We start from the raw sequence: 57,671 nt of genomic DNA, 5'->3' as shown, positions 1-57,671 counted from the left end.
TATCTTACCAAAGCGGATTAGGTGACAACAACCGATTGGAGTTGGATTTGGGTTTTCGCTCAAACAATAATTTTGATGCTTTTAAATTGGCAGGACTTTACCAATGGGTTTGGAATATTGAGGGCGGTTTTAACTGGTACGCCGGAATAGGTGGTGGTGTTGGCAGCTATAGTGGAGACAATAGATTTGGAGACAGTTTTGACGAGACGTACGTATTTGCTGCGGGAGATATTGGAGTGGAATATAATTTTGATATTCCCTTACTTGTATCTTTAGATTTTAGACCGGAATTTGGTTTTGGTAAATTTAATGATGATACCGCTTTTGATATTGCATTGGGGATTAGATACCAATTCTAAGATTTTTAAAATATAAGGTATAAAAAAACCAACTCCATGGAGTTGGTTTTTTTATACCTTATATTATTTCCTGATGGAACCCTACTGCTCTAACCAGCAAAAAAACAACATATTTAGTTAAAGCTTATGTGTAAACAAACACGTTTTGAGTGTTTCTTCATAAAGTGCTTCGTATTGAGGGACAATAGTTTCGATAGTAAATTTATGAGCCTGTACTTTAGCATTGGTTTTAAATTGCTTCAGGAGAACTTCATCTTTAAGTATCATCAACGCATTCTTACTCATTTCATCCACATTGCCCACATTACTTAAAAAACCTGAAAAACCATCTGCATTCACTTCGGAATCCCTCCAGTATTACTTGAAATAACAGGTACGCTCGACGCCATGGCTTCTAAGGCCGACAACCCAAAACTCTCGGTTTCACTTGGCAACAAAAACAAATCACTAAAACATAGAATACGATCTATTTCGTTACTATTACCAAAGAATACCACTTTTTCGGTTATTCCCAATTTACGACACAAACGTTCTGCAGGTTCACGCTCCGGCCCTTCTCCAACCATCATGAGTTTAGCTGGTATTTCTTTTTGAATATTATAAAATGTTTTTATGACATCGGGAATGCGCTTTACTTCTCTAAAGTTACTAATATGTGTTATTATTTTCTCCTCTGAAGTGGCCATCATATCACGTTGACAATCCGTAAAATCATGTTTAAATTTCTTAACATCTATAAAATTGGTAATCACGTGAATCTCATTTTTAATATCAAAAAGACGTAAGGTGTCATCTTTTAAACTTTGTGAAACAGCTGTAACAGCATCTGATTTATTGATACTAAACGTGACAGCAGGTTTGTAAAACGGGTGATTACCTACCAAAGTAATATCTGTACCGTGTAAGGTCGTTACTATGGGAACATATATATCTTCCTCTCGCAACATTTTTTGTGCCATATAGGCAGCATAAGCATGTGGAATGGCATAATGCACATGCAACAACTCTATTTTATGAAGCTTCACCATATCGACCAACTTACTAGATAAAGCAAGTTCATACGGTTGGTAATGAAACAATGGATATTCCGGTACATTTACTTCATGGTAATGCACATTGTTCCCTAACAGTTCTAAACGAACGGGTTGATTGTATGTTATAAAATGAATATTGTGACCGCGTTTAGAAAGCTCTAAACCTAACTCTGTTGCTACCACGCCACTTCCTCCAAAGGTGGGATAACATACGATACCTATTGTCATAATTAAGTCCTTAAGATTATAAATTAAAAAGACCTCCTATTCGCCTTTTTTAAACACATTGTGTTTTGATTGATCATTAAGTCTATAAAAATAAGGATACTTTACAAAAAGTACTTAAAGTATAAGTTAAAAAAGCTATAATTAATAATAACTACCACATAATAGCCTCATAAATAGCCTCTTGAATGTTTGTCCTGATATCTTCACGAAGTAACATGTTTTTACCCTGTGATGTTGGATAGGTTCTATTGGCTAAAAAGACATAGACTAACTCTTCTTCCGGATCGGCCCAGGCATACGTTCCAGTAAATCCAGAATGCCCAAAACTGGTCATAGACACACACCCACAGGTAGGTCCTGACTCTCCCAATTGCGGCTTATCAAAACCAATCCCACGACGTACTTTATTTTCACAAAAATAACAGGTATTAAATTTGTCTATTGTTTCCGGTTTTAAATAACGTACACCACCATAAAAGCCTTTTTGTAAATACATTTGCATAATTTTAGCAATATCATTGGCATTACTAAAAACGCCAGCGTGTCCACCAACACCATCCTGCATGGCGGCCCCCATATCATGAACATAGCCTTGAACTTTTTGGTAACGGTAATAATCGTCTTCCTCTGTTGGCACTATATTTTTATTACTAATCGATTTATAAGGGTTATAAATCGTATAATTGGCTCCTAAAGACTTATAAAAATGATCCTGTGCAAGTTCATCAAGCGTTTTATCGTAATGCTTTTCTATATATTCTTTTAAAATATAATACGGTAAATCACTATAACGATACCTTAATCGATTTAAAAGCTCTGTTTCTTTAATAATCTTTGGAATAGAGTCCATATAATCACTACGCATGTAGAGGTTATTGGCGACCTTTACCGTAAACTTTCCGGTTAGAGACTGCCGGTAGTACTGCGACGATGGTTGCTTTGTTAGAGAATCTAAAGTCGCATAATAAAAGGGAATCCAAGGTTTTAATTGTGCGTAATGCGACAACATTTTTTTTATTGTAATATTTTTTTTATTCGATTTTTTATAACCTGGAAGCATGGCTGACAATTTTGTATCAAGAGATACTATTCCCTGCTCTTCCAGTTCCATAAGCAAAGGCAATGTTGCCACAATTTTTGTAAGCGAAGCGATGTCATAAATATCGTCATCTTTTACAAGTTCATCACCATCATAAGTATGCTTTCCAAAATTTTTACTGTAAATCACCTTGCCTCTCCTAGCGATTAATAATTGAATTCCAGGGGTCATTTTTTCCTGTACAGCATAATTAGCAATAGAATCTATTTTCTTTAATTTCTCGGAAGAAACACCCACTGTTTCCGGATACGAATATCCTAAGCGCTCTAAACTATTGGTTCTTATTCCATCGCCTACTTTAAAATATGGCCCAGCAGATACGGGTAAAGTGCCTTTGGCTGCCAAGGCACCAAAAAGTACTTCTGCAGAAGTTTCTTGAGCAATAGCACTATTTTGATAACTTACCACTATAGCATTAATATTTGAAATCGATTTTAAATCCAAAAGCGCATAAGGTTTAGCAAATACATCTAAAATTACGGTATTCGTTCACGCGATTTCATTGAGCCATTCTAATTCCTGATCCGAAAATTGGTAGCTTTTCCATGGACTTTCATTAGACTTATGGAATCCAACAATAACCGTATTATAATTTTGAAGTTTCTCAATTAAATTCGTGAGGTTATCGGCTTTAACTTCATGTACTTTTGCATACTTTTTAAGAGCGTTAAAAAAGGGAGAGCCATCGTCATCTCCTAACTGAACGTAAGCGATTCTCTTTGTTTCGAGATGTCTTATTGGGAGTATACTAGAAGGGTCATGTGCTATGGTTATGGCATCTTCCATTAAATTTTTATATAAGATATCATCACGCAGTCGGTTTAAATCATCTACCACATTATAAGTGCCTATTGGACTATAGTCGTTTAATCCTACTTTGTATTTAGCCTGTAAGACTTTTTTAACAGAAAGTGACAAACGTTCTTCGCTGATCATTCCTTTGGAATAAGCTTTAGATAATTTATTAATACCCTCTTCAACATTTTCAGACATGAGCATGACATCATTTCCAGCCAAAAATGCAGCTAAATCAATATTTCCTGCTGTATTGGCATGGCCATGTGTAGCACCATCGAGACCTTCAAATTTAAAATTGGCAGCCCCTTTCATTGTCAAAGCATCCGTAAAAATTAGTCCTTTAAAGCCCAGTTTTTCTTTTAATATAGTAGTCACCACATTTTCGGAAAGAGATGACGGATATCCTGGCCGTGGTTCTAGGCTAGGAATATTTAAATGGGCTACCATGACACTAGATAAGCCTTCGTTAATTAGTTTTTTGTAGGGGTATAGTTCTATGGAGTCAATTCGTTTTTCATCGAAAGCGACGGTAGGTAATGTTAAATGCGAATCGTCTTCTGTATCCCCATGACCTGGAAAATGCTTAGCATTCGCTAACACACCCGCGCTTTGCATCCCTTTCATAAATGCCGAAGCTTTCTCTGTGACGTTATCGCGATCTTCACCAAAAGAACGGTTACCAATAATAGGATTGTTTGGATTCGTATTAATATCTACTACAGGAGCAAAATTAAAGTGCACTCCTAATCGTTTACAATGCTCTCCAAGTTGTCTGCCTGTTTGCTCGATTAAAGCATTATCCTTAATGGCCCCCGCAGTCATATTCCAAGGAAAAGAATAGGTGGAATCTAAGCGCATGCTCAACCCCCACTCTGCATCCATACCAATTAACAAAGGTGTTTTTGAGGCCGCCTGTAATTCATTATTTAATTTGGCTTGTTTTACTGGCCCTCCCTTAGAGTAAATAATGCCTCCAATTTTGTGATTATTAATTAAGTCGACGACTTTGGCTTTTTCATCTGGTGTTTGGTTAGAGAATACCTGCACCATATAGAGTTGCGCAATTTTTTCATTTAAAGTGAGCGACTGGTATACACTATCTACCCATTTTTCTTGACTGACTACATCTTCTGCCAATAACGGATTCGTTGTGTTTTGCGCTTGAAGCGATATAGAAATAATAGAAAAAAGGAATAAGTATAGTGTGTTGCGCATGTATGGTTCTCTTTTGTGAAGTGTTATTATATATAACAACTAAAAACTATGCCAAGTTATTATTTTCCTCACTATTTTTAAAGCATTTGTGATAGATTTATAAGTAAAAGCGTAAATAATTTTTCTAACCCTCTAATCCATTACAAAATTGAAGCCCAGTGCGAGGTTGTCTGCGGTTAAACCAGTAATCGCGTTGATAGTTGCTATACTTTAAATCTATTTTTTTTAACCCTAATTTCCGGATATGAAATTTGGTGAAAATATCGGTGTAAGACACGCCAAACCCAAATTGGTTTGCAACATATTCAGATAAATCGTAATCTGAAGTGTAAAACTCATTTGTAGAGAGGTGCATTTCATACGGTGCAAAATAATCAGCTGCCGTTTGATTGTAGTAACGATACGAAGGATATAGCGTGAATTTATTTGAGATTTTTATAGGAATTTCAAGACTTGCTGTTTGAGAACTAATGCCCCAATCGTCAAAATAATAACGGTAGTATGTGCGTAGAATAAACGTTTCGTTTAAATAGTAATTTAAACGACCGCCTATGGCTACTTTAATCCTATTATCTCGGCAAACGCTCAATATCGTCTGCCAACTGAAATTCTTCAATATAAGAATCTGCAACATCAATAAAATATACCCGCTGGAATGGTGTGGATAGCAGCCCTTGTTGTTGCACAATATCAACTAATAAAGCGCCTTGTAAATTCTTATTTATAATTTGTGAAAAACTTAAACCTAATGAGTACGAATTTCGTTTTTCATCATTAAATGCCGTGAACTGTGGATTATAATTGGCATTTCCGGTAATCGTATAGGGATCAAAGAATGCGTTTTCCAAACCTTGCATATTATCCTGAAAAGGTCTCAATTCTGAGGGATACAAGGCATTCCAAGTATCGAGATATACATTTCCATTCAGCGATAATTCGGTGTTTTTTTGATTAAACAATTTTGTAATACTACCACCAACTCCTACAGAAAAATAATCATATTCTGAAGATACTGAAAGCTTTCCGGACCATAGCGTATTTCTATCGTTTGAAGCATGACTGTAAGTACTGGTTAGGTTAACCCATAAATCACTGGCGGAAGCTCCTGAAGAGGCCTGAAAAGGATTGGCTGTTTCCTTACTATCAAAGGGATTTACATTACTTGATGACGCCGAAGTATAGGCAGAAATTCCCATATCTACCGTTAAAATATCATCGTCATTAAGGGGCATGCTTACAATAATATTTGGGACGATGTCTGTAAGTTCTTCGGTACCAATACCTCCGTAAACCGCAGCATTTTTACCATCTTGAGAATAATAACTTGACAGAAAATCGACTTCTGCCTTCTCTAAAACCCGTTTTTTATAAACTAATGTTGAGTCCTGTGCATTGATGCGACTTACAGATAATAGAACGATTATCAAGAGGGTTAATTTTTTCATATTTCATATTAAATAATAAGATCCCGCTATTCCGTGGGATAAAATAAACTAAAAATTGTAAAACTGTGTTTTACTTAATTACATCCACAACCACCGCCTGTTTTTCCACCATTAGCTCCTGCTGCTGCTTCTCGATAGGATTGAAACGTCGTTTCAGATTTGTTTATTTTCAATTGCGACAGTACCATGTCCGGATCATTAATGTTAATTTTTTCAAATTCTTTTACGGCAAAACAAGAACTTGCTGTAGAAACTAAAACAAGTATGGCTAGTATTCTTTTCATATTAAATTTTGTTTTTTGTATCAATGTTTTTTGATTTATGAATGGCACTATTGTCATCAATAATGATACATTCTACCCCATTTAACTGGTTTATAAAATCTAAACCTGCCGGTACTCCCATAACAAAAACGGAGGTTGCCAGCGCATCCGCTAATTCAGCGGTTTTTGTAAACACCGTAACACTCATGACTCCTGTACTGGGATAACCTGTTCTAGGGTCGATAATATGTGAGTAACGTTTATTATTTAAAATGACAAATTTCTCATAATTTCCGGAGGTCACTACCGCACTATTATCAATAGGAAAGGTTGCAAACACTTTATTTTTATTTAAAGGATTTGTAATGGCGATATTCCAGTCCTGTCCATTGATTTGTTTTCCCCAAGTATTCATATCTCCACTGGCATTTATAATTCCGGATGTCACCCCTTTTTCCATTAGTAAAGCTTTCGCTTTATCTGCGGCGTAGCCTTTACCAATAGCTCCAAAACCTATTTTCATACCGGCCTTCTTTAAGAAAACCGTTTGCGTGTCTTTGTTCAAAACAATATTTTGATAGCCTACCTTTTCTACAGATTTTTTAATCGTTGCTTCTGCAGGCATTTCTGTAATGCTTCCATCAAATTTCCATATTTTATCCATCGATGCATAACTAATATCGAAGGCGCCGTTGGTTAATTTTGAGAGTTTTAAAGCCCGCGCTATTAAGTTAAATAATTCGCTATCAATTTTAACAGGCTTGATTCCTGCAGCCGCATTTATTGCAGACGTTTGCGAGTTGGCATCCCACGAAGAAATCAATTTTTCTATCCTTGAAATTTCATTAACAGCAAGGGTGACGTAATGTTCTCCTTCTTTTTGGGAATCTGCGACAACAGTTATCTCAAAACGACTTCCCATTAATTTCAAAGTCTTTGTATAAACTTGTTGACTAAATGTGACCTGAGACAGAATAAATGCTATTATAAAAAGTTTACTTTTCAAAAGCTGTTAATTTTTTATAATACACATCAGGTGTTGTCTTTTCATACCCCATACTGCCTAGCATTTTTCCATTAGCGTCCATAACAACAACGTATGGAAAATAACCATTGGGATTGTATTTTTCTGCTAATTTGTTATTATGCGCTTGTAATTCTGAAGGTAACCTATTTGCTTTTCGCTTGGGAAAATCGGCTTGAAGCATCACGAAATGGTCGTTTGCTAATTCTTGAAACTTAGGCGTACTCCAAATCTCTTTATTTAATTTAATACAAGGGGCGCACCAGTCTGAGCCTTGAAACACTAAAACAATGTTCTGATTGTTTGTAGTAGCTATCGCTTTAGCTTTAGTAACATCGGTTTGCCAATCTTGAGCTTGAATACTTAGTGAAAACAAAAATAGTAAGACAGTGACAATTGAATTGAATTTCATAATAAAGTAAGTTTATAACTCATTGTATAACTAAGAGTATACCAAATTAGTATTTTTAGATTAAATTTTATGTTTTTAACTGTTATATAATATATTTTAAAAAATAAGAGCCGAGATATTTATCTAGAACTTATCACAATTAAAGCTATAAGCTGAAAAAAAAGCAGTAACGCATCGAGAGCGGAAAACGGTTATAGAGGTGCCATTACAGTCCTATGGTTAGATGGGTAAAAAGGATCTGCCTGATTTAATATCCATTGCAAGATCGTTTATCGTTTTATTTTTTAAAGTCTTAATTAATTCTTCTCGGCTAGGGTTGGCTAAGTGATGCAAAGGACATGGTTTTGCAAGATTACACTTTTTCAAATTCAATAAACAATGGGTCATTTTCTTTTCTCCTTCTATGGCGTAAATAATAGATACTAGAGATTGCTCTCTATTCTTTTCATCTAAGAAAACCCCCCCTTTTGGCCCTCGAGTTGAGGAGATTATTTTTTGCTTAGAAAGCTCCTGTAATACTTTGGCAATATAAGCTTGCGGCACATTAATAGGTTTCGCAAGATCCTTTACCATAACCTTTTTTTTATCATTAGAATTTACTGCCAAGAACAATACCGCTTTTAAGGCATATTTCACTGATTTTGAAAACATAACTACTCGATTTATAATGCAAATATAAAAAAGATATTTTTGTCTTAAATATGATGTATATCATATTTATTCTTCTCATGAGCCAGTAAATTTGTGTTATTAAAACTTCTTATATATGAAAACAACACTAAAATTATTCGCTCTTTTATTAACGACACTTGTTATAAATTGTGGAGGTAAAGAAGAAAAGAAAAAAGAAACCTTTACGTATCAAAAAAAAGCCACTACCGAACAATCCACAACAGATAAAACCACTTCTCAAGACGAAAATGTACCCGCTTCCAAAAGAATTGATTTAACGTCAAAAGGTGTTGGTCCCATTCAATCGTTAACATTAAGTGAAACCATAGATCAAAAAATGGTGACTCATGGTGCCACAGTGTTTAAAAACATGTGTACCGCCTGTCACAGACCAAACAAAAAATTTATTGGCCCGCCACCTACAGGCGTTTTAGAACGACGTACACCGGAATGGGTTATGAATATGATCTTAAACCCTGAAGGTATGGTTAAAGAAGACCCTTTAGCAAAAGAATTATTAATTGAATTTAACGGTTCGCCCATGGCTAATCAAAATTTATCTGAAGAAGATGCCGGAGCTGTTTTAGAATACTTCAGAACATTAAAATAATTAATTATGAAACCAATCAAAATGCTGCTTTTTGTTTTTGCTATTGGGAGTATCACGTACTCCTGTAAAAATGAAACTAAAGAAAGTACAACGACTTTTAAAGACACAAATGCGAAAAGCATCTCTAAAACCAAAACGGGCCAAGCGTTTATTGAAGACGATTTGGGTAAACCAACCGTTTTAAGCATCGCTATTGGTTCAAAAGATCACACTACTTTAGTCGCGGCTGTTCAGGCTGCTCAGTTAGAAAATGTATTAGTAAACGCTGGCCCTTTAATGATGTTTGCTCCAACCAATGAAGCTTTTGAGGCATTGCCGGAAGGCACTGTCGAAAATTTGTTGAAACCAGAAAACAAAGCGACGTTGGCGAACATATTAAAATATCATGTGACCCCTGGAAATTACTCTAAAGACTTTTTAAAGAAATTTAAAAAATTAGGTCAAGCCAATAATGACTATGTAAAAATTGAAATTATAAATGGAGAACCTATAATAGGTGGTGCGAAGATTCACGCGAGTATTCCCGCAGGCAATGGCATTGTACATGTAATTGATAAAGTTTTATTACCTCCTACTGAAGACTAACAAATACCAAATAAATGTTTAAAACAATGAAAAATATAATACAATCTACTATGACACTTTTAAGTGTGTTACTAGTATTTACCAGTTGTAATAATAACACGAACACCAATCGTAAATCGGAGCTTTGGCAAGTAACGTTGCCGAAAAAGTATATGTAGCACCCGGAGAGCATGATGAATTCTATGCCTTTATTTACTGGCGGTTATAGTGGTAACTTGACGGTTTATGGATTGCCATCGGGTAGAATGTTTAAAGAGATTCCTGTTTTTTCACAATTTCCAACCTCTCGGATATGGCTATTCTGAAGAAACGAAACCCATGTTAAATACCTCTCACGGGTTTATTCCTTGGGGAGATTCGCACCATCCGGACATCTCTCAAACGCATGGGGAAATTGATGGTCGCTTTATCTTTATTAATGAAAACAACACGCCTAGAATTGCTAAAATTGATTTAAAAACCTTTGAAACCACCGAAATTATTGAAGTCCCAAACAGTGCAGGGAACCACAGTTCGTCTTTCGTAACAGAAAACACAGAATATGTTGTGGCAGGCACGCGTTTTTCGGTACCTGTTCCACAAAGGGACATGCCTATAAGTGAGTATAAAGGAAATTTTCAGGGCGCTTTGTCTTTTATTAGTGTGGCTCCGAATCCGGAGATATGTCTATAAAATTCCAAATACTTATGCCTGGATTTAACTACGATTTATCGCATCCTGGACGTGGAAAATCTCATGGCTGGTTCTTCTTTACGACTTATAATACCGAAGAGGCAAATACTTTATTAGAGGTTAATGCCTCTCAAAACGACAAAGATTTTATTGCTGCTATAAACTGGAAAAAAATTGAAGCTTACGTAAACAATGGTGGAGGCACGATGATGCCAACTAATTATGCTCATAATGTCTATGATGAAAGTACACACACCGCTACTTCTACCATGAAAAAAGAAGTGCGCGTCGTTAACCCATCAGAAGTTCCCGGAGCTATTTACTTCTTACCAACACCAAAGTCTCCTCATGGTTGTGATGTAGACCCTTCCGGAGAATATATTGTGGGTAACGGAAAATTATCTGCCAATTTAACGGTGCATTCCTTCACAAAAATGTTAGAGGCTATTGAGAACAAAAAGTTTGCAGGTGAAGCCTATGGTATTCCTATTTTGAATTTTGAAGATGTGTTAGCTGGTGTAGTAGATCAGGCAGGATTAGGGCCTTTACATACTGAATTTGATAACAAAGGTAATGCCTATACGTCATTCTTTATTTCTTCTGAAGTTGTAAAATGGAAATTAGGAACTTGGGAAGTTATAGACAGGCAACCTACCTATTACTCTGTGGGTCATTTAACAATCCCAGGAGGTAACTCAAGACAACCACAAGGCAAATATATGTTTGCCATGAACAAGATTACAAAAGATCGTTATTTGCCTACTGGTCCGGAATTAGAACATAGTGCTCAACTTTATGACATTTCAGGTGATAAAATGGAGTTATTACTTGACTTTCCTACGCACGGAGAACCGCATTACGCCGCTGCTATGCGTGCCGATCTTATTAAAGAACGTTCTCAAAAAATCTATGATTTAAAAGACAACCAGCACCCATATGCGGCTAAATCTGATGAGGACACCAAAGTGGTAAGAGACGGAAACACAGTACATGTTTATATGACTACTATTAGAAGTCACTTCTCACCGAGACAATATTGAAGGCATCAAGTTGGGTGATAAAGTCTACTTCCACATAACCAACTTAGAACAAGATTTTGATGTTCCTCATGGCTTTGCTGTACTGGGTCAAAATACTTCTGAATTATTGGTCATGCCTGGACAAACAAAAACCTCCGTTTGGGAACCTAAAAAAATTGGTGTATGGCCCTTTTATTGTACCGATTTTTGCTCGGCATTACACCAAGAAATGCAAGGGTATATAAGAGTCTCTCCAGCAGGTTCTAATACACCAATAAAATGGTCTCTTGGAGATGAGATAGAATAAAGTAACGCTTTATCAGGTATTATAATACTGGGGGAATTTTTCATTGGTGTTTGTTTCCCTAACAAAGGCGAGCGTTTGAATCTTTTTCTCTCGCCTTTATTTAAAACATGCCATAGATTTTTTGAAAACATCCTTTTAAACCACTAAGATCATTACCATGAAAAAATCTAACATCATCATGCTATTTGCTGCTATTCTTCCGTTAGGATTATTCCTTTTTCCTTTATGGAGAATCACTCTGGAAGCGCCTCAATATCCAACACCTTTAGCCATGAATATTCATATTAATGATTTCTCTGATGTGCATCCGCACGACATTAAAAACATCAATTTAATGAATCATTATGTTGGGATGAAATACATTCCCGATGCCATACCGGAGTTTAAAATTTTCCCTGCAGGTATAATCATAACCTCCGTAATAGGTTTAATTATCGCTTTTTTTGGTAATTATAAATGGTTTTTAGGCTGGTTTGTCTTGATGGTTATTGTAAGTGCTGCTGGTATGTATGACTTTTATATTTGGGAACATGACTACGGACATAGTTTAGACCCGAAAGCCATTATGAAGTTCACGAATCCGGATGGCACACAAATGGGCTTTCAACCGCCTTTATTTGGGAGTAAAACTATTTTGAATTTCAAGGCCCATTCTTACCCACAGTTGGGGGCGTTATTCTTAGCCTTGGGCATTGTCATGTCTTTTGTAGCTTTTTGGGTTGGACATAAATTAAATAAAAAACATAAAAACAAATAGTATGCGTAATCTAAAACATGTTGTAATCACTTTATTGCTAGTGACATTTAGCTGTACTAGTGGTCCAAAAGCTATAGATTATGGTAACGAGGGTTGTTTTTTTTGTAAAATGACTATTGTAGACAAAGTTCACGCTGCCGAAGTGGTTACCAAAAAAGGAAAAACATACACATTTGATGCTACGGAATGTATGGTACATTTTTTAAATACGTTCGATACAGCAACAATCAAATTATATTTATCTAATGACTACAATGTGCCGGAATCCTTAATAGATGCCACTCAATCTACATTTTTAATCAGCAAAAATATTCCTAGTCCAATGGGTGCCTATTTGTCTGCATTTAAGACGCAGGAAGAAGCGATCGCCATTCAACTCCAAAAAGGAGGTGAAATATATACTTGGAACGAGTTGCTCATTCATTTAAATAAATAGAATATGTATAAAATTAATAATGATATTAATGCAGAAATAATAGAAGACTTTAATGCTTCAAAATTAATAGACATTAATGCAAAAGAAGTACTTGTAATACATTTAAAAAGGAACGCCATTTTTCCGAACACACCTCCCCTAGAGATACTACTCTACTCTTATTGGAAGGAAAGGTAACCTTCCATATCAATAATTCTGAATTCAATTTAGATAAGCATCAAACCTTAAGTTTTCCAAAAAATGATAAGCATTGGGTGGCTTCACTAGAAGATTCTAAATTTTTAATTATAAGATAATTACTCCACCTATACAAAACCCAGCCAACGTCATAGTGAACCACACGTACCGCCATAGTATTATTTTTTTCTTTTTAGCACTTATAACCAGCGCTTTATATGCTCAAACCATTGTTGTATGTGACAACTGTGAGGTTTCAAACTTAAAAAAAGCCATAAGTACAGCTAAAGATTTTGATACCATCGTTATAAAAAAAGGAACCTATAAAGCACATCATATTATTGTAGATAAACCCCTTACCATTATTGGTGAAAACTACCCTGTAATTGATGGAGAGTTAAAAGGTGAAGTAATTACCATTGTATCAGATCATGTTACTATTGATGGGTTATTCATTATTAATGTTGGTACTAGTTATACCGAAGATTACGCAGCCATTAGAGTACGAAAAAGCAATCATTTTGTCATTCAGAATGTCGTGTTAGAACACCTGTTTTTTGGAATTTATATTGAAAAGTCAAGCTATGGTAAAGTGTTTCATAATAAAATAATTGGAAATGCTATTGAAGAATATAATTCCGGTAATGGTATTCAACTTTGGTATAGCCACCATATCCAAATAGAGCATAATTATATCGAACACGTTCGGGACGGCATTTATTTAGAATTTGCAGACCACTGTTTAATCAAGAATAATGTGAGTACAAAAAATGTACGCTATGGTTTACATTTTATGTTCTCTAATGATGATGTTTATCGAGACAACACCTTTGAAAACAATGGTGCTGGCGTAGCTGTCATGTTTTCAAAAAGAATAAAAATGCTAAACAACACCTTTAAAGAAAACTGGGGAACCGCCGCTTACGGTATGCTTCTAAAAGAAATAAATGATTCCGAAATTACTGGAAATACTTTTGAAGAAAACACCATTGGTATTAACATTGAAGGTACCAATCGAATGGTTTATAAAAACAATAACTTCATTAATAACGGTTGGGCCATTAAAGTGCGTGGTGCCTGCTATACGAATCGCTTTACTGAAAACAACTTCCTGTACAACTCTTTTGACATTTCGTATAACAGTAAAGTGAACGATAATGTCTTTGATCGCAATTATTGGAGTAATTATACTGGTTATGATCTAAATAAAAATGGCATTGGTGATATCCCATACCGACCCGTAAAATTATTTTCTTACATCGTGAACCGAACGCCGTAAACCATTATTTTACTGCGTAGTTTGTTTATAGATCTCATTGATTTTTCAGAAAAAGTATCTCCTGTATTTACACCGCACAACCTATTTGATAATCATCCTGCAATAAAAAAAATAACATGGTAACACTACAAGGTTTACATAAAAAATTTGGTAAAAACCAAGTATTAAGCGGTGTCGATTTAAACATCGATAATGGTGGAATCTTCGCCGTACTTGGACCAAATGGCTCGGAAAAACAACACTTATAAAATCTATCTTGGGTATGGTTATTCCTAATAAAGGAAGCATCACGGTCCTTGGAAAAAATATTAATAAAAATTCTGAATACAGACGGCACATTGATTATTTACCTCAGATAGCCAATTTTCCGAGTAATTTAAAAGTGAAGGAGCTTATAACAATGATAAAGGATTTACGCGGAAGTCCCTCAGCGTCTGAACACCTTATTGAACTATTCAAATTAGAACCGTTTCTAGACAAAAAACTGGGTACGCTTTACGGGGGTACCAAGCAGAAGGTAAATATTCTATTGACCTTTATGTTTGATAGCCCTTTAATTATTCTAGATGAACCTACAAGTGGATTAGATCCCATTTCATTAATTAGACTAAAAGATTTAATTCAAGTGCAGAAAAACAAAGGAAAAACGATTCTAATCACGTCACATATTATGAGTTTCGTTGAAGAAATATCAGACGAAATTGTTTTTCTTTTAGAAGGTGAAATTTATTTTAAAGGCACCGTTAGTGCTTTAAAAACCAAAACAAAGCAACCAAATTTTGAACGCGCAATAGCCTCAATACTCATTGAAAATCATGCTTAAAATATTAAAATATAGTTTTTTCGATTTAATACGCAGTCGATGGAGTTACGTCTATTTTGCTTTTTACTTACTTCTCGGTATTGTATTGCTGTTTTTAAATAATGACCTCTCTAAAGCTGTCATTACTTTAATGAATGTCATTATTGTTCTAGTGCCATTAATTGGAACCATTTTTGGCGTGATGTATTATTATAACTCTAGAGAGTTTACAGAACTCCTCTTAGCCCAACCCCTAAAACGTTCTTCTATCTTTTTAGGACAATATCTAGGGGTGGCGCTGTCCCTTTCCCTGAGTCTCATTTTGGGATTGGGAATTCCGTTTGTGTTTTATGGTTTGTTTAAATCTACAGCCATTTGGGATTTTTCATTATTATTAATTACTGGCACCTGTCTCACCTTAATATTTACAGCCTTAGCCTTTAATATCGCCCTCTCTAATGAAAATAAAATTAAAGGTTTTGGCTATGCCATACTGTTGTGGTTATTTCTCGCGATTGTATACGATGGTCTATTTTTAATGACCTTAATCCTCTTTGAAGATTATCCCCTAGACAAATTATCTCTGTTTGGCACCATGCTTAATCCTATAGACCTATCGCGCACGCTCATTTTGTTAAAGTTAGACATCTCAGCTTTATTAGGTTATACGGGAGCAGTATTTAAGCAGTTTTTTGGTACTATTTTTGGACTCATTGTTTCGTTTGTAATGCTTATTATTTGGATTGCTCTACCCGTATTGCGCATCGTATATAAATCTAATAAGAAGGATTTTTAACCACCAATTGTTTTAATCATGAAAAACATACTACAAATGGTACTACTGCTAAGTCTATTGCTTTTTAATTGTAAAGGAGAGAGCACTAAAAAAGGTCAGGTTGACAAAGCACTTGATAACATACCAACGTCGCTTTCATTACCAATGGAATTAAACAATGGGGAGAAATGGGTTGCTAATCTAGAAACGCACACTGGGGTTAAACAAATGGATTCTCTTGTAAAAGCGTTTCATATAGATAGTACTAAAAACTATAAGCGATTAGGGGAAAATTTCTCAAAACAAAGCAGTGATATCATAAAGCAATGCTCTATGGAAGGTAAGCCTCATGAGCAACTGCATGTCGTTTTAATACCCATGCTTGACGCGATTTCAACTTTAAAAGAAACCAATACAGAAGACCAGGCAGCAAAGGCATTGGATCGAATGGAGCTTCTCATTAACACCTATTTCGCTCACTTTACAACAGAATAAACCAATAGAGCTACTGTACCAAACGGCTCATTCATTTATTGTATTTTACAACTATTCAATCTAATAGTGATGGCATCTATAGAATCCAAATTTTTTATACCTTCTTGAATAACTAGTACAAAACGAAAGTTAAGCCTTAGGAATAACTGTTGTCTTAAAAGCATCAATTAACAACATCAATTTCTCTATGGTTACATGATGCATGACTACTATTTTAAACCATTTTGGATTTAAATGATTGTCCGGAACCAGTCCGAACTTATGAGCGAGTTCCTCGTTGACAAACGCACTTTTTATAGTGACTATATTAGACGTTGGAAAATGATAATAATCAATAGCTAAATCATCTAATTGCTTACATAGCCACTTTGACCGTTGTTGCAAGATGTGAATTCTTTCAAACCATCCAAAAGGACCCAATTTCATCAAAATCATCCAAACAGCAATGGCATTAGCACCGGACCGACTGCCAATTAAGGTGGAATCTTGACCAACAACATAACTCGCCTGTTCTGTATTAACATATTTCATAAATCCTTTTCTTATTAAAAATATACCAGTACCATAAGGCGCTTGCGCCATTTTATGAGCATCTAAAGTAAAAGAAGTCACGTGCTTATTACTAAAATTAAGGCTGTTTTCTTCATTTGAAAACGGATAATAAAAACCACCAAAAGCACCATCAACATGTAACTTGAAATCTACGTTTGCCGTTTTCAAGGCATCTACATACACATCAATATCATCCACAGTACCAAACATAGTGGTCATCATATTAACAACAACTATAAAATATTTTTTGCCTGATGCTTTTGCAGCCATTAACTGTGCCAAAATGTTTTCACTAGATAGCGACCGATCCTCCTCTGCATTTGGAATTTTAAGGATAGAAATGGAAAGTAAATTACTCGATTTATCCATAGAATAATGGCTATCTTCACTGCATACAATAGAAATCTCATCAAGTGTAGCATGGTGTTCTCTCATAAAATAATTACGATAGGTCCAAATGGCTTGAATATTGGCTTCAGTTCCACCGGAGGCCACATAACCATCATGCTCTAGTGGCTTACCTTTTAAAATATCAACGGCGCATAATGCTATTAGTTCTTTTTCGATGGTTTGGGTTCCGGAAAAATAGCCTTCAGAATTATCTAAGGTGTGACAACCAATATGATTTGGATTTTTCACCAACGCCGTCATGAATGGTGCCTCTTTAAGAAAAGGGGCGTCTAGAGGAAATACCTCCTCATTTAAATGAGAAGCAGGAATGCCTAAAATGTTTTGAGTGGTATAATTCGCATTGTTATCTAGGGCATTAAAAACTATCGTTTTAAGTGCTTCTTGTGTTTTTTTAATCCAATATTTCATTCTTGTTTTTTTTAATGACAATCTATAGCACTGGCGGCCATTTCTACAACTGGCGCTGGAGAAATATAAGGAATGCCTAAGCCCAGGCCTCGAAGGATAAATAAGACACCAATAATAACTACAAAAATAGGTATAGCCTTTTGAATACGCTGTTTTATGTTGGCATTTAAAAACTTGCCTAAATAAATAGCCGTGGTCATCAAAGGGATAGTGCCTAAACCAAACAAGAACATATACAAACTACCACTTAAAGCCTTCCCGGTAGCAATGGCCCCAAAAACAGCCATATAAACCAAGCCACAAGGTAAGAAACCATTTAAAAACCCAATGGTTAGAAACGTATCGTTGGTTTTCTTTTGTAATGCCTTTCCTAAAGCAGATTTTACTTTGGAAATTAGTTTATAAATAGGTTTTGAGAGATTGTATTTATTGAATGTTTTATAGGGAATGAGCACTACTACAATCATTAAAACTCCAATAATAATAGACAGTTTTTGTTGCAAACCAAAAATATAAAGACTCTTTCCTACTAAGCCAAAAAAGAAGCCTATACTACTATAGGCTAGTAAGCGTCCAAAATGATACAAGCCAATTTGGGTGACTTTTCGAAAGGAATTAGAGCGATCTACTGGTAACATAAAGGCAATGGGACCACACATACCTACACAGTGGAAACTCCCCAAAAAACCCAATATGATTGCAGATAATAGCATTTAATAGTTAATTTGGCTCTTATATAAATAGTCTTGCCCTTTGTGATTCCAATCGATTTTAATGTTCCAACGACCATCTAATAAACGTTTGTCAGGTATGAGCAAATGGTAGTCTGACAATGAAATAAGAATTTCAAAGTCAAATTGTTTATTAGATGGTCTATATAGGAACACTTTTCCGGAAATTTCTGATAATTCCAAGGCCTCAGGGAAGTGGATGATCACCCCTTTTTCTGTTTGTTCTAAGCTTAAATTTTTAAATAAATTTTTAGCATTTTCCTCTTTATTAATAGCATTTTGATAGTCCAACTCTTGTTCATAATAATCTTCTGCTACTAAATCATGATCGTACTTTTTATTTATATTCATGTTTATAACAAAATACATGATAAAACTTATAAATAATACGAAGGCTATAACGATACCTGTTCCCCAATTAATTTTCATCACAACATTTGTTTTGTAGTTTCCACAATAGTGGAAATCTTATTACTATTATTTTCTATTAAAATTGTCTAAAAAGACGAGTTCATTGTTATTTTGAGCCTGCTGAAACATTCTAATCTACTAACAGGCAACACTGGTTTCGACAAGCTCAACCTGACAAATTAATTTTATAAGGCTTCTTATATAGCCTCATATGTATTACAATAAGCAACGGCGCTCGAGGTTTCAAAACTACATTCTTAACTATTTTCAACTTATTTATAACTTCTAGGTCCTAAAAAGCGAACGGTAGTTGTTTCAATTATTTTATCATGACTGTGTACTTCAATCATTAATTTATTTTTATCTCCTTTTAGTTCGCTTTTATCAATCTCTATAAATAGCGTCCCTTCAGCAATGCCTTGCTTGGGCACACTAAAATCATCTTTTGTAGAAACTAATTTTATAGTCCCTTTGTATTTTCTTAACTTAAAACTCACATTGTCAATAGCATCATTGGTTTTATTAACCAACTTGTAGGTAAAGACATTACTAATGATGTTGCCTTCTTTATGTTGATATAATTCCCCAGGTAATCTTAATACCCGTGCTTCAACATCATTTCTTAAGGTTAACATGCCAATAAAAACACCCGTTAGAATTGTTAATACCGCGATATAGCCTTTAAGTCTCGGCGTAAGTTTAAACTTTTCTTTCTTTTCAATATTATCTTCGCTAGCGTAACGTATTAATCCCTTTGGTAAATTAATGCTCTCCATAATGTGATCACATTCATCAATACACGCGGTACAATTAACACACTCTAATTGTGTTCCGTTTCTTATGTCTATCCCTGTTGGACACACATGCACACACTGAAAACAATCAATACAATCACCAAAACCTAATGCCTCCCTATCTTCATTTTTCCGAAACGTTTTTCTACCATTTTCTGCTTCACCCCGCTTATGGTCATACGCGACAACAATAGATTTGTTATCCAACAACACGCCTTGTAACCTCCCGTAAGGACAAGCAATAATACAGACTTGTTCTCTAAACCATGCAAATACAAAATAGAAAACCGCCGTAAATATAATGAGAGAAAAGAGCGTACTTAGATGTTTAAAAGGGCCCTCTATGATGTAGCGAATTAACGTATCGCTACCTATTAAATAGGCCAAAAACACATTCGCTATTAAAAATGAAATGATTAAGAAAATAGACCATTTTAACAGGCGTTTTCTAATCTTTTCGGCATCCCATTTTTGTTTATCTAACTTACGTTGTTTGTTTCTATCGCCATCAATCCAAAATTCTATTCTGCGGAAGACCATTTCCATAAAAATAGTTTGTGGACAGATCCATCCACAAAAAATACGTCCAAAAGCGACGGTGAACAACGCGACAAATATGACGCCAATAAGCATTGAAATAACAAACAAATGGAAATCTTGAGGCCAAAAAGGAAATCCGAAAATATTAAAGCGTCTTTCTAAAACATTGAACATTAAAAATTGATTCCCGTTGATTTTTACAAAGGGAGCGGCCACTAAAAACACTAATAAAATATAACTAACTATTTTACGATATTTGTAGAATTTACCACTTGGAATTTTAGGGAATACCCAGGCGCGTTTTCCATCTTCATTTATTGTTCCAATAGAGTCTCTAAACACTTCGTTTTCGGGTGTTTCCATCATCAAGTTTGTTTTTCTAAGGCTTAATCGCTTTCAATAAGTATTACTGAATCTGTTTTTACTTCTATGGCTTCCGTTGGAATCGTTTCCATTGGTGCTTTCTCACTGGTCCAAACAGCGCCTTCGGCTTCTTTTGGATTGGCTGGTGTTGTGCCTTCTAAAGTGAGTACATAACTCGCCACCTGAGCCATCTCTGCTGGTTTTAAATTTTGTTTCCAGGCAATCATTCCTTTTCCGTAACGCCCACCTTCAGAAATCGTTTTAAACACATTTTTAATGCCGCCTCCAAGAATCCAATACTTATCGGTTAGATTAGGTCCAATACCTCCACCCCCATCTGCCATATGACATGGAATACAGTTCTCGGTAAAAATCGCTTTACCACTATTGATATCGGATGCATCCGTTAATACGGTTACTGTTTTAAAATCGACTAAATTTTTAGCTGTTTTCTTATATTCTTCAATGGCTATTTCTGCCTCTGCATATTCTGTTTTTAATTCGGTATATTGATCATCACCATTAAAAACATGGTACCTTACCATATAGACCAACCCGAAAATAATAGAAGCATAAAACCCATACAACCACCAAGGCGGCAGATCGTTATCTAGCTCTTTTATACCATCGTAATTATGATCTAAAATAATTTCGTGCTCTTCTTCTAATGGTTTTGATCCTAATAATTTTTTATAAGTCGTTTGTGTCCAAACCACAATTTTCAATGGCTGGGTTTGCTTTGCCAAATAACTTTGTTTCTGAGTTTCAGTCAAACTTTTAAACAAAATATTTTCAAGAGCAGCGACTATGGCTTCAACACCTATAAGGAACAATAATACCAGTAATAAATACAACATTATTAGTGGGTACTTTAAAAAGGCGGGTTCATTTCCGGAATCAACGAAATACTCAATAAGTCCGAAGACCGCAAAAAATAAGACAAGGACTCTTAACCAAGAGGGTATAAAATTTTTCATTTGATGGTATTTTAAAAGGTTTTTAACGAACAAAGAACACCTCTACTGTTCATGGTGCAGCCATTTAAATTGTTATAAATCGGTTTCATAGCTCTGTATCGTTTTGGTTATCTAATGGGAGGTTACTTACTTTATTTAAATACTCTTTTTTAGCAGTGATAACCCACCAAAACAGACCAGCAAAAAAAGTAAAGAAAATAAGTAATGAGATTAAAGGATAAATTTCAATTCCAGGAATACTATCCATATAGTTTTTTACAAATTTTAACATCGTTTTTTAGTTTTGAGTTCCTACTTGTTCTTGTAAATCATCGACTTTAATGTCTGTTCCTAATCGCTGTAAATAAGCAATAAGGGCTACAATTTCACGGTTTCGCATTTCGACGAATTCGTCGCCACTACTCTTTTTATCGGCTTCATAGGTTTTAGCAAAATCGGGATCTGAATATAAATTTTTTTCTATCTCAATGCCTTGTTCTAACATATGCTGTTGTGCATTTTCTATTTCCGCTTCGGTATAAGGCACTCCAAGAGACACCATCGCTTTCATTTTTGTTTCTGTGAGCGATTTGTCTAACGCATCTCTTACTATCCATTGATAGGCAGGCATAATAGAACCACTGGATGTACTCTGTGGATCGTACATGTGATTTAAATGCCAGTTATCTGAATACTTTCCACCGATACGATGTAAATCTGGTCCTGTGCGTTTACTTCCCCATAGAAAAGGGTGATCGTAAACATATTCTCCTGCTTTCGAATATTCTCCATAACGTTCGACCTCACTTCTAAACGGTCGTATCATTTGCGAGTGACAGCTTACACAACTTTCTCTAATATAGATGTCTCTACCTTCTAACTCTAAAGGCGTATAAGGCTTAACGCTACTTATAGTTGGAATATTAGAATCTATCATGAGGGTAGGAATAATTTGAATGACACCCCCAATGAGAATAGCTATTGTAGCAAAAATGGTTAATTTAACAGGCTTACGTTCTAACCAGGTGTGCCAGCCTTCACCCGCTACACGCTTTTTAGATACGTTTTGAAGTGCTGGAGCTTCAGCTAATTCATCACTCACTTTAACATTAGATTTTATAATGGTTATAATGATATTATAACATAAAACCAACATCCCGATAAGAAACAATGTGCCTCCTATTGCTCGCATCCAATACATTGGCATAATTTCAGAAACCGTTTCTAAAAAGTTTCCATAGACCAAAGTGCCATCTCGGATTAAATTGTTTCCACATACTTGCTTGTGTAAAACCAGCCACATACATGGGTAACGCATACATGATGATCCCTAAGGTACCAATCCAAAAGTGGAGGTTTGCTAATCCAAGAGAATATAATTTTGTTTTAAATAATCTTGGGACTAACCAATAGATCATTCCGAAGGTTAAAAACCCATTCCAAGCTAAGGCGCCCACGTGAACATGTGCAATAATCCAATCGGTATAATGTGCAATGGCATTCACATTTTTTAAAGATAGCATTGGGCCTTCAAACGTTGCCATACCATAACCCGTAATAGCGACCACCATAAATTTTAAAACGGGGTCTACTCTTACTTTATCCCAAGCGCCACGAAGGGTAAGTAGTCCGTTTATCATTCCCCCCAAGAGGGCATTAATAGCATTATAGAAAAAGCAACACCTAAATTCTGCGCCCATTCGGGAGTGCTGTATAAAGTAAGTGGTGTGGTCCAGCCCAGATATATATAAATATTAGGGACCGAAGTGAACGATAGATAGTCGATATGAATAAATAGGTCTGTTCGCTGCTTTGGGGATAAAATAATACATCAACCCTAAAAACGGTGTGGTTAAAAAGAAAGCAACCGCATTGTGGCCATACCACCATTGCACCAAAGCATCTTGCACGCCTGCATAAACAGAATAACTTTTAAAAGCACTAACAGGCACTTCTAAACTGTTAAAGATATGAAGTACGGCGACCGTAACAAATGTGGCAATATAGAACCAGATCGCAACATATAAGTGACGCTGTCTTCTTTTAAAAATAGTACCAATTAAATTCCATCCAAAAACTACCCGCATTACAGCAATAGCAATATCAAATGGCCATTCTAGTTCTGCATACTCTTTAGAACTTGTATACCCTAAAGGTAGAGTAATCGCAGCACCTACGATGATTAATTGCCAGCCCCAAAAATTAATTTTACTTAAAACATCACTAAACATTCGTGCCTTAAGTAATCTTTGGCTAGAATAATAAACCCCAGCAAAAATAGCATTACCTACAAAGGCAAAAATAACGGCGTTGGTATGTAGTGGTCTTAAACGACCAAAGCTTAACCATGAGATGCCATCTGTTAGATTTGGAAAGAGAAATAAGAATGCCAATAGTAACCCTACTAGCATACCTACTACACCCCAAAGCATTGTAGCATAAATGAATTTTTTAACGATTTTGTTATCGTAATAAAACTGTTGTACTTCCATTGTATTTATAATTAGTCTTTTTTAGTTGAATCCGCTTTTTTAGGGGTCTCTTTAACAAGTTCATCATCAAAAAGCATTCTAACAGAAGGCGTGTAACTATCATCATATTGTCCATTTTTTACGGCCATGATAAAGGCGAAAAAGAACACTATGGCGATAATAATACTTATCGTTAATAATATATATATAACACTCATACCTATTAGAAGTTATGGGTCAAAAGTAGTTTTACCCGCTTTTTTAAAACATGATATATATCATGCTTGTCTTATTTTATCACTTAAGTTTTCGTCCTATTACATTCGTGGCTACCGTAGTAAAACTCACAACGCTTATTGAACTCAATGGCATGAGTATTGCCGCTATTACTGGGGATAACTGGCCTGTTACTGCGAAATACAATCCAATAATGTTATAAACAAATGAGAGTCCAAAACTCCATTTAACAATGGTAACGGCTTGTTTTGAAGCCTTTAGGTAATTCCCTAATTGTCTAAATTTTGAAGCCTCCAAAATAGCATCGCAAGCAGGCGAAAAAACATTTATATTTTCTGATACAGCAATCCCAACATCACTTTGAGCCAGCGCACCTGCATCATTTAGCCCATCGCCTATCATTAAAATTTTCGCCCCTTCTGTTTGATGGTATTTAATGTATTCTAGTTTGTCTTCTCGGTTTTTGATTGAATAGTAATTTGGTCTTTGCCGGTAACAACTTCTTTAAATTTTCTAACTCGCCTTCATTATCTCCTGATAGAATAACTAAATCATAATCTCTTTTAAGCAGATTAAACAGTTTAGACACCCCTTTTCTGTAACTATTATAAAAAGTAAATTTCCCTTTATACGTATTATTGGTACTAACATGTACCGAAGTATTTAAAACAGCAGATTCTGTAGCACCCACAAAATTAGCAGAACCAATTTTAATCGTTTTTTGGTTTATTTCACCTTCTATTCCTTTACCTAAATGCTCTCTAAAATGGTCTAGCGTAAAAATATTGTTTCGCTTTAGAATAGAATAAAGGGTACGACTTAAAGGATGATTGGAAGCCCTTAGCGTATTTGTTAAAAGATCTTCTTCCTCTTTTGATAGTTGTTGGCCTTCATAAGTTGCTGTACTATTTTTATTAGAGGTAATCGTCCCTGTTTTATCGAAAATAATGGTATTTATGGTGGCTAATTCCTCAATAACGGTTGCGTTTTTGAGATAGAATTTTGTTTTTCCAAAGCGGCGCAACACATTCCCAAATGTAAAGGGTGCTGCTAATGCGATAGCACACGGACAGGCGATGATAAGTACTGCGGTAAAGACATTTAACGCTTTTGAGGCATCAAACCACAACCAAAACACAGTGGCTATAAAAGCAACAGATAAAACAAAAATGGTAAACCGTTTACTAATCGCGTTGGTGATTGAGGTAAATGCGGTGGTTCTGTTTTTATTAAAAATAGGATGCCCCCACAATTGCGTTAAATAACTCTGCTCCACCGTTTTTAAAACCTCCATTTCAATGATTCCAGCCGTTTGTTTTCCTCCAGCATAGAGCTTATCACCGTAATTTCTACTTATGTTTTTAGATTCTCCTGTTACAAAACTATAATCTATTCTTGCTTTGCCATGGATTAAAACCCCATCAACAGGAATCAGTTCTCCATTTCTAATTAATAAACGATCACCTGTTTTAATGTCATATACTTGAATAGGTTTTTCTACCCCGTCACTTGAAATTTGGGTGACTGCCATTGGAAAATAAGACCTGTAATCCCGTTCAAAAGAGAGGAATTCATAAGTTTTCTGCTGAAAGAATTTGCCAAGTAATAGAAAAAAAACCAGTCCTGTTAGACTATCAAAAAAACCAGAACCCAAATCAAAAAAAACATCGACAGTACTCCTTAAAAACAACACACTAATTCCTAATGCTATAGGGACATCTATATTTAACACTTTTGAGCGTAATCCTTTGTAGGCAGAAACAAAATAGTCCTGTGCCGCGTAAAAAACCACGGGTAAAGAAAAGGCTAACATTAATAGTCTGAACAACGGTTTATAGTGTTCTATCCAAAATCCATTAACTTGAAAATACTCCGGAAAAGAGAGAAACATCACATTCCCAAAAGCGAAACCAGCAATCCCTAATTTATAGATTAAACTTCTATTGATCTGTTTTTTACCTGCCGAAAAATCGTCTAAACTGATATAGGGCTCATAACCAATAGCACTTAATAAAAGGACGACTTCTTTAAGGGAGTAGTTTTTTGAATTGAAGGTAATATGAACGGTTTTCTTTCCAAAATTAACTTGAGAGGATGAGATTTCAGCTTGTAGTTTATGTAAGTTTTCAAGAATCCGGATACAAGAACTACAATGAATATGAGGGATGTAAAGGGTTACTATTTGAGTATTATCTTCGTTAAACTCTAGCAGTTTATCTATAATATTTTGCTGATCCAAAAAATCATACTTCCCTTCTATTTCATTCGGAGTCGCACCAGGAGCTGCTTGTAAATCGTAATAACAAGTGAGATTACTTTCAGAAAAAATCTCGAAAACTGTTTTACAACCCTTACAACAAAATGATTTATCCTCGACTACAATAGTCTCTTGGTTACACGGGTCACCACAATGAAAGCATTTAGTTTGCTTCATAAAATTTGCTCTTTTATACCTGGAACAAACCTATTCTATTGCCCAATTTTATAATATGATATTTATCAGTTTCGCACCATTACCATTTCTAAATACTGATAAATATCATAGTTAAAAGCGGTAATCACTGTTAATTTTATACTATCAATTAAAAATAACTGTAATGACAAACATACTATTACCAACCGATTTTTCTGACAATGCATGGAGTGCCGCTGTATATGCATTAAAACTCTATGCCAACGAAGCGTGTACATTCTATTTTTTAAATTCTACAAAATTTAAAGCTTCGGCGACTAGGTCTTACATTACCACTAAATATATAGAGACCTTGAGAGACGAAGCCCTACAAGAACTTTCCGATTTAAAAAAAATGGCTAGAGTTGCTAATGCCAATGCTAACCATAAATTTGAAATAATTGCTAGTGATAAAAACCTGGAAACAGCCATAAATAGCACCCTCCTTTTACATGATATTGAACTCGTGGTCATGGGAACAAAAGGTGCTACAGGAGCAAAAGAGCTATTTTTTGGCAGCAATACCATACACATTATAAATAATATTAAAGACTGTCCTGTATTAGTAGTTCCTGATGAGTATGATTTTGCTATCCCTAAAGAAATAGCTTTCCCAACTGGCTTTAATCGCTATTATAGTCATATAGAACTAGATCCTCTTAGAACGGTGAGCGCCCTTTATGACTCTAAGATTAAAATTATACATATCAATACTGAGGACCATTTAACAGCGGTTCAAAAATACAACAAAGAGATGTTACACGACTATTTGAAACAGTACGAGCATAGTTTTCATTGGCTTCCTAAGTACACTAAAAAAGCAAGTGCCATTAATGAATTCATTATAGATTTGAATATAAACCTATTGGTAATGGTTAATTATAAACACAGTTTTATAGAAAAAATATTAAAAGAACCTGTAGTAAAAAACATTGGTTTTCAACCTATCGTACCTTTTTTAGTGATTCCAGCCTAAGCTGATAAATATCATTGCTAAAGACTTGAACTCCAGCTAAATTTACTACGTTGTCTAAATATACTATATTATGAAAAGAAGGATACTACTCCCTACAGATTTTTCCAACAATGCCTGGCATGCCATGCTATATGCTATTGAATTATATAAAGAGGATTCCTGCGATTTTTTTATACTTAATGTTTTTAGTGCTACTGGTAACATTATGGATAGCCTTTTAAATATGGAGCCTGGAAGTGAACTTTATGAATTAGCTAAAGAAAAATCTGAAACGGGTCTCGCTCAGGTGTTAGACAAAATAACTTTACAGGCCTTTAATAACCCGAAACATCATTTCAGTACTATTTCAACCTTTAATAATCCTTTAGAAGCGATTAAAAATACCGTTGAAGAAAAAGATATTGAACTTGTTGTTATGGGGTGTAAAGGAAGAACCAATTCAGACAAATCATCTTTTGGCAGTGTTTCCTTATATGTTATGGAGAAAGTGCGTAATTGTCCAGTGATTGTTGTCCCGAAAAGAGCGACCTATAGGCTTCCTAAAGAAATTGTGTTCCCAACAAGCTATAAAACACATTTTAAACAACGTGAATTAAATTATTTAGTGGACATCGCAAAAAAATGTCATGCGACAATTGCGGTTTTACATATTTCTAACGATGAAAAATTAGATAAAATACAGGTGGAACACAAAACAATGCTAGAGACTTATTTTGAAGACGTTTCTACCTCCTTTCATACTTTAAATAATTATGCTGTTCAAACCGCTTTGAATATTTTCGTTGAAAGTAGAAATAGTGACATGGTCGCCTTTATTAATAAAAAACATACTTTTTTTGATAGCATACTAACGCACCCTATGGTAAAAGAATTAAATTTTCACGCCAGTGTTCCCATACTCGTTATGCACGACTTAAGAAATTAAAATATATTAAAGATGAAAAAAACAGGTATTTGGTTAGATAAAGATAACGCAAAGATTGTAACCCTTGAAAACGAAAAGGTAACAGTCACTACAGTGGCATCAAACATGGATCATTTTCATGTAAAAGGAGGCTCAGGCTCCAAGGGTAAAGGTGGCCCACAAGATGTAGTACAAGACAGTACGTATTTAGATAAAGAAAAGCAGCAGCTAAAAGACTATTTTAAAAATATAGTTTCTAAAATTAAAGATACAGAGGCCTTAGCCCTTTTTGGACCAGCGCAAACCAATGAAAAATTCAGTAAAGAATTGCATGATAACTACGCAGATTTGGGCAGTAAAATAGTGGGTTTAAAAAAGGTTGACAGCATGACCGATAACCAAGTGAAAGCTTTAGTTAAAGATTTTTTCCAGTCGATGTAAAAATCGACATTTTATTAGTTAGTGTGACTGCCAAAATCATGTTTGATTTTGGCAGTTTTTAAATCTATTTTAATGAATACAGACCATATTGACGTTATTAAATACTCGGAGAGAAGGTAAAATTCTCATTAGACAAACTCCGTAATTCATTAAAACATTCAGGAGCAGATAAACAAACGGTGAACCAAATTTTAGATACCGTTAGAGATGAGTTGTATCAAGGTATTTCCACAAAAGAGATATACAATCGAGCGTTTGCTTTACTGAGAAAAAAGAAACGGCTCTTTGCTTCTAAATACAAACTAAAAAAGGCTATTTACGAATTAGGTCCAACAGGATTTCCTTTTGAACGGTTTATAGGAGCTATTTTAAAATATTCGGGATACAGCATTGAAGTTGGAAAAACAGTACAAGGCAAGTGTGTTTCGCACGAAGTGGATGTTATTGCTAATAAAAATAACGACTGTACTATTATAGAATGTAAATTTCATGGCGATCAAGGTCTCAATTGTAATGTTAAGATCCCTTTATACATCCATTCTCGTTATAATGATATCAAAACCCATTGGGAATTAAGTTCCCGAAAACACAGTCATCTTACTGAAGGTTGGGTAGTGACAAATACCCGGTTTACAAAGGATGCCTTGCAGTACGGAAAGTGCTGTGGACTCTATTTATTGAGTTGGGATTACCCAGAAAATAATGGCTTAAAAGACCGAATAGACCGATTGGCACTCTACCCCATAACGGTATCTACGCTATTAACCAACAGAGAAAAACAATTTTTGTTAAGTCGGGATGTTGTGCTTTGTCGTGACCTTATTGGTGACGCCTTTTATTTAGATCATTTAGGTGTATCAGAACTAAGAAAAGAAAAAATACTAAACGAAATTAACCAATTGTGTCAGTCATAAAAATACATGCCATGGAATCCTTTGTTAAAGTTCATTTTTTGGGTGCTTCAGGCACGGTAACTGGTTCAAAATTTCTAATTGAAACTTCAGAAAAAAACATTTTAATAGATTCTCGGTTTATTTCAAGGTTTAAAAGAATTACGCGAATTAAACTGGAATGATCTTCCTGTAAAAGTCAATGAAATAGACGTTGTTTTACTCACACACGGTCATTTAGATCACGTGGGCTATTTACCACGACTTTTAAAACAAGGGTTTAAAGGCAAAATTATTGGTACTGCTCCAACCTTAGCTATAGCTGAAATCATCCTGAAAGATAGTGGTAAAATTCAGGAAGAAGAGGCTAAAAAAGCGAATGCTGAGCAGTATACAAAACACCATCCTGCTTTAGCATTTTATACTGTTAAAGACGCTGAGAAGACAATTAAATATTTCCGAGACTGAAGCGATCAATACATGGATTCCATTATCTGAACACATAAGCTACCGTTTTCAATACAACGGACACATCATTGGGGCTACTTTTATAGAACTGGATATTAAAGGAAAGCGTTTTGTTTTTTCCGCGATATTGGAAGAGAAAGCGATTATTTATTAGATTCACCTAAAAAACCCGAGCAGGCAGATGTTCTGTTTATTGAAAGCACTTATGGCAACAAATTACATCCAGAAGAACCTCTTGATATGCTGTTGTCAAACTTAGTAAAAGACACCATTACTAAAGGAGGACAGTTAATTATTCCCAGTTTTGCGGTAGAGCGTTTGCAAACACTTATGTACATACTTTGGAAACTGTATCAAAAAAATAAAATTCCAAATATTCCCATATTTATAGATAGCCCGATGGGCAATAATGTTTTAGACGTTTTTAATCGCTTTCCTAAATGGCACAAGTTGTCTGATACAGAGTATAACGCCATGTGTAATCATGTTAGCCTTGTACAATCTTACAAAGAAACCTGGGAGACTATCGACGATAATCGGTCAAAAATAATCATTGCTGGCAGCGGTATGGTTACAGGCGGTCGTGTGCTCACCTATTTACAACAACTTATAGATAATCCTACAACAACGGTACTATTGGTTGGTTATCAAGCCGAAGGAACTCGAGGCAGACAATTATATGATGGCGCGCATGAAATCAAACTCTTCGGAAAATACTATCCTGTTAAAGCGACTATTGCCCATGTTGAAAGTCTGTCGGCTCACGCCGATCAAAAAGAGCTTTTAAATTGGATGAGTGGTATAAAGAACACCCCGGAGAAGGTGTTTTTAGTTCATGGAGAACCCACGGCACTCGATGCCTTTAGAGTTAAAATAAAGACGGTTTATGATTGGACGGCAACCATTCCAAAACTTGGAGCAATTGAAAAAATAACCCTATAAAAATGAGTCCGGATGGAAAATCCGATACACTATAAAAGTTTTAATAGTAGTAAAACTGTTGATGAACTCACGTTCAATTTAATAAATTACAAAATACGAATGAAGTCTCTAAAAAATGAATTAGACTTTATGGTGTTTATTATTGATACGGCCCATTTTAAACCTCAGGTCATTAACTTATTTGAAATACTTTCTGTCTTTAAAAACGATATTCATGACATGCTTACTGCTCAAAAAGGAGTATTGCATAAAATAGACAACAGCTCAAAAATACTATTTCAAAAAAGAGAATGTGAAGATGTGATCTGTGAGGATTTTTTTATTAAAGATTATGATTTATTAGAAGAAGAACTGCTCAAGTATTTTAATAGCGCGACTCATTTAAAAGCAGACATCATACAATATTTGGAAAGTGTAATCCCCTTGAAAAATTAACGTAACAAACTGATATTTATCATTTTAATTCACAATTATCATGACTAATTTAGAGATATCATTATATGTTTAATCTCAAAACACAACCACTATGTCACTTATTAAATTTAACAACAAAAACAGATTATTTCCATGGAGTAATACTGGATTAACAAACTTTACGGGTTCAGATGATTTCTTTAACACCGATTTTTTTGATGAAGACAGTTTAATGCCTGCAATGAATGTAAAAGAAAATACGGATGACTTTCAAATTGAATTTGCAGCGCCTGGATTTAGCAAAAAAGATTTTGAAGTAACCATTGAAGATAATGTCCTTAATGTTTCGGAGAAAAAAGCACCAATCAGGAAGAAAAAGAAGCGGACTATACACGGAAAGAGTTTAGTTATAATGCCTTTAAAAGGTCTTTAACATTACCAAAAACAGTTGATTTAGACCAAAAGGTAAAGGCTACTTATAAAGATGGTATTCTTCACTTAGAGCTCTTAAAAAAAGAGGAGGCTAAAAAAATACCAACAAAAAAGGTTGTTGAAATTGCTTAATGCCTTTAAGGCAGAAAGCGATAACCATAAATCGCTTTCTGCCTTAATTTAAACTAAAAAACAAAAAAAATGATTACTACAAAAACAGAAAATAAATATTTCGAATGGCTCTCTGCCGAGGAAATGCATAAAGACTCCAAAAAATGGCTCTCAGAATTACGGTTTGTGAAAGATGAACACTTATTTTTTCAAGATTTAATTACGTCCTATACCCTACAAATTATTGATTTTGAAGATTTCTCTGACACAAAAGAGATTATAGACGCTTTAAACAGGTCACAAAAGAAAAACAATGAACTTATTGAAGACGTTTTAACTCACGAAAAAGACTTGGAAATCATGGTCGATGGCATTGACGATGTAAAAAAAGAAAAACAATACAAAAAACTGCACAGACAGCTTCTAACAAGTGTTAGCGAATATTTATACGATTATAAAAAAGTAAAAACACAGCTCTTCGACATTTTAAAAGATGTCATGAAAAAAGTAAAACAACAGCGTCTACTAGATAATAGGTAATACTATTAAAATAAATAATTTATGAAACCTACCGCACTTTTAATGTGCTTTCTTTTAGTGTTAAGCTGCACATCAACAGATTTAGTTGAAAACTGGAAAAACCCGGATATGGATAGCTATACAGCCAATAAAATTTTGATTGTTGGCATGACACAAAATACACATGCAAGGAAGCAATTTGAAAAATTATTAAAGTTGGAATACGCTTCAAGAGGTGTAGAAGCGGTTATGAGTGTAGAACTATTTGACGCTGCGTTTACAACTAAAAAAAAATCGGTAGAAGAATTAAAAACAATAGAAAACAAACTTATCCGTGATGGTTTTGATACCATCTTATTGACCAAAGTCATTGGTGTTGAAGATAAAAGGATATACCGAGAAGCGTTTGTGGATTATCATACGTCATTAAAGACCTTTAAAGAAGATTATTTAAAGCACCAGGATATTTTTTACAACCCGGATTATTATTATCAATACTCAGTATACCATACGGTTTCTTCATTATACTGTATCTGTCCAACAAAAGATCGAGAGCTTATCCGGAAAGGGTATATAGATATTACAGACCCTAATTCTATGCGGGAAATAGTGAAAGATTATGTCAGACTTATTACCGTTGTTTTAGAAGAGCAACAACTCATCAATCCTAAAATTGAACCAACAACAAAAGAAGATTCAAACGAAATTCTTTAGATAAAAACAACTATGAAATATAGCGCCCTTTTTTTTGTTTCTCTGTTAGTCTTTGGATGTTCTACAACCAGATTAAAAGACAGTTGGAGGAATCCGAATATAAAGACTTTAATCCTAATAATGTTTTGGTTATAGGGGTAACTCCTGATCTAGAGGCCCGAAATGCTTTTGAATCACAATTAAAAACAGAATTATATCACCGGGATATTAATGCGCTTCAAAGTGCGGTCGTCTTTGAATCTTCTTTTATAGATTCAAAACAGACTGAAACCGAAATAGAAAATCAAATAGACACATTATTAAGTAAAGGGTATGACACGGTTATAGTCTCCACTGTTAAAGGAGTAGATGATAAAATGGCTATTGTTAGTGAATCTAAAAAAACAGATTATAATCTTCAAAAATTTAAAACTTATTATTTATTAAGTCAAAACGTTTATTTTGATACGGATTATTATGAAAACTATAAAGTTTACCATATAGAAACGTCTATTTATAATTTGAAAAAAGATAATGAAAAAGCGTTAATATGGGTAGGCTACTATGATATTATCGACCCGGAAAACACAAAAAAAACCGTTGATGACTACGTAAAGGCAGTTGTAAAAGCCTTAGAAAAAGAGCGGTTGATTCCTAAAATAACGACGCTTTAATTCCCTGTGATGTTACTGCGAGACTTTTCAATGTTTAGCATTTGTGAGTTAAAGACATAATTATTAGGAAGCCCTAGAGCGGATTTAACATTTAAAATCTATAACTTTTAATTTCTTCTTATACTTATTATGCCTATGGTGGTATTTAGGTTTTCTCTTTACATAAAAAAACCTCTCTTTACAGCGTAAAAAGAGGCCTTTTAAACAAGACTTACCTCCCAATAAGCCTGTCGTTAATAATACTATTATTTAATATTTAAATTCAATGAAAATACGGTTATAGAGGTCGTACCGAGAACCTGTTAAGCGCTGTCCCCAAATTTCTATATACTCATTTGGTGCCAACTCCACAGTCCCTGAAATAGCATTACTTGATATGTCAGTGGTACTATTGATTCGCATTAATGAATTGGTTTCGGTCAAGGTAGTCGACCCATTTTTTCTTATAAAAAAGGCATAATAATCACCCACGCCGAGGTTTCCTCTAATAGATAATGTCGCATTAATTTGAAAGGTTCTCTTTTTGTTTCCTAAATAGGTAATTCTATTATCTTGAGATGAGGCGATTCTTAATAAATTGACAGCCGTCGTCGTGTTGGTATTACCATTACCTGCTAAATTGAGTGGATTATTATTGGTGATGGTTTGGACAAAACCAAAAGTGATAGGGCCATTAAAATAGATATTTCCTGTAGCCACTCCGTCAAACTCTACGGGTATTCCAGGACAATTTACAGTCCATGCATTAGTAAAATTAAAACCAGCATAAGATCCTGTAGTATATTTCTTTACATACTGCGTACTGGTACCACTAAAAGTAGTCTCATCCATGATGCCAATATTAACTGTTGGATTACTACTCACATCAATCCCTATATTGGCACCATCTATTTTAAAATAGCCGCCTTGCTTTTTAATTAACCCAAAAGTCCCCGTAAACGTCTCATAGGTACCCGAATTATTTAATGCCCAAGCGGTATTACTCAATAATAAATCGGTGATATTAGTATAGGTGATTCCATTATTATTTCCCGAATATTGAATAACACTAAAAAATACCATCCCATAACCACTTATAGAGCCCACTGATGCCGAATTAGCAACTATAGAATCCCTGAAAATTATATTTTGAGTAGTACTACCGATTAAACCAAAAACAGTACCGCCCGAAGCAATAAGGGTTAAGGTTTTTATGGTTCCACCTGTAGTTCCCGTGAACATAGTCCCTCCCGTTTTAACCAATTTATCTTCATTGGCATCTCGTCCCACTACATAGGCATTATTAAGTTCTATGGGGTAAGCCAACGATATGGTTCCATTTATTTCATAGAGCGTGTTAGTTGATAGTAAATATTTAGACCCTCCTCCCGCAGTAAGTTCTGCGCTTAAATCTGCGATAGACTTTATAAGTTTATAGTTGTCTCGTACTACAGCATCCATTTTTGTCCACACGGTCGCCTTATAAAAATAAAACGCATTCTCTGTTATGTCAAAAACAAGTAACCCATTCGCTGGGTTTGCAATAGCTATTCTTTGAGCAGTTGTCATTCTTGGTGCTAGAACCCCGCCAGTTGTGGAATTAATGTCAAGCGCTGATGACGCGTCCGGAGACATGGTTCCAATACCCACTTGAGAAAAGGCCCCATAATTACAGCAAATAGAGGCTATTACTGTTAATATAATGAGTTGATATTTAATACTCTTCATGATTAATATATTATTTTTGTAATTTGAGGTATCTGAGAAGTACCGCTAAACGAGTTTGGAGAATTCTATTTCATTAATCCGGTAATAGTTGTTTTTTGTTTCTAAACAATACGCTTCTGCTTTTGTTATATCAGAAAAAACTGCAAATGGTGTGGATGGATTGTATAGTCTTTTATACGATGTTATCAATAATTTTATTCCAATAGAATTGAGAATGAATGCTTCAGAAATTCTTAGTTTCATTAAAGCTGGTGACTTAGCCAATAAATTCGCAGCAGAAGAAGAATACGTCCCACGAGAATTTCTAACATCAATAAAAAAAGGCATGGCTTTACCATTACATAATGTAATGATAGCATCTATATATAATTTTACTGTTTCGGATTTAATTTAAGTTTCGGATTATCATTTTTAAATTGACAATAAAGAATGTCTTTGTTATCAGTCCGGAATTTTGCGTGTCCAACCTCAATACTATTTCCCATAAACACTTTAACTTAATGCATTAAATACCATAACGTTTTTATTACAACATTTGATGGCTGAACTAAAATCATTAAAAATGGTATTGGGAACAACAGGATCGTATGTGAAATTATGTAAAGATAGAAAGGCCTTCAATATTAATGAATTGACCAAAAAGGTTTTAGAAAGTACCACCGTTTTTATGAGTGAGTTCTTAGATAAAAACTTAAAAAGTTTAATAGAAAGCGAAAACTCAATCGCTTCCATATCAATAAGAAGTGGCAAATATTTCCCGTTTGATAATGTTGAAATGGCGTTAAAAAACACAGCTTCCAAATCCATTTCAAGACTATTCGCTTCAAAACCACTAGGTATGCTGCAATGGATTACATTTTGGTCTACCCAAAATTTAATATCATTTACTAGTTTATTGTCTTTCATTGTTCCTGCTTTGATAAACAAGAGTCAAGAGCAATGCCAAAAATGTATTTTAGAGATAAAAAAAAGTCTAAACACCTACAAATTAACACTTTGTGTGTTTTTAGATAAATATAAGCACATTCGAAAAACTCGGTATAACGTTTACTTTGAAAGATGAAATACAATATAAACGGTATACCGTGACTGCTTAAGGTTTTACAATACCCAGTTTTGTCATTTTATCACGCAAGGTACTTGGCTTTAATTTAAGTAAGGTCGAAGCGCTTTTAGAGCCACTTATTTTCCAGTCACATTGCTCTAATACTTGAATAATATGGTTGCGTTGCGCGACTTCGAAGGATAGGTCTTTATTATTAATTGGTTTTGCTGTATGTGTCGAAGATTCAAAACCTGGTATTACTAACATGTCGCTGTTTGATAATATAGAAGCGCGTTCAATTAAATTCTCCAGTTCTCTAATATTACCCGGCCAATCGTATGCTTTTAGTTTACTCATAGCCTCATCTGCAATATACTTGATGTTTTTCCCGTAAGATTTGTTAAACTTATCTATAAAATGCTCCACCGTGAAATGGGATGTCTTCCACACGATTTCTTAGTGGCGGTACTACGATAGGAAAGACATTAAGACGAAAATATAGATCTTCTCTAAATTGTTTTTTCTCTATTTCTTCTTTAAGATTTCTATTGGTTGCAGCTATAACGCGAACATCTAATTTTTTTAATCCGGTAGTCCCTCCCACCACTTCAATTTCACCCTCCTGTAAAAAACGTAATATTTTGGGTTGCATATCTAATGGTAACTCACCAATTTCGTCTAAAAATAAAGTGCCCCCATCTGCCAATTCAAATTTTCCAATTTTATCATCAATCGCACCTGTAAAAGAGCCCTTTTTGTGGCCAAACAACTCACTCTCCATTAATTCTCTAGGAATCGCAGAACAATTGACTTTTATTAATGGCTTATTATTACGTGAACTGGTATTGTGGACAGCCCTGGCTAATAATTCTTTTCCAGTACCAGATTCACCTAATAGTAATACTGTCGCCGAGGTAGGTGCTACTTTTTCAACCTCTGTGAGGACATTACTAAATGCTTCACTGCCGTAAACCATTTCCTCATAATTAAAAACCAAGTCTAGCTCATTACGTAAATACACGTTTTCTTGTTCTAATTGCTCACGTAAGGCATTGAGTTCTAAATTAGCATTAGAGAGTTCTGAATTCGCTAACAGCAGGTTTTTTTCGGCCTGTTTACGTTCCTGTCCTTCCACCATTAAAGAGACTATACTTGCAATAGACGAGGCAAATTCCTGCTCATCGGCAGTCCACTTTCTAGGTTTACCAACATGCTCAAAACAAAGAATCCCATAATAGCCTTCTGTACTATTTATAAAAACATCCATTAGGGACGCTATATTATTAGGAATCAAGTAATCTTGTGTAAGCCCTTTGGTAATATTATCATCAACAACATCAGGAACAAGGATGGCTTGCTCTTTATTTAGCGCATTAAAATAGGTCTTATTATCTGCCATTTTTAATTCTGGACCACTGGTATGTGAGCCATCACTTAACATAAATAATTTTTCACAATAAATGGCTGTTTTTTTAGAATTGAAGCTCCAAATACTCACGCGTTCCACTTTAAGTGTGGTCGCTGCTAATTTTGTTATGCTTTTTAAGGCAACATCAAAATCTTCACCTACAAGACGCGCTAATTTTAGAATAACTTCTTTCTTTTGCTTAGATCTAGCCACGTTCGCTTCTAAAATTCGTTTCACTCTTTCTTCTTCAGAAACATCTTTTACGGTGCCAAACAAAGCGATGACCTCGCCGGTATCATTTTTTATGTTTCCTGATAAAAAGGAAGCCAAGAATTTTTCTCCACTTTTCCTGATAAATTCAAATTGGAAAGAAGATATGTCTCCTGCAGCTACTTTTTCCTTAGTTTTGGACATGTCTTCAAAGTCTTCCGCTTTGGCAAAGGGATAAGGCAGGTTGAGTCCTATTAGGGCTTCTCTAGTATACCCAAGCATATCGCAAAAGGAATCATTAACCATTATAATTTTACCTTCGAGATTAACAATCAATAATCCTTCTTGCATAGACATGACCAGATTATCTGTAAATTCTTTAGCCAATTTTAAATCCAATTCAGCCTTTATACGCTCGGTAATGTCCCGAATAATTCCAAGAATGAGACCATCCTTTTGTAATTTAGCAGAAATCTCCACTTCTATAATGGTTCCATTTTTATAACGGAATTGTCTATTGGTAAGTACGGATTTCCCTGCCAGCAATTTTTCTTTATTTTTAGGATACCGAATCACCTCTCCAATAATAATATCTTGAATTTTCAATTTTGAAAATTCATGTGTTGTATAGCCCGGAAAGCTCGAAGCCGCCTTATTAAAATTATTTATCTCGCCATCAAATGAGCAGGTTATTATGGCATCACTGGCATGATCAATTAATGATTTATAAGATTCATCTTTCTTTTTAACTTCTGCCATGATATTGAATTTTATAATGGCAATTCGTGCTAATCGTACTGCAGAATTTAATTCGCGGATATCTCCCAAAGATGGAGATTTAATTTCATGACTATAAATTGCAAATGTCCCTAAAACTTGATTTTTGTCTGAAAGTATAGGAATAGACCAACACGAATTTAACTGGTTCTTTAATGCGATCTCTTTATAGTCGTCCCAAAGCGCATCTGAACCAATATCTGAGACAATAACAGGTTTTTTAATAAATGCTGATCGGCCACAAGACCCTACGTTTTCTCCTATTACCACAGATTCAATCGCCAAAATAAATGGCTTAGGTAATGAGGGGGCTGAAACAAGTTCAAGGTGAATACCGTCTTCCTGAAGTAAACTAATGGAACCGTAATTATCAGTATTAAGCGCTTGATAGTTTAAAAGAATACGATCAAAAATTTTTTTAAGGGCACTATTACTAGCGATTAAATCTAAAATTTCATTCTCCTTAATTAAGGTTTGCTCTGCTTTTTTTCGTTCTGAAATTTCATTTTCAAGATCTAAATTCCTTTGCTCTAATTTACTTATTAAGCGTTTACTATAAAGTTTTAAAACCTCTTGTTCTGTAAAAGGTGCCTTTTTATCTGGTTTAGGTAACGGGGCATCATCCGTTAATAACCTTTGAACTAAATCCAGTATAACATCCGGATCTGTTGGTTTTCTTAAAAAATGATTCGCGCCTAGTTTTAAAGCAAAATCTTCATCGGGCTTTTCGGTATAAGTCGAGGTGTAAAAAAGAAAGGGTATGTTTTTAAAATCTTTGTTTTTTTTGCAAGCCTGACAAAACATATAGCCATCCATAACCGGCATTAAAATATCAGAAATAATTAAATCAATATTATTTTTTTCTAATAGGTCTAAGCCCTCCTTGCCATCTTTAGCTTCAATAACTGAATAACCTGCCTTCTCGAGTATTATTCTAAGAAAGTAGATGTTCTCAAATATATCATCAACTATTAATATAGTTTTCATGTTTTTGAATTCAATTATTTAGCATTATAAATATGTTCCATTTGTTTTACAAACGTATCGGGGTTAATCGGTTTCTCTATGTACCCGTCTGCTCCCGCTTCAATGGCCTTTTCTTTATCTCCACCCATAGCATAGGAGGTGACTGCTATTATTGTGGTGTTTTTAGGCAACCCATTATGTCTTAATTTTATACATATTTCATAACCATCCATATCTCGGCAGTTGGATATCTATCAAAATAATTTCAGGATGTGTTTCATGTGCTATTTTTAACCCCTCAATGCCATTATACGCTTCAATAACATTGTAATCACTTTTAGAAAGCAAATAGGACAACATATACATGTTTTGCTCGTTATCTTCAATTATTAAAATAGTTGGCTTCATATTTTTTTGACCTTTAATTCTAATGGTAATCCCTTAATTGTTAAATATATTACTTTTAAATAAAAAATGAATTATCATGTTTATTATAAATTTTCTGGTGGTTCTAATGGCAAGTTAAATGTAAAATTACTACCTTTTCCTATTTGACTGTGTACATGAATGGTACCCCCCAATTTTTCAACTAAATTTTTACAAATAGCTAGCCCAAGACCCGTCCCCTCATGAACTCTGCTCAACCCGCCTTGAAGTTGAATAAAAGGCATGAACAATTTAATAATATCAGCTTCACTTATTCCAATACCTTGGTCTATTACTTGTGTTATCAAAAAATCTTCTTTCACGTCCACTTTTATTAAGATTTTTCCATCGGTTGAAAATTTTATGGCATTAGAAAGTAAGTTTAATAAAATTTGCTCCACACGCCTTTCATCGCTTACGAGTGTAATGGTCATTTCTGTTATTTCCGTAGTGATAATCAACCCCTTAGCAGAGGCTTGCGGCAATAAAAAATCTATGATCCTTTCTAAGGATTCTAAATAATTAAAAGGGTAATAGGACACTCTTAATTTACCTGCTTCTATTTTAGAGATATCTAACACATCATTAATTAAGCCTAACAAATGTTCGCCACTGGTTTTAACCATTTTTATTTGCTTTTTTTGCTCGTCATTTAAGGGTCCTGCTAATTCTTTTAAAAGTATTCCGGTAAAGCCAATAATGGAATTCATGGGCGTTCTTAACTCGTGTGACATGGTGGCTAAAAATGCAGACTTCATTAAATCTGCCGATTGTGCTTTTACTTTTTCTTTTTCTAAGGCAACAGATTGAAAATTTAGGTCCTCCGTGAAGATTTAATAAGGCCTCTTTACTATCATTAAGTTCTTCGGTTCGTATCTCCACCAATCTCTCCAGATCGTTTTTATAAACCAATAATTCTTTTTCGTTATTGAAACGCTCTGTGATATCTTGTATGGTACCAAACGATTTTATAGGATTCTGATTTTTATCATAAAATGTTTCACATTGTTCATTGACATATTTGTTTTTTTTGTCACCAAGATCTAAACGGTAAACTAATTGATAAGGAGTTCTGTTTTTTACAGATTCTGTATATGTTTTTAATACCATATCTCTATTTTCGGGAGATACCGCATCAAGGAACGTTTCGCGGGTGACCTCAAAGGTTTCAGGGTTTTTTTCAAATATCCTAAACATTTCTCTCGACCAAGACAATGTATTTGTTTTTATATCCCGCTCCCAACTTCCCAGCTTAGCAATCTGTTGTGCCTGGTTTAAATTAGATTCACTTTTTTCTATTTGCCGACTCGTGGTGTCATACATCAACTTTAATTGCGCTTCTTGTTTAGCCAGTTTAGTATGCATTAAGGTATTGAATCGTTGGGATTGACCTGCAAAAAACCAAACCGCCCAACTAAATAAAATGGAGATGATACAACCAAATATTCCAAACCAGAAAGCGGTATTTAATGTGTCTTGCACGGGTACCACATAAAGTTTCCATTCACCAAACGACATTTCTATAGGGACTGCAAATGACTTAAAAGAGGTCATATCGTTTTCAAGAAAAAACTCTTCTTCACCAGTATCTTCATTAACCCTTGATAATTGATACATGTAATTGCTATCGCTGGAAGTATCGATATTGAGATCATTAAAAAAAGTAGACAGTTTAGTAACTACTGCTGAAAAGCCTGAGAATGTTTCATTTATAAAGATAGGCTGTCTGCTTATAATGGCAACACCACCTTGTTTGAGGTTAATGGGACCAGCAATAAAAAAATCTTTCCGCTTTATCGTAGTCAGTGCTCCACTACTCGCTTCTGCACTTGTTAAAATATTAAAGCCAATCACTTCATTATCTTCTAATGGATACACGTGCGTAATGACCCCCTTACCATTTACCAATTCTACAACATCAAAATATTTATAACGATCTAATAATTCAATGGCTATCGCATCAAAATCTGCGGGGATTCCATTTCTTTCTACAATATAGGCCAGCGTTTTTGTAGCTGAATAGCTATACATCACCAATGCTTGTAGTTTTTCTTTAATTAAATCTACACGATTGCTTATCTCTTTTTTTTGTTCATTTTCATTAAGTAAATACTTTTGATAAGCAATATATTGGGTAATAAAAATTAAAATTATCAAAGTGGTAAAACCAGCTACCAGCGGTTTTTTAAAGAAATGATATACCATGCTGTTTTTCATGATAAAGAAAAATTAAAAAGGTTCCTTAATTTAGTCGGGGATTTAATTCTCATTTTTTGATTGCATTTCTTTAATAATAGTCTTCAATTCTTTCATTCGTAATTCCCTTCCAACAAACAATTTATTCATGCGTTGTAATTCTTCATTTTTCAAATTCACCTCGTCGGTTCTAATTTTGATTAAGTCTTCGAGTTTAGTTCTATAGTGCTCTAACTCTATTTCTGCTTTTTTACGTGTCGTAATATCTCTAATAATGCCGATCAGATATTTATGTCCGCTAGCATCAATAAATCGGGTTTTTTTTGTCGAAATTATTTGTTTTTCTTTTCCTTTTAATGTTAAGGTCTCTTCATTTATATTTTCAATACCCGTGGTCATTACTTGCTTATCAATGCGCAGAAAAATTTCTTTTTCTTCACGGAGATACGTTTTCTGCTAAGGTTTTACCAATCACATCTTTGCGATCAAGATTAAAAATTTCGCAAAAAGCATCATTAACAATAACTAAACGACTGTCTTTATCTTTAACAAATAAAGGATCGCCAATATTACTGATAATATTATCCAGATGATTTTTGCTGTCTGACAATAGCTTTTCTGCCGTCTTTTGGTTGGTGATATCTCTTATAACTCCAATGAGGTATTTTTTACCACTCTCATCTATAAACCGCGTTTTTTTTGTGGAAATAAATCGGGTTTCCCCTCCTTTATCTATAAAGCTATCTTCATGAACATGTTCAACACCTTTAGAGATGACTTGTTGATCAATATTTAAATACCGCTCTCTTTCTTCTCGAGGAACATCTTCAGCAAACGTTTTACCTAAAATTTCTTCTTTTGAACGCTTAAACAATTTGTAAAATGCATTATTTGCTAAAAGAAAATGGCTTTGTTCGTCTTTAACAAATACGGGATCACCAATATTATTGATAATATTATCTAGATACTCTCTATTTTCTTTTAACAGTTTCTCTGCCTTTTTTTGTTCCGTAATATCTAAGGCCATACCAATATAACCATACAAGTTATTTTGCGCATCGAATGTCCCTACCGCTTTAACAGACAACCAAGTGATTTTATTATCTGTTAGAAACCTATGTTCTGAAACAAACTCAATTTCATCGCGTACAGACCCTTTCCATTCACGCAATACTCTTTCTTTATCTTCCGGATGGATAGCTTTAGACCAGCCATAACCCATAGCCTCATTAAAGGACAGTCCGGCATATTTTATCCATTCTTCATTCACATAATTACAAACGCCTTCTGTATCTGTCTGAAATATCGCTACGGGAGCGTTAGATGATAGATGGCGGAAAAGTTTTTCGTTTTTAGTGACCTGATTTTCCACTTCCTTGCGATTAGTAATGTCTCTTGTCACGCCTAGAAACGAAACAATGTTTCCGTCTACCTCTTTAAAAGGTACCGCATGAATTTTTAACCATCTAACGGTACCTTTCAGTCCCTTTAACTGAAATACAAGATGTGTTTCATTGCCGTTAAGCACATCTGCTATTAATTTTTTAAAAGCTTCTTGATGTTTAGGCCCAATGAAACTTAAAATAGATTTACCTTTCACCATTTCTATGCTTTCGACTTCAAGCATTTCTAAGCACGCGGTATTTAAATAAATAAATTCGCCTTTTCTATTGAGTTGTTTTATACATTACGGCTCTGTTTCAAGTATGGCTCTAAGATGATGCTCACTTTCTTTTAGAGCTAATTCAGCTTTTTTTGTTCTGTAATATCTGTAAAATAAATGCTTAGCCCATTGCTTGAAGGATAAATTCGGTGTTCATACCACTTATCGATTCCTTCATGATACTCTTGTAAATTCTGAGTCGTCTGTGTTTTATCCGCTTTTTGATAAGCTTCATAAAACGGTAATCCCACACTTTTAGGAAATTCAGTCCAAATGTGTTTTCCTAATAAATTTTTTGGTTTTTTACCTAAAAATTCGCCTGCTTTGATGTTTATGTAAGTAAAGCACCAATGCGTATCGAAAGACATAAAACCATCAGAAATTTTGTTTAAGGTGGCCTCTAATTGGGAGACTAATTTTTTCTCTACTTGTGCCTTTTCTAATTTAAGGTCCTTATATTTTTTTCGATACCTTAATATGGCATAAATACCTCTATTGTGATCGGAGAGAAGTCCTGTGGTTTTATCTTCTGTATCGATATATTTAATATAAAGGTAGAGAATTATAGAAAAAATAAAAGCAGCAACCAGCTTTCCAATTATATGACCTATTAATGACGTTTCAAAATCTGGAGCATGGTACTTAAGTAAAATATTAAAAGCAAAAGCATCGAAAATTAATACTGAGGCTAAGGCTATAAAAAGAATGAAGAAGTAATAGTTGCTCTTAATTTTAGACATTAAAAACTGGTATAGAATAACCATTAAAATAAAATCTATTAATAAGATAATAGTCCCTACCATAAAATAGCTGTAATCTAAAATAAACACCGGCTTTTCTAGGTAGCCGTTGGTTGACGACCTTAAAACAATTTCTTGAAGAGAGGTAATACCAAATAAGGCCGATAATAAAACATTTGAAATAATAACCCCTATAATTAGTGCTCTTGCACTTTTAACACCTTCTTTTATAAAAATTAATAAAACAGCAAACAACACTGTAGAAAAGATAATGACAGAGCCTGGGTATATAGTATACATACCTAACAATTCAAAACTTATTGTAGTGCCGAGAAAATGCTTGAGCACATTGTATAGTCCCTAAAATAATATACAATGGTGCTAAACCCAATCTGGATCTCTGTTTAAATAAAAAAAGAATACTTAAGGCAAGAAATAAAAACTCTAAAAGTACTGTAGTATATATAGTCATATTATGATTTGGTTGAGCTGGGCACTTATAATACAGTTTTCACATATACTCAATAACCATTTTTGCTAGTTATTTAAATTATCGCAGTCCATAATACAATAATATTAAATATAACCTTTTATTTTGTGAATCAAAAATAAATAAATTCGACCTATACCCGTTTTCATGGCTCTTTTTAATAATGAAAAGTTAAAATATTTTTTACACTTATGAATGAATAAAAATATAAACTTAGAAGCAGTAAAAGCAATGAAATTAATAAATGGAACTGTAAAATGTGTTCATACTGCAAACAGAAGCAGGTGCTGCAAAAGACGATTAACTTTCGTGTTGACCACTAAAAGCACAATAAAATGTGTGCTATTTCTTATCTTTGTGTTCTTTAAAAGCAAAAAAATTGCACTACACCATTATCGACGTTGAAACTACTGGAAGAACCAATCGTATTACCGAGATTTCGGTGTTTAAATACGATGGTAAAAAAATTATAGATGAATTTACGTCTCTGGTAAATCCTAACTGCTATATTCCAGATCACATTACTGCGTTAACGGGTATTGATAATGCATTAGTTGTCGATGCTCCGGAATTTAAGGATATCGCGCAACAGATTATAGATATTACCAAAGACACCGTTTTTGTTGCACACAATGTGAATTTCGATTACAATGTGATTAAAAACGAATTCAAATTACTTGATTTAGATTTCGACAGAAAGAAATTATGTACCGTGCGGTTGAGCCGGCAATTATTACCTGGACATCGGTCCTACAGTTTGGGTAAATTATGCACTGCGTTACAGATTAATTTGGTGGATAGGCATCGCGCAAGAGGGGATGCCGAAGCGACCGTTATTTTGTTTCAAAAACTACAAGAACAAGAAAAAGCGCATGACGTATTTACGCACTTTCTAAACAAAAACAATAAACAAGCCACGTTACCTCCTAACCTTCCTAATCAGGTCTTTAATACGCTTCCCAATGCGGCTGGCATTTATTATTTTAAGAATAAAAAGCGTCAAATTATTTACATAGGCAAAGCCAAAGACATAAAAAAGCGAGTACTCAGTCACTTTTATAGTAAGGCTCAAAAATCCTTAGATATGGTTCGAGAAACAGCCGATGTTGATTTTGAGTTATCGGGCAGTGAATTGATTGCACTATTGATGGAAGATGCAGCTATTAAACATCATTTTCCGCAGTATAATACCGTAGCAAAAAACACAATAAAAGAATTCGCTTTATTCAGTTATCAAGATAGAAATGACGTGATGCATATCGCCATTAATAATGCGAAAACAACCCCAAACCCTATCATGACTTTTTTTAGTCTGAGAGACGCCAGATTGTTTTTAGAACGCGTTTGTGAACGGTTTGGTTTATGTCCTAAATTTTGTCATTTGCAAGAAGGTGTAACGACGTGTTCTCATTACATCATTAAGAATTGCAAAGGAGTCTGTAAGGGAGAAGAATCCGTAGAAAATTACAACTCACGTGTTACCAATGCCATTTGTGAGATTGTGACTCAAAATAAAGATGTGGTCTTAAAAGAACAAGGAAGGCATGCACAAGAAGAGGCCTTTGTGCTCATTAAAAATGGCACCTATTTAGGTTACGGCTTTGTAGATAAAAGCGAACAGATTTCTCATGAAGAAGCACTAGAACCGTTTTTAATTAGACAGAAAGACAATAACAACGTGCAAAAAATATTGCGAACAGTATTACAAGATTTTGGTAAGCTATGACTTGGAATATCATACAACTCATCATCGATTTTGGCTTAGTCGTGTTAATCCGGATGGTACAATTATTAATCTATCCTGCCTTTAAATACTTCAATAAAACAGAGTTGTACCTCCGGCATAGTCACTACACGATGCGCATGGCCCTCATTGTGGCTCCCCTTATGTTATCACAATTGGTTATCTCGATTTATAGTTGGTATCTAAAGGTAATGCCTCTTGCTGGATGGCATTTGGTGTTGGTCATTCCGGCTTGGATTTCAACAGTTGTCTTTTTTATCCCACTTCATAAAAAACTATCTCACCACAACAGTAACTCTCAATTATTACTTAAACTAGTTCTTTATAATTGGCTTCGTGTTATTATTTGGACTGCCGTATTTATTCTATCTATTATTCAAATCAACAGGTATTAACTAACAGCCGTATTTAAGACGAGAGCGTAACTTAATAATAGCGCTATTTCTGAATAAGGAAACCCGTCTCTTTTATGTTAAATTATATATATTTGACATTCAAATTTTCATGAATGAAATCCTTAATCATACTTAGTATCTTAACGTTAATTGGTTCTTGTGCAGAAACCAAATACACAACAAAAATTGAAAATTTACAGAATGGTGTCCTCATTACAGACAGTTTACTCATTGAGAAGTATTCGAAAACGATAACTGCTGAAGAACTAAAAACAAATTTATATGCGTTTGCATCAGAAAATTTTCAAGGTCGCGGTGTTGGAGAAGAAGGCCGAAAAAAGCATCTGCTTTTTTAAAAGACTTCTACATCAAAGAAGACATACAACCAGGTATTAATGACTCAACATATTTTCAAAACATTCCTTTGAGCTTTCTTCCGAAGGACATCCAGGCAACAGAAAACGTATTGGCCTATATTAAAGGAAAAGAAAAACCGGATGAAGTCCTTATCATTTCACGGTCATTTAGACCATTTGGGACTAGAAAACAACAAAGTACATTTTGGAGCAGATGACAACGGTTACGGCTCCATGGCTATTTTGGAAATTGCACAAGCATTTAAAGCGGCCGAGAAAGCGGGGCATTCTCCAAAACGCAGTCTCTTATTCTTACATCTCACCGCTGAAGAAATCGGGCTTCAAGGGTCTCGTTATTATGTTCAAAACCCTGTATATCCATTAAATAAAACCATGGCTAATTTAAATATAGACATGATCGGTCGTGTCGATAAAGCACACAAAAAAAAACCTAACTACATTTATATTATTGGAGCAGATAGAATAAGTAAGGAACTTCATTTTATATCAGAAAAAATAAACAATACTTTCTCTAATTTAGAATTAGATTATAAGTATAATGATGAAAATGATCGCAATAATTACTACTACAGAAGTGACCACTATCACTTTGCAAAAAACAATATTCCAGTTATTTTTTATTTTAATGGAGAACATAACGACTACCATAAAACCACAGATACTCCGGATAAAATTAACTACGACTTATTAACAAAACGGACCAAACTCATTTTTGCTACAGCATGGCAATTGGCCAACAAGGAGACCTTCTTAATACATAACAATGCGCTTTAAACCTGTTAAAAAGTGTTAAAGCGAGTCCGTTTAGGCCTTTATTTCTTGTACATTTACTGTCTATAAACTTTATATCTATCTCATGAAAAGAGTACTATCTTTTTTTTCTATTGCTACAATTATGGTCGCTTGCGGTTCTTCTAGTAGTCCAAGTCAAGCCGAAAACAGCCCTAAGGTTTCTGCGAATCCAGTAACCTATGCTGAAACTATTACAGCTTCCGATTTAAAAACATTATTATACACCTATGCTTCTGACGAGTTTCAAGGTAGGGAAACAGGAGAAGAAGGTCAGAAAATGGCTGTGAATTTTCTTAAAGCGCATTATGTAGAAGATGGTATCCCTGCAGCAAAGACAGATGGTGATTATTTTCAAAATGTACCCTTAGAAGTAATGTCGGTCCCTAATGTAACGCTTTCCATAGATGGAAAAGCCTTTACTGCTATTGACGACTATGTTTCTGTAGCCTCTAGTAAAAACACTTCTATAAGTGCTGGTGAAGTGGTCTATGCAGGTTATGGTATTGAAGATAACAACTATTCCGATTACGAAAACCTTGATGTTAAAGGTAAAGTTGTGTTATTTAAATCGGTGAACCAAAAAATGATGAGGGCATATTTGCGGTTTCAGGAACTACTGAAGCGTCAAAATGGTCTAACTTTCGTCAACAATTTGCATCTAAACAAGAAGTAGCAGCAAAAAAAGGAGCCAAAGCCGTTTTGTTCTATTATCCTGAAATTTATGCTATGGCAGCAGCACGTTTTGGAGGATCTAGCGGTCGTATGGTTCTAGCTGGAAATGCAGATGATATGCTATATTTTATTGTAAATGATAAAATCGGCAAAGCCTTAGTTAACGACATAGCCACTAATGATAAAGCACAATCTTTAAGTTCGAACATCGCCATTGATTACAAGAATAACTCTAAACAATTGGCCTCAGAAAATGTAGCAGCAATTATTCATGGAAGTGAAAAACCGGACGAATACATTATTATTTCCGCTCATTTAGATCATGAAGGTATAAAAGACGGGGAAATTTATAACGGTGCTGACGATGATGGTTCCGGAACTGTTGCCGTTCTTGAAATTGCTGAGGCGTTTGCAAAAGCAAAAGCCGAGGGCCATGGCCCTAAACGTTCTATCGTTTTTCTTAATGTAACAGGCGAAGAAAAGGGGCTTTTAGGCTCTCAATATTATACAGACATAGACCCGATTTTCCCTTTAGCCAATACGGTTGCAGATCTTAACATTGACATGATTGGTCGTACAGATCCAAATCGTGAAAAGAAAAATAGAAATTATGTGTACCTCATTGGTAGTGACAAACTAAGTTCGGAGTTGCACAACATCTCAGAAATGGTAAACACCAAATACATGAATATCGATTTGGATTATACATTCAATGCTGAGAACGATCCCAATCGCTTTTATTACAGAAGTGACCATTACAACTTTGCGAAAAATAATATTCCAGTAATTTTTTACTTTAATGGTACTCACGATGATTACCACCAGCCTAGTGATACGCCTGACAAAATACAATACGATTTGTTAGAAAACAGAACGCGTTTGGTGTTTTACACGGCCTGGGAATTGGCTAACAGAGACGCGAAAATTGTTGTGGATAAAGTTGTTGAATAATGTAAGCTCGATGTTCTTAATGGACTGTTAGACCTGATTAACACTTTTTATAGGCAGTTAAAAAATAATAAACTTAGACTAGATACAGCCGAAGTACATTTATTTAGAACCTGAACAAAAGACTCAAGAAAACCAAATGGTTTATTGAGTCTTTTGTATTTTAAATAATGGAATGGAATAAAACAACACCATGCGCTTCCTTGGATATCTTGCGAAACTGTGACTTTAAAAAAAACAGAAGTCTACCGTTGCTGATGACTTATTTTTAAACTAACAGCATACACTCAAGACTACACCGTTAAAAAGTATATAAAGTTGCTCTACACGCCCATACCGCTGTCTTTTATCGTTTATATATGGATCTAATAAAAACTTACTTGAGGTTCAATCCATTCTCCTAATAGAAACCACATTTATTTTTAACAAAATCCTGAATTTCTTTTTACGCTATAGACCTAGCTGGTAAAGGTTGATGGTTTTGGACGCTATTTTCAACGATTGAGACATCTAACCGGCTTGTTTTGAGATGGTTTTGTTTACAACATGTTTGGTTACCAAAAAGAATCCCATAGACTGAAAAGGTATATTTTTTAGCCATCATTACAACTGTAAAACAGACCGTTAGAAATAAAATTTCCTTTTTGATATAAATTATTAAAAAAATACTTTGTAGAAAATATTTAATAAATTATCTTTGCACTCGCATTAGCAATAGTGCGTTAAATGGTGGTTGTAGCTCAGCTGGTTAGAGTATCGGTTTGTGGTACCGAGGGTCGCCGGTTCGAACCCGGTCTTCCACCCAAAAGCAAAAAGTCTTCAATAATATTGAAGACTTTTTTTGTGCTTTACATTTAGATTTTAAACGCTTTATTTTAAATCAAAAAGACTCTCTACAGCTACGTAACGTTCTACTGTAAAGCCTTCCGCATGATCCACGCCTACCAATCGACCTAAATCTCTTGCGCGATAATCAATACTATCTATAAAAGTTTTGCTTGTAATGGGTGTTTCAGGATCTTTACTACTAGGATCGTAAAACTGTGTTTTATAAGCTTTAACAGATTCCATTTTAGTTTCAATAAATCCGGAAACATCAACAACCACATCCGGTGTTACTGGTTGCCATTGTATGTAGTGGTACACTTGTTTTGGTCGCCATTTTTCTTGAGACTTTCCATCTAATTGTGTTTCAATTTTTAACAACCCACTCAAAAAACAGGCATCACTCACTAATTGACTCCCCTTCCCATGATCTATATGCCGGTCTTCAATAGCATTACATAGCACCAGTTCTGGTTGATACTTGCGTATCATTTTTATAATCTCTAGTTGATGTGCTTTATCATTACTAAAAAAACCATCGGCAAAGGCTAAGTTTTCTCGTATGCTTAAGCCTAAAATTTTTCCTGCAGCTATAGCTTCACTATCCCGTGTTTCAGCAGTACCACGCGTTCCTAACTCGCCTCTTGTTAAATCGACAATCCCTACGCGCTTACCTTCACTAACTGCTTTTGCTAAGGTGGCACCCGCTCCTAATTCTACATCGTCAGGATGTGCCCCAAAGGCTAATATGTCTAATTTCATTTAAAATTATTTTTTATTCCTATTAATACAGGAGTCTTATTATGTGCATATTTAAGTTTGTTAGTCCCTAAAGTCTATTATTCCTTACCCAATTGTTTTGCTCTTTCTCTGTTAAAAAAGACCAGGCCACTACTCTACTCTTTTTGTTGCCTTGCGCCATATCAATCGTTTTAATACATGTAGCCCCCAATTTGGTTAAAGAGGTATACATCGATTTAATATGCGCTTTATTTGAAACTAATGACGTATACCAAAAGCATTGCTTTTTAAAAAAGGAGCTTTCATATAAATAGGTATGTAAGAAGGCCTTTTCACCTCCCTTATACCACAGTTCGTTAGCTTGACCTGCAAAATTTCTCGTGAAGGAACTAGACTCTTTTCCTAATCCTTTGAGCTTTCTATTTGTAGCCTCAAAGGCCTCTAACTCACTTTTGTAAAATGGCGGGTTGCACATGCTCGCTTCAAAGCGATCGGTTTGAGCAATTATATTTTTAAGAACATGCTCCTGTTCTTTTTGTTTCCTAAGTTCAACAACTTCTGTTAATTTGTTCTCGCGTATTATTTTTTCCGCGAAAGCGATAGCCGTCTCATCACAATCTGAAGCTACAAAACTCCAATTGTATTCTGCATGTCCTAACAAAGGATAAATACAATTGGTCCCTGTACCAATATCTAAAACGATAGGCTTCTTATCTATTTTTGAAGCCTGTAGCAGGTCGTTTATAACATGTATATAGTCTACGCGTCCAGGAATGGGTGGGCATAAATTCTCGTCTCGGAAATTCCCAAAAATGAATGCCGTAATCTGCTTTTAAAAGAGCCGTGTTGAGCAGCTTTACGGCTTTTGAATTCGCAAAATCAATGGTATCAGTACCTTGTTTGCTTAGGGACACGTAAACGGCTAACTCGCGGAAGCACTTTAATTAGTTTTTCGAAATCGTAGCCCTTGTTATGTTTATTATTTTTATGCAAAAAAGACAGGGAATAAATTTATAATTGTTTTAACGCTTGCTCAATATCGTCTTTTAAATCTCTAACGGATTCTATTCCTACAGAAAAACGAATCAATCCGTCGCTAATACCTATGGCATCACGTTCTGCTTGGCTTAATAAAGAATGAGATGTTTGTGCAGGACTCAGCATGGTGCTTTCTATACCTGCTAAACTCATGGATGCTTTTATGAGTTTAAGCGCCTTTTGAAATTTTACAGAGTCAATAGATGCTATCAATTCAAAGGATAGCATGGCTCCAAACCCTTTCATTTGCGCTTTTGCCAGTTCGTGTTGCGGATGGCTTTTTAAGCCTGGATAATACACTTTTTTAACAGCATCATGCTGCTCTAGCCACTTGGCCATTTTCTTTGCATTTTTAGTTTGGGCTTTCACACGTAATCCCATCGTTTTCATACTGCGTTCTAACATCCAAACGGTAAAATCGCTAAGACTACCTCCATAGTTTTTAGAAACATTCCAAATTCGGTCCATATGTTCTTTCGAACCTGCCACTGCTCCAGCACAAATATCACTATGTCCACCGAAATATTTTGTAGCTGAATGCATGATTAAATCAATCCCAAAATCGGCTGGATTTTGATTTACAGGACTGGCGAAGGTATTATCGATACTGGTAACAATATAATTCGATTGCGCTAATTGCGCTACCGCTTTAATATCTGTAATGGTTAATAAGGGATTAGAAGGAGTTTCAATATGAATCAATTTTGTATTGGGCTGAATGGCTTTTTCAAAATCTTCAACAGCGTATCCATCTGTAAAAGTGAAGCCGATATTAAGCTTTGGAAATTCTTCTCGTATAAAATTACTGGTACCCCCGTATAATGTGTTTTGCACGACGATATGATCACCGGATTTTAAAAAAGCTAAAAACATATGACTAATGGCTGCCATTCCAGATCCAAAAATCATAGCGGTTTCTTTATGTTCTAAAGCAGCTACTTTTTTTGATAGATATTCTTGATTTGGTGTGTTAAAGTAGCGTGGATAACGTTTAACATCTACATCTAAAAACTCATAGGAAGAAGACAAATAAATGGGAGATATCGCGCCTTTAAACTGTTCGTCTTTTATCTCGCCAATGTGTGTACAAATGGTATTTAAACCTAGTTCTTTTTTACTCATACGGTAAAGATAGTAATTGTCGCGGATTGGTTTTATTCTCTTTTAAAAATATACCCCACTTTATTAGTATTACAATGCTTTGTATTCGTTTTAAAGCAGATATTTTTAATTATTCGCTTTAAAGCAGATATTTCTAATTATTCGCTCAAAAGCGAATAATTTTAGTATATTTATTAAAATTTTAATGATGAAAATAGTCAGTATCATTACAGGAGATATAATAAACTCGAGAGATAGTGAACCCAAAGAATGGTTACCTGTTTTAAAAAAGGAGTTTAATAAATACGGAGGCGAACCTAAATCGTGGGAAATTTTTAGAGGCGATAGCTTTCAATTGGAAGTAAATAAAACCAAAGGATTAAGAGCCGCCTTATTAATAAAAGCTGCGATAAAGCAAAATTCAGACATCGATGTTAGAATGGCTATAGGTATTGGCACCAAATCTCATAATGCTGACAAAATCACCGAAGCCAATGGGACGGCATTTATAAACTCGGGGCATTGTTTTGAACATTTAAAACGAAATACTTTAGCTGTAGAAACAGGACATGATGCCATAGATTATCCTTTAAATATTATGATTGACTTAGCAGCACTTACCACAGATAACTGGACCCCAACCGCTGCAGAGACGCTAAAGGCGGCTTTAGAACATCCAAATTATAATCAAAAAGAGCTGGCTAAACTTCTTGAAAAAACGCAAAGCAATATTAGTGCAGGTTTAAAACGTTACGGCTATGATGAAATAATAAAACTACTAAATTATTACGAACAACAAACTCAAACCTTATGATGCTCTTTTTTGTAAAACTATTACTCGCTCACTTTATTGGAGATTTTTTATTTCAACCTAAAAAATGGGTGACTCATAAACTGGATAAAAAGCATAAATCAAAATTCCTATACTACCATATTCTTGTTCATTTTGTTGCACTGGTTATGGTATTGAAAGCGGACTTTGCATCTTATTGGCTTGGGTTTATTATCATTATCGTCTCTCATTATAGTATTGATGTTATTAAACTTCATTTAAACACCCCTAAAAACACCAGACTTTTATTTTTTATAGATCAAATGGCACACCTGCTGGTTTTATTTCTCGTAACAGCATATTATACCACATACCCATTGGGTTTAGGCGCGCTAGTAACGCCTAAAACCATTATCTTTTTAACTTTTCTATTATTTGCCACCAGTGTGGCTTCTGTTTTTATGAAAATTATCATTTCTAAATGGAATTTAGATACGGCAGATGAAGATAGCATAGATTCCTTGGAACATGCAGGTGCTTACATTGGTGTTTTAGAACGCCTTTTTGTGTTTCTATTTATTATTACAGACCATTGGGAAGGTGTTGGTTTTTTAATGGCCGCTAAGTCCATTTTTAGATTTGGAGATTTATCTAAGGCTAAAGACCGCAAACTTACCGAGTATGTATTAATTGGAACGCTTGTTAGTTTTATGCTCGCTATCATAGCAGGACTGTGCTATTTGTATTTTACAAACAACGTGTAGAATTCTTAAAATACGTTAAAAATGAATGCTTTAACACCCCATTAACAGATAATAAAGCACTTTTAATGTAATTTAGAGGTATTATGACACATACAGAAAAAAAGAAAACGAAGCATTTATCCAGGAATCAGTAAACTACTTACAAAATTTAGGTTTTGAAAATATCAAAGCTGACATTGAAGGTTTTGAATCCCCTAAGTCTTATGTAAAAAAAGATGGTGATATTAAAATTACACCGAGACATTACGGCCACAAGAAGAACTAGAAAGTATTATTTTGAAATAGGACTTAAAAGTGAAAAACAAAGGCTCCTTAAAACAAAATGGCGCTTTTTAGATGTGTTATCAAGAATGAACGATCATAGGTTTAGAATCATTACCAAAAAAGGACACTATAAGTTTACCAACGACATGTTGAATGACTTAAACCTGAATAAAACATTAATAAAACTATAATCTCACATTCATTTATAGTTTATTCAAAAAGCAACAAACATCCACTAATTTGTTGCTTTTTTTATGCTTTTATTTCTCTAAAGTTTGCGCGCGTAATAGCTTATTTTGTTCTTCCATTAATTCAGTTAAACCGGTAAGCAATTCAATGTCTTTAGGTGTTTTTACGGTTTTATCCTTAGGGTTTTGAGACCGCTCTCGTAATCTGTTCATGGCTTTTACAACAAGAAACACGGTAATTCCTATGATGATAAAATCAATAAAAGCTTCGGCTAATGCGCCGTATTGAATAGCCACTTCTTCTGCTAAAACGTTGCCAGCATTATCACTTTCGGTGTCACGAAGAATCATTTTTTTGTCCTGTAAATTAAGACCATTACTCATTAATGAAAGTGGAGGCATTAATACTTTCTTAACCAAGACATCTATGACTTTATTGAATGAAGCACCAATAATAATACCAATAGCCATATCCATCATGTTGCCTTTAACGGCAAACTCTTTAAATTCCTTTAGAAATCCCATAATTAATCTTTAAACTTATTGTTGAATTCCCGAATCATGGCATACGCCCATATGACTAAGCAGATAGAAACAATTACCGAAAACCAGAGGATGACGCTATTAACACTATTTATTTCCATTACTCACTAATTTTATAAATATCATAAAACCAAGAAGTGTAGGCGCCCATAGCCCAACAAAAATACCATGTATTTCGTGTCCTGTAAGGAATAAGTATTCGGCAAATAAAATAATGACAATACAGAGTAAGAGCATTATTATATTACCAGTTCCGAAATTTTTAAAGAAGTTCATGAGGCATCTGTTTAATACTTAAATGTAATAAATATCAAATTAAAATTCTACTTTTTATAATATTTAGCATACTTTTTATAAGCAAAAAATCCTAAGGTAGCCACTATAGCTAAGGTCACTGCTATAAATTTTACACTCACAATTTGATCTCCACTGGCGTACGAATGCAATCCGGCCAAATAAAAGTTCACGCCAAAATACGTCATCATGATACTCGCAAAAGCAACGATAGACATTAAATTAAAAAACCAACGGCCACGTAAGCCTGGAACTAATCGCATGTGGATAACAAAAGCATAGACCATAATACTTATTAAGGCCCAAGTTTCTTTTGGATCCCAACCCCAATA

The 57,671-nt window shown here is 34.7% G+C and carries 52 protein-coding genes, 1 tRNA gene and 13 pseudogenes (2 of these 66 running past the window's edge); 30 read left to right on the top strand and 36 right to left on the bottom strand.

Features of this window, described 5'->3' with window-relative positions:
• Positions 1-359 carry the 3' portion of a hypothetical protein gene (locus N7U66_RS00925; protein ID WP_267676939.1) on the top strand. It extends 124 nt beyond the left edge of the window, so the window shows 359 of its 483 coding nt (coding positions 125-483); the start codon falls outside the window, past its left edge; the stop codon is at positions 357-359.
• A gap of 117 nt (positions 360-476) precedes the next feature.
• Here N7U66_RS00925 and bshA read toward each other — a convergent pair.
• The 7 genes and pseudogenes from bshA to N7U66_RS00890 all read right to left on the bottom strand — a co-directional run bounded on the left by bshA (position 477) and on the right by N7U66_RS00890 (position 8,528).
• Positions 477-1,621 (bottom strand): annotated as a pseudogene (gene bshA, locus N7U66_RS00920) (N-acetyl-alpha-D-glucosaminyl L-malate synthase BshA).
• A gap of 151 nt (positions 1,622-1,772) precedes the next feature.
• Positions 1,773-4,733, bottom strand: a pseudogene (locus tag N7U66_RS00915) (glycoside hydrolase family 3 N-terminal domain-containing protein).
• 132 nt (positions 4,734-4,865) lie between these two features.
• Positions 4,866-6,178: pseudogene (locus N7U66_RS00910) on the bottom strand (DUF3570 domain-containing protein).
• A gap of 74 nt (positions 6,179-6,252) precedes the next feature.
• A complete protein-coding gene (locus tag N7U66_RS00905) occupies positions 6,253-6,462 on the bottom strand; it encodes a DUF4266 domain-containing protein (protein ID WP_267676938.1) in 210 nt (69 codons plus the stop codon).
• 1 nt (position 6,463) lies between these two features.
• A complete protein-coding gene (locus tag N7U66_RS00900; RefSeq protein WP_267676937.1) occupies positions 6,464-7,447 on the bottom strand; it encodes an FAD:protein FMN transferase in 984 nt (327 codons plus the stop codon).
• A complete protein-coding gene (locus N7U66_RS00895) occupies positions 7,437-7,877 on the bottom strand; it encodes a thioredoxin family protein (protein WP_267676936.1) in 441 nt (146 codons plus the stop codon). Before N7U66_RS00895 ends, N7U66_RS00900 begins: the two co-directional genes overlap by 11 nt.
• Before the next feature lie 219 nt (positions 7,878-8,096).
• Positions 8,097-8,528: an RrF2 family transcriptional regulator gene (locus N7U66_RS00890; protein WP_267676935.1), complete on the bottom strand. Its 432-nt coding sequence runs from the start codon at positions 8,526-8,528 to the stop codon at positions 8,097-8,099.
• A gap of 115 nt (positions 8,529-8,643) precedes the next feature.
• On the opposite strand from N7U66_RS00890, the gene N7U66_RS00885 reads away from it, so the two are divergent.
• The 10 genes and pseudogenes from N7U66_RS00885 (at position 8,644) to N7U66_RS00840 (ending at position 16,463) form a co-directional block, all read left to right on the top strand.
• Positions 8,644-9,159 carry a c-type cytochrome gene (locus N7U66_RS00885; RefSeq protein WP_267676934.1) on the top strand — a complete coding sequence of 172 codons (516 nt, stop codon included), beginning with the start codon at positions 8,644-8,646 and terminating at the stop codon, positions 9,157-9,159.
• Between the two features lie 6 nt (positions 9,160-9,165).
• Positions 9,166-9,744: a fasciclin domain-containing protein gene (locus N7U66_RS00880; RefSeq protein WP_267676933.1), complete on the top strand. Its 579-nt coding sequence runs from the start codon at positions 9,166-9,168 to the stop codon at positions 9,742-9,744.
• Positions 9,745-9,770: 26 nt separating this feature from the next.
• Positions 9,771-11,742 (top strand): annotated as a pseudogene (gene nosZ, locus N7U66_RS00875) (Sec-dependent nitrous-oxide reductase).
• A 157-nt stretch (positions 11,743-11,899) separates the two neighbouring features.
• The gene (locus N7U66_RS00870; RefSeq protein ID WP_267676932.1) at positions 11,900-12,499 is read left to right on the top strand and encodes a hypothetical protein; all 600 of its coding nucleotides are present in this window, start codon (positions 11,900-11,902) and stop codon (positions 12,497-12,499) included.
• 1 nt (position 12,500) lies between these two features.
• The gene (locus tag N7U66_RS00865) at positions 12,501-12,935 is read left to right on the top strand and encodes a nitrous oxide reductase accessory protein NosL (protein ID WP_267676931.1); all 435 of its coding nucleotides are present in this window, start codon (positions 12,501-12,503) and stop codon (positions 12,933-12,935) included.
• Positions 12,936-12,938: 3 nt separating this feature from the next.
• Entirely contained in the window at positions 12,939-13,112 is a 174-nt protein-coding gene (locus tag N7U66_RS00860; RefSeq protein WP_267676930.1) for a hypothetical protein, read from the top strand.
• Positions 13,113-13,290: 178 nt separating this feature from the next.
• Positions 13,291-14,514, top strand: a pseudogene (locus tag N7U66_RS00855) (nitrous oxide reductase family maturation protein NosD).
• A pseudogene (locus N7U66_RS00850) lies at positions 14,508-15,214 on the top strand (ABC transporter ATP-binding protein). The pseudogenes N7U66_RS00855 and N7U66_RS00850 overlap by 7 nt, the downstream one beginning before the upstream one ends.
• Complete coding sequence (locus N7U66_RS00845) at positions 15,207-15,989, top strand: ABC transporter permease subunit (RefSeq protein ID WP_267676929.1); 783 nt, start codon at positions 15,207-15,209, stop codon at positions 15,987-15,989. The pseudogene N7U66_RS00850 and the gene N7U66_RS00845 overlap by 8 nt, the downstream one beginning before the upstream one ends.
• Before the next feature lie 18 nt (positions 15,990-16,007).
• Entirely contained in the window at positions 16,008-16,463 is a 456-nt protein-coding gene (locus N7U66_RS00840) for a hypothetical protein (RefSeq protein WP_267676928.1), read from the top strand.
• 129 nt (positions 16,464-16,592) lie between these two features.
• Here N7U66_RS00840 and N7U66_RS00835 read toward each other — a convergent pair whose 3' ends face one another.
• The 10 genes and pseudogenes from N7U66_RS00835 to N7U66_RS00790 all read right to left on the bottom strand — a co-directional run bounded on the left by N7U66_RS00835 (position 16,593) and on the right by N7U66_RS00790 (position 26,771).
• Positions 16,593-17,834: a pyridoxal phosphate-dependent decarboxylase family protein gene (locus tag N7U66_RS00835; protein WP_267676927.1), complete on the bottom strand. Its 1,242-nt coding sequence runs from the start codon at positions 17,832-17,834 to the stop codon at positions 16,593-16,595.
• An 11-nt stretch (positions 17,835-17,845) separates the two neighbouring features.
• Positions 17,846-18,547 carry a sulfite exporter TauE/SafE family protein gene (locus N7U66_RS00830; protein ID WP_267676926.1) on the bottom strand — a complete coding sequence of 234 codons (702 nt, stop codon included), beginning with the start codon at positions 18,545-18,547 and terminating at the stop codon, positions 17,846-17,848.
• Complete coding sequence (locus N7U66_RS00825) at positions 18,548-18,994, bottom strand: FixH family protein (RefSeq protein ID WP_267678587.1); 447 nt, start codon at positions 18,992-18,994, stop codon at positions 18,548-18,550.
• Between the two features lie 254 nt (positions 18,995-19,248).
• Positions 19,249-20,673 carry a cytochrome c oxidase accessory protein CcoG gene (ccoG, locus tag N7U66_RS00820; RefSeq protein WP_267678586.1) on the bottom strand — a complete coding sequence of 475 codons (1,425 nt, stop codon included), beginning with the start codon at positions 20,671-20,673 and terminating at the stop codon, positions 19,249-19,251.
• Positions 20,674-20,696: 23 nt separating this feature from the next.
• Positions 20,697-21,650 carry a cbb3-type cytochrome c oxidase N-terminal domain-containing protein gene (locus N7U66_RS00815; RefSeq protein ID WP_267676925.1) on the bottom strand — a complete coding sequence of 318 codons (954 nt, stop codon included), beginning with the start codon at positions 21,648-21,650 and terminating at the stop codon, positions 20,697-20,699.
• A gap of 85 nt (positions 21,651-21,735) precedes the next feature.
• Entirely contained in the window at positions 21,736-21,921 is a 186-nt protein-coding gene (locus N7U66_RS00810) for a CcoQ/FixQ family Cbb3-type cytochrome c oxidase assembly chaperone (RefSeq protein ID WP_267676924.1), read from the bottom strand.
• Between the two features lie 6 nt (positions 21,922-21,927).
• A complete protein-coding gene (gene ccoO, locus N7U66_RS00805; protein WP_267676923.1) occupies positions 21,928-22,875 on the bottom strand; it encodes a cytochrome-c oxidase, cbb3-type subunit II in 948 nt (315 codons plus the stop codon).
• Positions 22,841-24,040: pseudogene (locus N7U66_RS00800) on the bottom strand (cbb3-type cytochrome c oxidase subunit I). The gene ccoO and the pseudogene N7U66_RS00800 overlap by 35 nt, the downstream one beginning before the upstream one ends.
• Positions 24,041-24,132: 92 nt before the next feature.
• A complete protein-coding gene (ccoS, locus tag N7U66_RS00795; RefSeq protein ID WP_267676922.1) occupies positions 24,133-24,318 on the bottom strand; it encodes a cbb3-type cytochrome oxidase assembly protein CcoS in 186 nt (61 codons plus the stop codon).
• 79 nt (positions 24,319-24,397) lie between these two features.
• A pseudogene (locus N7U66_RS00790) lies at positions 24,398-26,771 on the bottom strand (heavy metal translocating P-type ATPase).
• Positions 26,772-26,934: 163 nt separating this feature from the next.
• On the opposite strand from N7U66_RS00790, the gene N7U66_RS00785 reads away from it, so the two are divergent.
• From N7U66_RS00785 to N7U66_RS00735, 10 genes and pseudogenes are all read left to right on the top strand, one after another.
• Positions 26,935-27,765, top strand: a complete 831-nt coding sequence (locus tag N7U66_RS00785) for a universal stress protein (RefSeq protein WP_267676921.1) — start codon at positions 26,935-26,937, stop codon at positions 27,763-27,765.
• 70 nt (positions 27,766-27,835) lie between these two features.
• Entirely contained in the window at positions 27,836-28,690 is an 855-nt protein-coding gene (locus N7U66_RS00780) for a universal stress protein (protein ID WP_267676920.1), read from the top strand.
• A 12-nt stretch (positions 28,691-28,702) separates the two neighbouring features.
• Positions 28,703-29,110 (top strand): hypothetical protein, encoded by a 408-nt coding sequence (locus N7U66_RS00775; RefSeq protein WP_267676919.1) that lies wholly within the window; start codon positions 28,703-28,705, stop codon positions 29,108-29,110.
• A gap of 101 nt (positions 29,111-29,211) precedes the next feature.
• Complete coding sequence (locus N7U66_RS00770; protein ID WP_267678585.1) at positions 29,212-30,024, top strand: PDDEXK family nuclease; 813 nt, start codon at positions 29,212-29,214, stop codon at positions 30,022-30,024.
• Positions 30,025-30,035: 11 nt separating this feature from the next.
• Positions 30,036-31,410: pseudogene (locus N7U66_RS00765) on the top strand (MBL fold metallo-hydrolase RNA specificity domain-containing protein).
• Positions 31,411-31,422: 12 nt separating this feature from the next.
• Complete coding sequence (locus N7U66_RS00760; protein WP_267676918.1) at positions 31,423-31,845, top strand: hypothetical protein; 423 nt, start codon at positions 31,423-31,425, stop codon at positions 31,843-31,845.
• 91 nt (positions 31,846-31,936) lie between these two features.
• A pseudogene (locus tag N7U66_RS21175) lies at positions 31,937-32,388 on the top strand (Hsp20/alpha crystallin family protein).
• A 69-nt stretch (positions 32,389-32,457) separates the two neighbouring features.
• The gene (locus tag N7U66_RS00745; protein ID WP_267676917.1) at positions 32,458-32,907 is read left to right on the top strand and encodes a hypothetical protein; all 450 of its coding nucleotides are present in this window, start codon (positions 32,458-32,460) and stop codon (positions 32,905-32,907) included.
• Positions 32,908-32,928: 21 nt separating this feature from the next.
• A complete protein-coding gene (locus N7U66_RS00740) occupies positions 32,929-33,600 on the top strand; it encodes a hypothetical protein (protein ID WP_267676916.1) in 672 nt (223 codons plus the stop codon).
• Positions 33,601-33,683: 83 nt separating this feature from the next.
• On the top strand, positions 33,684-34,253 hold the full coding sequence (locus N7U66_RS00735; RefSeq protein ID WP_267676914.1) for a hypothetical protein: 570 nt from the start codon (positions 33,684-33,686) through the stop codon (positions 34,251-34,253).
• 249 nt (positions 34,254-34,502) lie between these two features.
• Here N7U66_RS00735 and N7U66_RS00730 read toward each other — a convergent pair whose 3' ends face one another.
• The 12 genes from N7U66_RS00730 to N7U66_RS00670 form a co-directional block, all read right to left on the bottom strand.
• Positions 34,503-35,960 carry a hypothetical protein gene (locus N7U66_RS00730; RefSeq protein WP_267676913.1) on the bottom strand — a complete coding sequence of 486 codons (1,458 nt, stop codon included), beginning with the start codon at positions 35,958-35,960 and terminating at the stop codon, positions 34,503-34,505.
• Between the two features lie 45 nt (positions 35,961-36,005).
• Positions 36,006-36,287 (bottom strand): hypothetical protein, encoded by a 282-nt coding sequence (locus N7U66_RS00725; RefSeq protein ID WP_267676912.1) that lies wholly within the window; start codon positions 36,285-36,287, stop codon positions 36,006-36,008.
• Between the two features lie 165 nt (positions 36,288-36,452).
• On the bottom strand, positions 36,453-36,866 hold the full coding sequence (locus N7U66_RS00720) for a hypothetical protein (RefSeq protein ID WP_267676911.1): 414 nt from the start codon (positions 36,864-36,866) through the stop codon (positions 36,453-36,455).
• 187 nt (positions 36,867-37,053) lie between these two features.
• Positions 37,054-37,431: a transcriptional regulator gene (locus N7U66_RS00715; protein ID WP_267676910.1), complete on the bottom strand. Its 378-nt coding sequence runs from the start codon at positions 37,429-37,431 to the stop codon at positions 37,054-37,056.
• Positions 37,412-40,387 (bottom strand): sigma 54-interacting transcriptional regulator, encoded by a 2,976-nt coding sequence (locus tag N7U66_RS00705; RefSeq protein WP_313791358.1) that lies wholly within the window; start codon positions 40,385-40,387, stop codon positions 37,412-37,414. Before N7U66_RS00705 ends, N7U66_RS00715 begins: the two co-directional genes overlap by 20 nt.
• A gap of 14 nt (positions 40,388-40,401) precedes the next feature.
• A complete protein-coding gene (locus N7U66_RS00700) occupies positions 40,402-40,599 on the bottom strand; it encodes a response regulator (RefSeq protein WP_267676909.1) in 198 nt (65 codons plus the stop codon).
• Positions 40,586-40,774, bottom strand: a complete 189-nt coding sequence (locus tag N7U66_RS00695; protein WP_267676908.1) for a response regulator — start codon at positions 40,772-40,774, stop codon at positions 40,586-40,588. The genes N7U66_RS00700 and N7U66_RS00695 overlap by 14 nt, the downstream gene beginning before the upstream one ends.
• An 83-nt stretch (positions 40,775-40,857) precedes the next feature.
• Positions 40,858-41,502: a sensor histidine kinase gene (locus N7U66_RS00690; protein WP_267676907.1), complete on the bottom strand. Its 645-nt coding sequence runs from the start codon at positions 41,500-41,502 to the stop codon at positions 40,858-40,860.
• Complete coding sequence (locus N7U66_RS00685; protein WP_267676906.1) at positions 41,441-42,949, bottom strand: PAS domain-containing protein; 1,509 nt, start codon at positions 42,947-42,949, stop codon at positions 41,441-41,443. Before N7U66_RS00685 ends, N7U66_RS00690 begins: the two co-directional genes overlap by 62 nt.
• A gap of 102 nt (positions 42,950-43,051) precedes the next feature.
• The gene (locus tag N7U66_RS00680; protein ID WP_267676905.1) at positions 43,052-43,387 is read right to left on the bottom strand and encodes a hypothetical protein; all 336 of its coding nucleotides are present in this window, start codon (positions 43,385-43,387) and stop codon (positions 43,052-43,054) included.
• Positions 43,388-43,424: 37 nt separating this feature from the next.
• On the bottom strand, positions 43,425-44,672 hold the full coding sequence (locus tag N7U66_RS00675) for a PAS domain-containing protein (RefSeq protein ID WP_267678583.1): 1,248 nt from the start codon (positions 44,670-44,672) through the stop codon (positions 43,425-43,427).
• A 56-nt stretch (positions 44,673-44,728) separates the two neighbouring features.
• Positions 44,729-45,739 (bottom strand): PAS domain-containing protein, encoded by a 1,011-nt coding sequence (locus N7U66_RS00670; protein ID WP_390886609.1) that lies wholly within the window; start codon positions 45,737-45,739, stop codon positions 44,729-44,731.
• Positions 45,740-46,260: 521 nt separating this feature from the next.
• Here N7U66_RS00670 and N7U66_RS00665 point away from each other — a divergent pair.
• The 6 genes and pseudogenes from N7U66_RS00665 (at position 46,261) to N7U66_RS00645 (ending at position 51,613) form a co-directional block, all read left to right on the top strand.
• Positions 46,261-47,607, top strand: a complete 1,347-nt coding sequence (locus N7U66_RS00665) for an exonuclease domain-containing protein (RefSeq protein WP_267676903.1) — start codon at positions 46,261-46,263, stop codon at positions 47,605-47,607.
• A complete protein-coding gene (locus N7U66_RS00660; protein WP_267676902.1) occupies positions 47,604-48,020 on the top strand; it encodes a hypothetical protein in 417 nt (138 codons plus the stop codon). Before N7U66_RS00665 ends, N7U66_RS00660 begins: the two co-directional genes overlap by 4 nt.
• A 113-nt stretch (positions 48,021-48,133) precedes the next feature.
• Positions 48,134-48,376, top strand: a complete 243-nt coding sequence (locus N7U66_RS21170; protein ID WP_313791357.1) for a hypothetical protein — start codon at positions 48,134-48,136, stop codon at positions 48,374-48,376.
• A 141-nt stretch (positions 48,377-48,517) separates the two neighbouring features.
• Entirely contained in the window at positions 48,518-49,171 is a 654-nt protein-coding gene (locus N7U66_RS21165) for a M28 family peptidase (RefSeq protein ID WP_313791356.1), read from the top strand.
• Between the two features lie 82 nt (positions 49,172-49,253).
• Positions 49,254-50,812: pseudogene (locus N7U66_RS22400) on the top strand (M28 family peptidase).
• Positions 50,813-51,537: 725 nt separating this feature from the next.
• Positions 51,538-51,613: transfer RNA gene (locus tag N7U66_RS00645), tRNA-His, on the top strand.
• 66 nt (positions 51,614-51,679) lie between these two features.
• Here the strand turns inward: N7U66_RS00645 and bshB1 are convergent.
• From bshB1 to N7U66_RS00625, 4 genes are all read right to left on the bottom strand, one after another.
• Positions 51,680-52,396, bottom strand: coding sequence for a bacillithiol biosynthesis deacetylase BshB1 (gene bshB1, locus N7U66_RS00640; RefSeq protein ID WP_267676901.1), 717 nt, complete (start codon positions 52,394-52,396; stop codon positions 51,680-51,682).
• Between the two features lie 67 nt (positions 52,397-52,463).
• On the bottom strand, positions 52,464-53,111 hold the full coding sequence (locus N7U66_RS00635) for an RlmF-related methyltransferase (protein WP_267678582.1): 648 nt from the start codon (positions 53,109-53,111) through the stop codon (positions 52,464-52,466).
• Positions 53,086-53,289, bottom strand: a complete 204-nt coding sequence (locus N7U66_RS00630; RefSeq protein ID WP_267676900.1) for an RlmF-related methyltransferase — start codon at positions 53,287-53,289, stop codon at positions 53,086-53,088. The genes N7U66_RS00635 and N7U66_RS00630 overlap by 26 nt, the downstream gene beginning before the upstream one ends.
• A 97-nt stretch (positions 53,290-53,386) precedes the next feature.
• Positions 53,387-54,535 carry a trans-sulfuration enzyme family protein gene (locus tag N7U66_RS00625; protein ID WP_267676899.1) on the bottom strand — a complete coding sequence of 383 codons (1,149 nt, stop codon included), beginning with the start codon at positions 54,533-54,535 and terminating at the stop codon, positions 53,387-53,389.
• Between the two features lie 184 nt (positions 54,536-54,719).
• On the opposite strand from N7U66_RS00625, the gene N7U66_RS00620 reads away from it, so the two are divergent.
• The 3 genes and pseudogenes from N7U66_RS00620 (at position 54,720) to N7U66_RS00610 (ending at position 56,505) form a co-directional block, all read left to right on the top strand.
• Complete coding sequence (locus tag N7U66_RS00620; protein ID WP_313791353.1) at positions 54,720-55,328, top strand: transcriptional regulator; 609 nt, start codon at positions 54,720-54,722, stop codon at positions 55,326-55,328.
• Complete coding sequence (locus N7U66_RS00615; protein WP_267676898.1) at positions 55,325-56,050, top strand: DUF3307 domain-containing protein; 726 nt, start codon at positions 55,325-55,327, stop codon at positions 56,048-56,050. Before N7U66_RS00620 ends, N7U66_RS00615 begins: the two co-directional genes overlap by 4 nt.
• Positions 56,051-56,168: 118 nt before the next feature.
• A pseudogene (locus N7U66_RS00610) lies at positions 56,169-56,505 on the top strand (hypothetical protein).
• A 69-nt stretch (positions 56,506-56,574) separates the two neighbouring features.
• Here N7U66_RS00610 and mscL read toward each other — a convergent pair.
• The 3 genes and pseudogenes from mscL to ccsA form a co-directional block, all read right to left on the bottom strand.
• Positions 56,575-57,027, bottom strand: coding sequence for a large conductance mechanosensitive channel protein MscL (gene mscL / locus N7U66_RS00605; RefSeq protein ID WP_267676897.1), 453 nt, complete (start codon positions 57,025-57,027; stop codon positions 56,575-56,577).
• Positions 57,028-57,132: 105 nt separating this feature from the next.
• The gene (locus tag N7U66_RS00600; protein ID WP_267676896.1) at positions 57,133-57,321 is read right to left on the bottom strand and encodes a hypothetical protein; all 189 of its coding nucleotides are present in this window, start codon (positions 57,319-57,321) and stop codon (positions 57,133-57,135) included.
• A 47-nt stretch (positions 57,322-57,368) separates the two neighbouring features.
• Positions 57,369-57,671: pseudogene (gene ccsA / locus N7U66_RS00595) on the bottom strand (cytochrome c biogenesis protein CcsA); it runs 3,028 nt beyond the window's last position.

The organism is Lacinutrix neustonica (assembly GCF_026625145.1).
In the GTDB taxonomy this organism is placed as follows: domain Bacteria; phylum Bacteroidota; class Bacteroidia; order Flavobacteriales; family Flavobacteriaceae; genus Lacinutrix; species Lacinutrix neustonica.
Note: the sequence above shows the minus strand (reverse complement) of the source record. Positions and strands in the feature narration are given on the sequence as shown.

Excerpts from the sequence above, each read along its gene's own strand:
- N7U66_RS00905 (WP_267676938.1), bottom strand. The coding sequence starts at position 6,462 with ATGAAAAGAATACTAGCCATACTTGTTTTAGTTTCTACAGCAAGTTCT.
- N7U66_RS00895 (WP_267676936.1), bottom strand. The coding sequence starts at position 7,877 with ATGAAATTCAATTCAATTGTCACTGTCTTACTATTTTTGTTTTCACTA.
- N7U66_RS00890 (WP_267676935.1), bottom strand. The coding sequence starts at position 8,528 with ATGTTTTCAAAATCAGTGAAATATGCCTTAAAAGCGGTATTGTTCTTG.
- N7U66_RS00885 (WP_267676934.1), top strand. The coding sequence starts at position 8,644 with ATGAAAACAACACTAAAATTATTCGCTCTTTTATTAACGACACTTGTT.
- N7U66_RS00880 (WP_267676933.1), top strand. The coding sequence starts at position 9,166 with ATGAAACCAATCAAAATGCTGCTTTTTGTTTTTGCTATTGGGAGTATC.
- N7U66_RS00870 (WP_267676932.1), top strand. The coding sequence starts at position 11,900 with ATGAAAAAATCTAACATCATCATGCTATTTGCTGCTATTCTTCCGTTA.
- N7U66_RS00865 (WP_267676931.1), top strand. The coding sequence starts at position 12,501 with ATGCGTAATCTAAAACATGTTGTAATCACTTTATTGCTAGTGACATTT.
- N7U66_RS00860 (WP_267676930.1), top strand. The coding sequence starts at position 12,939 with ATGTATAAAATTAATAATGATATTAATGCAGAAATAATAGAAGACTTT.
- N7U66_RS00845 (WP_267676929.1), top strand. The coding sequence starts at position 15,207 with ATGCTTAAAATATTAAAATATAGTTTTTTCGATTTAATACGCAGTCGA.
- N7U66_RS00840 (WP_267676928.1), top strand. The coding sequence starts at position 16,008 with ATGAAAAACATACTACAAATGGTACTACTGCTAAGTCTATTGCTTTTT.
- N7U66_RS00835 (WP_267676927.1), bottom strand. The coding sequence starts at position 17,834 with ATGAAATATTGGATTAAAAAAACACAAGAAGCACTTAAAACGATAGTT.
- N7U66_RS00830 (WP_267676926.1), bottom strand. The coding sequence starts at position 18,547 with ATGCTATTATCTGCAATCATATTGGGTTTTTTGGGGAGTTTCCACTGT.
- N7U66_RS00825 (WP_267678587.1), bottom strand. The coding sequence starts at position 18,994 with ATGAAAATTAATTGGGGAACAGGTATCGTTATAGCCTTCGTATTATTT.
- ccoG (WP_267678586.1), bottom strand. The coding sequence starts at position 20,673 with ATGGAAACACCCGAAAACGAAGTGTTTAGAGACTCTATTGGAACAATA.
- N7U66_RS00815 (WP_267676925.1), bottom strand. The coding sequence starts at position 21,650 with ATGAAAAATTTTATACCCTCTTGGTTAAGAGTCCTTGTCTTATTTTTT.
- N7U66_RS00810 (WP_267676924.1), bottom strand. The coding sequence starts at position 21,921 with ATGTTAAAATTTGTAAAAAACTATATGGATAGTATTCCTGGAATTGAA.
- ccoS (WP_267676922.1), bottom strand. The coding sequence starts at position 24,318 with ATGAGTGTTATATATATATTATTAACGATAAGTATTATTATCGCCATA.
- N7U66_RS00785 (WP_267676921.1), top strand. The coding sequence starts at position 26,935 with ATGACAAACATACTATTACCAACCGATTTTTCTGACAATGCATGGAGT.
- N7U66_RS00780 (WP_267676920.1), top strand. The coding sequence starts at position 27,836 with ATGAAAAGAAGGATACTACTCCCTACAGATTTTTCCAACAATGCCTGG.
- N7U66_RS00775 (WP_267676919.1), top strand. The coding sequence starts at position 28,703 with ATGAAAAAAACAGGTATTTGGTTAGATAAAGATAACGCAAAGATTGTA.
- N7U66_RS00760 (WP_267676918.1), top strand. The coding sequence starts at position 31,423 with ATGGAAAATCCGATACACTATAAAAGTTTTAATAGTAGTAAAACTGTT.
- N7U66_RS00745 (WP_267676917.1), top strand. The coding sequence starts at position 32,458 with ATGATTACTACAAAAACAGAAAATAAATATTTCGAATGGCTCTCTGCC.
- N7U66_RS00740 (WP_267676916.1), top strand. The coding sequence starts at position 32,929 with ATGAAACCTACCGCACTTTTAATGTGCTTTCTTTTAGTGTTAAGCTGC.
- N7U66_RS00730 (WP_267676913.1), bottom strand. The coding sequence starts at position 35,960 with ATGAAGAGTATTAAATATCAACTCATTATATTAACAGTAATAGCCTCT.
- N7U66_RS00725 (WP_267676912.1), bottom strand. The coding sequence starts at position 36,287 with ATGCCTTTTTTTATTGATGTTAGAAATTCTCGTGGGACGTATTCTTCT.
- N7U66_RS00720 (WP_267676911.1), bottom strand. The coding sequence starts at position 36,866 with ATGAAAGACAATAAACTAGTAAATGATATTAAATTTTGGGTAGACCAA.
- N7U66_RS00705 (WP_313791358.1), bottom strand. The coding sequence starts at position 40,387 with ATGAAAACTATATTAATAGTTGATGATATATTTGAGAACATCTACTTT.
- N7U66_RS00700 (WP_267676909.1), bottom strand. The coding sequence starts at position 40,599 with ATGGATGGTTATGAAATATGTATAAAATTAAGACATAATGGGTTGCCT.
- N7U66_RS00695 (WP_267676908.1), bottom strand. The coding sequence starts at position 40,774 with ATGAAGCCAACTATTTTAATAATTGAAGATAACGAGCAAAACATGTAT.
- N7U66_RS00690 (WP_267676907.1), bottom strand. The coding sequence starts at position 41,502 with ATGAATTCCATTATTGGCTTTACCGGAATACTTTTAAAAGAATTAGCA.
- N7U66_RS00680 (WP_267676905.1), bottom strand. The coding sequence starts at position 43,387 with ATGACCACGGGTATTGAAAATATAAATGAAGAGACCTTAACATTAAAA.
- N7U66_RS00660 (WP_267676902.1), top strand. The coding sequence starts at position 47,604 with ATGACTTGGAATATCATACAACTCATCATCGATTTTGGCTTAGTCGTG.
- N7U66_RS21170 (WP_313791357.1), top strand. The coding sequence starts at position 48,134 with ATGAAATCCTTAATCATACTTAGTATCTTAACGTTAATTGGTTCTTGT.
- N7U66_RS21165 (WP_313791356.1), top strand. The coding sequence starts at position 48,518 with ATGAAGTCCTTATCATTTCACGGTCATTTAGACCATTTGGGACTAGAA.
- bshB1 (WP_267676901.1), bottom strand. The coding sequence starts at position 52,396 with ATGAAATTAGACATATTAGCCTTTGGGGCACATCCTGACGATGTAGAA.
- N7U66_RS00625 (WP_267676899.1), bottom strand. The coding sequence starts at position 54,535 with ATGAGTAAAAAAGAACTAGGTTTAAATACCATTTGTACACACATTGGC.
- N7U66_RS00620 (WP_313791353.1), top strand. The coding sequence starts at position 54,720 with ATGATGAAAATAGTCAGTATCATTACAGGAGATATAATAAACTCGAGA.
- N7U66_RS00615 (WP_267676898.1), top strand. The coding sequence starts at position 55,325 with ATGATGCTCTTTTTTGTAAAACTATTACTCGCTCACTTTATTGGAGAT.
- mscL (WP_267676897.1), bottom strand. The coding sequence starts at position 57,027 with ATGGGATTTCTAAAGGAATTTAAAGAGTTTGCCGTTAAAGGCAACATG.
- N7U66_RS00600 (WP_267676896.1), bottom strand. The coding sequence starts at position 57,321 with ATGAACTTCTTTAAAAATTTCGGAACTGGTAATATAATAATGCTCTTA.